Below are 50,153 nucleotides of genomic sequence, written 5' to 3' on the forward strand. Positions count from 1 at the left end.
TTTCGGCCGAATCTCAATCTCCCCGAGGTCGGTATCCCGATTCAGGCATTTGTCGGTCTGGAACTCGAGCAGGGCAAGATCAGCGCAGTCGCTCGGAGTCTGACCGAGTTGCCCGAGGTGATCGAAATTCACGCCACGACCGGTCGCGAGGATTTGCTCGTTCGCGTCGCCACCTCGACGCACGCGGCCCTGCAGAAGTTGGCCGAGCAGATCGTGTCGCTTCCAGGCGTCACGCATTCGACCACGACCATCGCTCTGACCAATCCCCTTCCGTATCGAATTCAGCCTCTCCTCGAGCACCTCACCAATGACGCCGGATGGGGTCGTTCGACCGCCTTCCCCCGTCAGCAGGACTAGGACGGGTGGTCGCGTCGATGCTTCCCAGTGCGCTAGTTTCATGGTTATGAGTGAGATCCAGGGACAGCGCATCGCGTTCATTCAGGCGACGTGGCATCGCAACATCGTCGACCGTGCACGCGACGGATTCACCGACGCGATCGTCGAGCTCGGCTACCCCAAGGACACGGTTGATTTCTTCGAAGTACCGGGAGCTTTCGAGATCCCGCTGCACGCCCGGCGGTTGGCCAAGAGCGGCCGCTACCAGGCGATCGTTGCCGCAGGTCTGGTCGTCGACGGCGGTATCTACCGGCATGACTTCGTGGCGACGGCTGTCATCGACGGTCTGATGCGCGTGCAGCTCGACACCGACGTTCCGGTTTTCTCGGTGGTCTTGACGCCGCATCACTTCCACGAGCACGCCGAGCACGTCGACTACTTCAGCACGCATTTCGTGAAGAAGGGCGCCGAGGCTGCTCGCGCGGTCGACGCCACCGTCAAGTCGTTGAAGGCCCTGCCCACCAGCTAGTCGTCACCCAGTCTCGCTGAGTCGAATGCCATCGGCTCAGCGAGATTTTTTGTGTCTATCGAGGGGTCTCAGCACTAGCCAGCGCGGAGGCGTTCGAGTCGTCGACTTCGCCATAGCGGTCGACGCATTGCTGGAAGAAGTCCCGCATCTCGGTGACCACTTGGATGTGGCTGTTCAATGACTTCTCCAACGAATCTTCACCATCCTTAGCTTTCTTGGAGAACTTCTCGGCCAGGTTGATTCCAGATTGGAGCGTTCCCATTCCAGAAACATTCGCAATCACGAACAGATTTCTGCGCATCTGATCGAGTTCGCCAAGAAACCCTTCGCATGCCGCAACCACATCACGTGCGATGTCTGGCTCAACTTCCAGTCGCGAGTCGTCAGACCCATTGCTTCGATCAGACCCACTCACCGAGACCTCATTTCGGTAGCGTCGGTTCAAGATTGACCGACAGACGCTGCACAACAACACAACTGGACTCTTGCCGAGCCTCAGACAGCTTTCGTTCTACGTTGAACCAGATTGAGCCGTGTTCGACCGAGAAAGCAAGGTAGCAACCATTGTTGTCCTCGTCGTCGACGCGCTGATACTCGATACCACGCCGCCCACCGACAGTGAGTTCCTCGAACCCTCGGAAATCAGGATTCCGTCGAACATCGTCGACGGTGTACGACGATGAATACACGGTCAAGAAATACCAGGACCCGCTCCACCCACAGATCTTCCATCCTGGCTGCTCCACGCCCGCCGCACCAGCTTCCTCGGTAGCCGGATCAAGCCCCACTTCCTCCAGAACCGAGTCCGGAATGTCCTTGCACGGATCGAACAAACCCTTTTGGCCGGATGCAGGCTCAGCCGCCCCCTCCACGACTGAGCTGCATCCTGCCGCAGCCCACACCACCACCCCAGCCATGAGCAGTCGCCCAACCCCCACCGACCCCCGCATGGCACCCCCTGTTGATGTGGACCCACTGTATTGGATGCACCGGAGGCTCGATCGGTTCCCGCAATCCTGAAATTCCCAGGTCACGATTCCTGGTTCACTCAGAGCGCATCTCCAGCGATTGACGCTCAGCTCAGCAGTCGCATACTGGAGAGGTTGACTACGACTTCGGGAAGGCACCGAGTGAGCGCACCGAAAGCCCCGGCCAAACCAGCGATCCTCAGCGTCGACGACGATCCTGGTGTTTCGCGTGCCGTCGTTCGAGACCTCCGCAAACGGTACGGAGAGAAGTACCGAATCATTCGTGCGGAGTCCGGCGACCAGGCTCTCGAGACCTTGCGTGAAATGAAACTTCGCGGCGATGCAGTCGCTGTCATCGTCGCCGATTACCGCATGCCTGGTTTGAGTGGAATCGAGTTCCTCGAACAGGCAATGGACCTGTATCCCGTAGCTCGGCGCGTTCTACTGACCGCCTACGCCGATACTGATGCTGCGATCGACGCCATCAACGTCGTCGATCTCGACCACTACCTCCTCAAGCCTTGGGATCCGCCGGAGGAGAAACTGTACCCCGTCATCGATGCGCTGCTCGATGCCTGGGCAAGCTCGAGTCATCACCCCGCCGAGGAAACAAAGGTGATCGGCCATCGTTGGTCCGAGCGATCCTCCGACGTTCGAGAGTTCTTGGCACGCAACCAACTTGCCTATCGCTGGTACATGTCGGACGAGCCGGAAGGCCAACGACTGCTCTCGGCTGCCGGTACCGACGAACTGCGGCTTCCCGTCGTCATCGCATCCAATGGGGATGTCCTCGTCGAGCCCACTGACGCCGAACTCGCCGACAAACTCGGGTTGAATACCACCCTCTCCGAAGACTTTTACGATCTCGTTGTCATCGGCGGCGGCCCTGCGGGTCTGGGCGCTGCTCTGTACGGCGCTTCGGAGGGACTTCGGACGGTTCTCATCGAACGGCGGGCGACCGGCGGTCAGGCCGGCCAGAGTTCACGAATCGAGAATTACCTCGGCTTCCCCGACGGAGTGTCCGGCGCACAGTTGGCCGATCGGGCGAGGCGCCAGGCAACCAAGTTCGGCGCCGAGGTCATCACCGCGCGAGACGTCACCGGTTTGGAAATCAACGGCTCGGCCCGCACAGTGCGTTTCGACGACGGTTCGTCGGTCGACGCCCATTCGGTCATCTTGGCGACCGGTGTTTCCTATCGCCAGCTTTCGGCGCCGGGACTCGATACATACACCGGCCGAGGGGTCTACTACGGATCGGCCGTCACCGAAGCCGCTCGGTGCAGCGAGCAGGATGTGTACATAGTCGGCGGCGCCAATTCGGCAGGGCAAGCTGCGGTCTATCTCTCCCGCGGAGCTAGGTCCGTCACCATTCTCATTCGCGGCAACTCGCTCGAAGCCTCGATGTCCTACTACCTGATTCAGCAGATCGAAAAGAATCCGAAGATCACCGTGCGCACGTGCACGGAGGTAGTCGGCGCTGAGGGTGACGATCACCTCGAACGAATCACACTGCGTAACAGAGCCACCGGAGAAGAAGACACTGTCAATGCTCAGTGGTTGTTCATCTTCATCGGTGCCGCTCCACTGACCGACTGGCTCGGAGACGTGGTGGTCCGCGACGGAAATGGCTTCGTTCTTGCCGGCCCGGACCTTCCGTCCGAAGGCGTCACACCGGACGGGTGGCCGCTCGACCGCGCACCACATCATCTCGAAACCAGTGTCCCCGGAGTATTTGTCGCCGGGGACGTACACGCCGAATCGGCCAAGCGCGTCGCGTCGGCCGTCGGAGAGGGCGCGATGGCCGTGATGTTCGTCCACCGCTATCTCGCTCAACAATAGGGAGATTCGATGTCCATTCCTGAATGCAGCCCAGACTTGCTTCGCACCCTGTTCCTGTTCGAGAAGCTCACCGACGATCAGCTCGAATCACTTTGCCAGGCAGGCCATATCACCGAGATCGATCGAGGTCAGGTCTACCTCGAAGGTGAGCCTGCCACCTGCTTCTACGTCCTCATCGAGGGCGAGGTGGTGCTGTCAAAGCTGTCGGGCGGCGAGGACATCGAAATCAACAGGACCACCCAGCGTGGCGTCTACTCGGGAGGCTGGACGGCGTATCTCGGCGATCGTGTACCGCAGGTCTACGCGGGGTCGATGCGAGTGACGACTCCTTCGACGTTTTTCGTCCTGGACGCCGACAAGTTCGGCAACGCGATGCGCGAGTGGTTTCCAATGGCGGTTCATCTACTCGAAGGTGTTTTCTTCGGCAAGAAGAACACTCAGCAAATCATCGATCAGCGAGAGCGACTCCTTGCACTCGGATCACTGTCGGCCGGGTTGACTCACGAGCTCAATAACCCTGCAGCCGCAGCGGTTCGAGCGACCGCGTCTTTGCGCGAGCGTGTCGCAGGCATGCGTCACAAACTGGGGATGGTTGCATCGGGCACCTACGACCGCGATGCCCTCGTCACTCTCATGCGACTTCAAGAGGAAGTTGCAGAGGTTGTCGCCAAGGCGCCGACGCTCACTCCCCTCGAAGCCTCGGATCGAGAGGATTCGTTGGGTGAATGGTTCGAGGATCATTCGATTCGAGAGGGTTGGGATCTGGCTCCGACCTTCGTGCAGGCTGGTCTCGACACCGCTTGGCTCGAGAATGTTGCTGCAGCCGTTGACGAGTCCGTACTCGAAGGCGCAATTCGCTGGCTGAATTACACCATCGAATCCGAACTCCTGATGAACGAGATCGCCGACTCCACAACGAGGATTTCGACTCTCGTCGGTGCAGCCAAACAGTATTCTCAGATGGACCGCGCACCCTTCCAGACCATCGATGTCCACGAACTACTTGACAGCACGTTGATCATGTTGGGGCAAAAGATCGGAAGCGGAATCGAAGTCGTCAAGGAATACGACCTCGCGCTGCCACCGATCGACGCCTACGCCGCCGAACTCAACCAAGTGTGGACCAACCTCATCGACAATGCGGTGTCTGCCATGGACGGATCGGGAACACTCACCGTTCGGACAAGCCGCGATGGCGACCGCGTGTGCATCGAGATCTGCGACACCGGCGCCGGGATTCCCGATGACGTCATCGACAGGATCTTCGAACCCTTCTTCACGACTAAGCCTGTTGGTGAGGGAACCGGTCTCGGCCTTGATATTTCGTGGCGAATTGTGGTCGGCAAGCATCGTGGTGAGCTTCGGGTCACGTCGGAGCCCGGTAACACCCGGTTCAGAGTTTTGTTGCCAATCGCGGGCCCACCGCGGGATACGCGCGACGACTAGTCGCCCTTGCACGGCCGGTAGGCAAAGCGCACGATGAAATGACCGACTTCAGTCAGCGAGAGGGTGGACCATGACCGACGGACTTCCAGCGGGGATCGATCCGAGTGTGCCGCCCAGTGGCGCGGGATGCGTTGAATGCGATGCGAGCGGCGGTTGGTGGGTGCACCTGCGTCGATGCGCGCAATGCGGTCACGTGGGGTGTTGCGACTCCTCACCGTCACAGCACGCGAGCAAGCATGCGGCCTCGACAAAGCATCCGTTCATGCAGAGCTACGAACCCGGTGAGGATTGGTTCTGGAGCTTCGAAACCAACGAGGCGTACGACGGACCTGAATTGGCTGCGCCCACTTCACATCCCGTAGATCAGCCGACGCCGGGGCCTAAGGGTCGTGTCCCGGCCGATTGGCAGCAACACATCCACTGACTCAGTTCGGTTGGTCGATCGACCTCAAAGTCGAGACGTTCGACGACTCCTGATCCAATGCGTTGTCGATGCAGGCTTGAAACTGAGCCTGCATTGCCTCCACGACCGCGATATGACTCGCCAACACATCGACGAGCGCATCGTGGCCACCGACGGCCTTCTCCTCGAACTTAGCCTGTAGTGCCTGTGCGGATCCTAGGGTTCCGAACCCTGTCAATTGACCGAGTAGTGCGGCGGAGTTCAGTGCTGCCTCGAACTGCGCGCGGAGTTCAGCGCAAGCCGTGATCAGCTCGCCGGCGACTTTGGCATCAAGATACAAATTCGACATGTGACTCCTGTGTTCGAGGGTGTAGCTGCAATCAGGACCGCTGTCACGGGAGCAATGGAATCACTGTCTCGGCAATTCGTTCCACCAGCGTGCACGGCGTCTCGGCGCGCGCCGCACCGACCTTGGCGCCGACGCGGATCATCGCGGTGGATTGAGAGGTCGCGAACGCGACGTTGCAAGCAGAATCTGTTTTGTCATTGCGTTCCTGGTATATCAGGACTTCGCGCCCGGCGATTTGGGCTCGATGAAGGTCGCGCATGACTGGATTCTGTTCGACCTCTACGAGCGGATGATCGGTCGATGTCAGAGACAAGAAGTACCACCCACCGTTCCACGAGCAAATGTTGAAACCATCGATATGCGTGTCAACGATGTCAACCTCTTTTGTTGCCGGGTCGACTCCGACTTTCTCCAATTCCTCATTGCCGAGAACCTCACACGGATCAAACATCCCAATCACATCGACAGGGAAAGCCTCACCGTCGACCGTCGACGAACAACCCCCAACCAACAGCGCGGCCGCGACCAAGACCACTGCACCCCTCACTCCCACAGCACTCCCCCTCATTCGCTGCCCGGACACTCCAGCGACACTTCGCTGCCTCAATTTGGCAGGTCGACCGACCTCAAAGTCGAGACGTTCGACGACTCCTGATCCAATGCGTTGTCGATGCAGGCTTGAAACTGAGCCTGCATTGCCTCCACGACCGCGATATGACTCGCCAACACATCGACGAGCGCATCGTGGCCACCGACGGCCTTCTCCTCGAACTTCGTCTGAAGCGCTCGACCTGATGCGAGCGTCCCTAAACCACCAACCCAACTCAGTTTCGCAGCAGCAACAGACAAATGCTCCAACGTCATTTGGTATTCGCCGCATGCCGTAACTAGCAATCGCGCCGTGTCCGGATCCAGCGAGAACGAAACCTCGGCCCCGGAGTCCTCATTTGAACTCATGCGTAGCACCACCTTCATCAAGCGAGCGATTCATCTGGGGAGCTCCGGGAAGAGTTTGTCGGTAATCGTCGACGCGAGGCCACACGGGTCGATCGGCGTCTCACCGAAATCTGGGGCGATCCGAACGATCAGCACCCCCTGATTGGTCGTCCAAGCTACTGAGCAAATCTGTCCGGTCGCATCGTCACGCTGCCCGAACTTGATAGCAGGGCCGCCATGAACATTCGCAGCCCTTACATCGGCATTGTTGGTGTTCGCTTCGACTTCGTCGAGAGTGTGGTCTGTTGACCAGACGCTCAGCGAAATTCCCGTCCCATCCCATGAGCAGATTTCAAATCGTGGAATCTGAACTCCAAGAATCCCGCGTTCCTCAGTCGCCGGATCAACGCCGACATACCGCAAGGCGCTGTCGCTAATGCCGCTACAAGGGTCAAATAGCCCAACAGCCTCGTCGGCTCGTACTGCATGCCCCTCGACCGTCGAGGAACAACCCCCAACCAACAGCGCGGCCGCGACCAAGACCACTGCACCCCTCACTCCCACAGCACTCCCCTCATTCGCGGCCCGCTCACAGTATTGGACGCTCCCCAGGACCGATCGGTTCCACCCCATTGCATTCCGTTGCAACCCTTCACCCACGCCAACAATCGGCCTAACGTCGATCTACCAGGGGATTCACAACGAAGTGAGGTGCGGATCAATGAAGGCAGCACGGTTCCACGGGCAGAAAGACATCCGGATCGAAGAGATCCCTGAGCCCGAATTGCGGCCAGGAACAGTCAAGCTGAAGGTCGCATGGTGCGGAATCTGCGGCACCGATCTCCACGAGTACCTCGAGGGACCGATCTTCATCTCCGCACCCGGACACCCGCATCCTCTCTCACACGAGAATGCGCCGGTCACGATGGGCCACGAGTTCTCCGGCACCGTCGAAGAGGTCGGCGAAGGTGTCACGGACGTCGAGGTCGGTGAAAATGTTGTCGTCGAGCCGTACTTCGTCTGCAACGAGTGCGCCCCGTGCAAGGCGGGCAACTACCACCTGTGTACGAAGATGGGGTTCATCGGCTTGGCCGGCGGCGGTGGCGGACTCAGCGAGAAGGTCGTCGTCGACCGTCGCTGGATCCACAAGATCGGCAACATCCCGCTCGACGAGGCAGCTCTCATCGAACCGTTGAGCGTCGCCCATCACGCCGTCGTACGCAGTGGAGCCGAAAGCGGCAACGTCGCCATCGTGGGCGGAGCCGGACCGATCGGACTCCTCGTTGCGGCAGTCCTCAAGGGTCTGGGTGTCACGACGATCGTCACCGAACTCAGCGAGGCCCGCAAAGCCAAGGCCCTCTCCAGTGGAGTCGCCGACTACGTCATCGATCCCACCACCGAAGACGTCAAAGCGCGCGTCCTCGAACTCAGCGGAGGCATCGGCGCAGACATCGGTTTCGAGTGCGCAGGCGTCAACGCAGTACTCGACACCATGCTCGACACGGTCAGGCCTGCTGGAGTTGTTGTCAACGTGTCGATTTGGGGCAAGCCCGCGACCATCGACATGCAGAAGCTGGTCCTCAAGGAAATCGACCTACGCGGAACCATCGCGTACGTACGCGACCATGAAGCGGTCATCAAGATGGTCCAGGACGGTGTCGTCGATCTGGCGCCATTCATCACCGGTCGTATTCAGCTCGAAGAATTGATCTCCGAAGGATTCACCACTCTGATCGAGCACAACGACACTGCAGTCAAGATTCTCGTCAGGTCGTAACCGGACGGGGCACCTCCGGGCCCACCGCAGTCAGGGACCCAGGTGCCCGCCCTTTGCCCCATCCGATCTTCTCTCGGTAGCGGCCGATGTGATCGTCCTCGATCACATCGGCCGTTTCCAACGGCGTGGATTGCGGATGCACATACAGCGCATCCGTCGGGCAATATGCCTCACACATGAAGCAGGTCTGGCAATCCGATTGGCGCGCAATCACCGGGACGCCCGACGGCGTCCGATCGAAAACATCTGTAGGACAAACGTCTACGCACTTGTCGCAGCCGATGCAGTCAGGCGCGGACACCAGCTCGATCATGACGCCACCAGTGCAGACCCGACAGATTCAGAAGTCCGGGTCCACACCGAATCCAAACCGCCGGTGAGGACGTGATGGTGCTGCGTCACATCGAGTTCGGGATAATCGTCTCGCTTGCTCATTCCCCGAGTCTCGGTCCGCGCCAACGTCGAGTGGTACATCCAGCGACCGACGGCCGTGATCGCGGCAGCCTGCCGCGCCGCCATCCGACCTGCTGGATCCGCGCCCAGATCCGACCTCACTGCACCCCACAGCGATTCGAGCTCACCGAGCGCTGCGGATACTCGATCACCGCTGCGGAGGTAGTTCTTGTCGAAGGGAATCAGCTGCGCCTGAGCAGCTTTCACCACATCGTCGGCAGCAAACCCGGTTCGTACCGGATTACGCAATCCGACGGTTCCTGCTCCGCGAAGACCACTGGTAGACCCACGTCCGACCGACAGCGCATAGCGCGCAGCACCGGTTCCCGCCCACGAACCAGAAGACATCGCCCACGCGGCGTTGTGACTTCCCCCGCCGGTAAACCCTCCGCAGATTCGCTCTCGGGTCGCTGCGTCCCCGGCGGCAAACAGTCCTGGAACGGATGACGCGCAATCGTCGTCGACGACGTTGATTCCCCCAGTGCCGCGCACCGTGCCTTCAGCGAGCATGCCGACCTCGAATTTGTCGGTGAAGGGATCGATTCCGCGGCGATCGAATTGCAGGAAGAAGTTGGGTTGCCCCAGCCTCATTCGACGCTGTACATCAGCGTCGGCCCGATCGATCTGCGCGAAGACCGGCTCGTTCCGCAACGTGCTGGCGATGACGGACCTCCCCTTCGCCGAACCGGCCCCTTCGAGCACGCTTCCGTCTGCGTGAAAGAACGTCGCGTACGCGTAGTAAGCCGTCTTGGTGATCGTCGATCCGGCCGCTGCAATTCCGTACGCGTTGGAGAACTCCATCCCAGAGAACTCCGCTCCGACTTCGGCTGCCATCAATGCACCGTCACCGGTATCGACGTTGGTACCCAACGCACCGGACAGAAACGCACAACCTCCGCTGGCGACCACTACCGCGCCTGCCGAGACTCGGTAATCCTGGTGCTCGTGGCGTTGGTAGCCCGCCGCTCCGCGAACTCGCCCTTCGCCGTCCACCAACAACTCCAGCGCCGGCGAATGATCGAGGATCCGCACACCGGTTCGACGAATCCAGGTGCGCATCCGTCGCATGTACTCAGGCCCCTGCAAGCCGGTGCGGATCTGCTTGCCCGTGCTGGAGTCGACGGGGAACGGATATCTGCCCTCCACCGCGAGGAGATCCATGTTGGAGTAGGTCTGCTCGAGGACGCGGTCCATCCAACGGTGGTCGGCAAGATATCCGCCGAGCGCCTCACGACCGGCCTTGGCCCGCTCACGGGCAGTCGTATCCGGTTCGACGTACCAAACACCCGTTCCGGAGGGGGCCGTTGCGCCGCTCGTTCCGCAGTAGCCCTTGTCGACCAGGACGACGTCTGCACCGGCCTTGGCCGCGCGCAACGCTGCCCATGCGCCGGCGGGGGCCACCACCGATCACCAATACATCGGTGGAGAGTTCGAGGACGTCCGTCACTGGCCAGCTCCTGTCAGAGGTCTACGCAACACTTCTGTTGCCGCAATATTCCTCGAACGAACTACCTAGCGCCACAGTCAGAATCACTGTGAACTCAACCGGTCACCATCGCGTGGACAGATGCGCTACGACGCTTCCCGCTCCTCACCGGTGCACAACGCGGAATACTTGGCGAAGGCTTCCTGCAAGGTCAGCGATTTGCGTCGCTCGGCGATGTCGCGGGGCTTTCCCTGCGCAACACATCGGCGAGCATGCTCGATCACAGCTTCACGTATGACGCTGGAAATGTCCGCGCCCGTGAGCTCTTGGAGGGTCTCTAGGGCCCTCAGTTCCTCTACGTCGAATCTCACCGTTACCGATCGTCTAGCCACGCTCAGAATGTTACTTGCGGGTACACCAAATTTGGTGAGTTACATATGCGTCGAGTCGAATATCTTTGGGCGCCAAAACCTTCGAATTCCGATCTACGTGGGTAAATAGTTTTCCACTCACGGCACTCATGTAATGCAACGCACACGGCGCTAGCCAGCGTGCCGACGGACACTGTCGCTGTCTATGCTTGCGAAACACTGCCTTCGATCGGAGATATACCGCGTGAGCATCGACCACATCGTTTCCGCAGTCGACGGCGATGCTGCCGAGCGAATCAAAACGGCCCTGACCCAGAGAGCCGCAACCTCGGCGGACACGACCACGCTGGTGTTCGACGGCGTCCGGATCGAGATTCCACCGTCGGTCGGCGACGCCGTCGTGCAGCTCCTGACCTACCTCGCTGCCGGGGACAGCGTCGCCCTCGGGCCAGTCGCAGAGCTCCTCACCACCTCGCAGGCAGCAGAGATCCTCGGCGTTTCGGACACGTATGTGCGCAAACTCGCCGACGCCGGGAAACTCCCGATCGAACTACGCGGCACCCACCGCAGGTTCCGCCTCGACGACGTGATGGCTTACCGCGAGCAGTTCCCCAAACGCGCCTAGCTCTTCGCGTACATTCCTTCGATCTCTTTCGAGAACCGATCGACGACGACATTGCGCTTGATCTTGAGCGTCGCTGTCATCTCACCGTCTTCCTCGGTCAGATCGCGATCGAGAATGACGAACTTCTTGATCGACTCTGCATGTGAGACAGCGGCATTGGCGTCGTCGACGGCCTTCTGCAGCTCCGCTCGAAGGTCCTTGTCGTCACGTAGTTCGGCGACGGTGGCACCAGAAGGCTTGCCGTTCTCCGCCTTCCACTTCTCGAACACCTCGGGGTCGACGGTCAGCAACGCCGTGATGTAGGTCTTCCCGTCGCCGACGACGACTGCCTGCGAGACGATGGAATGCGAACGGATACGGTCTTCCATCGGGCCGGGCGAGACGTTCTTGCCGCCCGCCGTCACCAGAAGATCCTTCTTGCGTCCGGTGATGGAAAGGTAACCTTCGCTGTCGAGTTCACCGAGATCACCGGTTCGCATCCAGCCGTTGACGAATGTCTCTTCGGTGGCCTTGTCGTTCTTCCAGTATCCCTTGAAGACGACTCCACCGTTGAGTTCGATCTCGCCATCCTCGGCGATGCGAACCCCGTTGCCGCCCATCGGCTGTCCGACGGTTCCGATCTTCTGAGCACCCGGGACGTTGACGCAGTGCGCTGCTGTGGTTTCGGTGAGGCCATAGCCTTCGTAGATCGGAACTCCGAGCCCACGGAAGAAGTGCCCCAGTTCAGGAGTGAGGGCGCCGCCGCCGGAGATCGCGAACCAGCACTCGCCGCCGAGAGCCGCGCGGAGTTTCGAGTACACGAGCTTGTCTGCCACTGCGTGCTTCACCTTCAGGATCAGCGAGGGACCGCCCTTGTCGAGAGCCTGGCTGTACTCCTTTGCAGTGGCTTCTGCGAAGGCGAAGATCGCGCCGGGAATCTTTCCACCGGACTCCGCCTTGCGTGCTGCGCCGTCACGAACTTTTTCGAAGACACGCGGAACACCGAGGATGGTGTTGGGCTTATAACGCTCGAATTGGGTTGTGATGGTGGCAAAGTCGGACCAGTGCGCCTGCGACGCACCAGCTTCGAACGTCGCAAGGGACACCGCGCGGGCCAGTACGTGCGCGAGCGGGAGGAAGGTCAGGACTCGGTTTCCCGGAACCGCCACCTTGCCGATCGATGCCGTGAGAATCCCGCGCACCTCGGACAGGAAGTTACGATGCGTGAGGATGCATCCCTTGGGACGGCCTGTGGTGCCGGAGGTGTAGACGAGTGACGCCAGATCGTCGGCCTTGATGCCCGCGAGTCGCTTCTTCAACTCGGTATCGTCAACGTCGGCGCCCTGTGCGGTCAGCTTTTCGACTGCTCCGTCGTCGATCTGCATGACGGCCTTGAGAGAGCTTGGCGCGTCCTGGAACAGCTGCTCGTGCGCGCCGGTTTCGACGATCGCGATGACAGCCTCGGAGTCTTCGAGGATCCAGCTGACCTGCCCCTGAGACGACGAGTCGTAGATCGGAACGGTAGCGGCGCCGGCAGCCCAGATGGCGAAGTCGAAGAGCGTCCACTCGTATCGGGTCGCGGAGAGGAGTGCGACGCGGTCGCCTGCCTGCACCCCGGCTGCAATGAGACCGTTTGCGACGCCGGTGACCTGCTCGGCGAACTCTTTAGCCGTTACATCTACCCAACCCTCGCCCTTGGGGCGGGAGAACACCGTCAGTTCGGGCGTGCGCTCGGCGTGAGTGAAGACGGTGTGCACCACGGACTCATTGTCGGAGATGGTGAACTGGGCTTTGGCGCTGTACTCACTCACAGGGTGTCATCTCCGTTGGTCTGCGATTCGATGCTGATTCTGAAGCGGTGGAGTGCGCGGGCGAAGTCTGCGACCTCGGACTCGGTCCAATCGTGCAGCCTGCCGGCGACTTGGTCGAGCCGACGCGCGTCGGCGGCGTCGAGGTATTTGCGGCCAGCCTCCGTGAGGTGCAGCGGATTGCCCTGACGAACGGATCCCGGATCGGCATACACCCAGCCAGCCTCGATGCACCCGCGCACTTGGCGCGAGATGGTCGAGCGGTTGACGCCGAAGACTTCGGAGATCTCCGTGGCCTTGCATCCGTCATTGCGGCCGATGAAGGAGAGGAACGAATGCTGGGCGATCGACGGGTGGTCATCGGAATGCCGATCCCCCGTCATCAACTGCCGCGTCAGGTGCACCAGCTCGTCATGAACCGCTGGTGGACCGGTGAGCGCCATTGCTCCGTCGTGTTGCACTGGGCAACTATAACGCTGCCCCCAGTCCCGATTGCAATATGACCGCCGCCACCGACAAGAAGTCCGTCGGTGGCGGCGTGAAAAGTTAGACCAGATCCTCACCGTTGCGGCGAGCAGTTGCCCAATCCTTGAAGAATCCCTTGCTGATGACTCCCAGCACGACCAAGACCAACGCCGGCCAGATCAGAACATAAATGGTCAGTAGAGCTGTACTCATTCGTAGCCCTTCCACTTGTCTCGACGGTTACTTTCCGGACGCTCCCACGGCAGGAAGCTCGTCATCGTCGAAGTCTCCCGTCCGCTGCTTGATCAGTTCGAAATCGAACGTCTCACGCTGATTGACGGACATCGCAAAGCACACGACGGTACTGACGGCATAGGCCACCAAAGAACCGCTGAGCGTTGGGTAGTCGTGCAGGAAGCCGATTGCGAACGGCGCGGACAGCACGATCGCCAGGCCACCGACGATCTGCGCAACCTTCAGGCCGAAGAATCCAAATGCCATGAGCCCCAGCACCACTCCGATACCGACAACGGCAACGATGTCGGAGAAGATCCCGAACATCCCATCCATCGGCACCCAACTGAATCGGACGGGCAAGAAGGCGGCAAGCGCCACCAGAACCGACACAGTGAAGGCCTTGTTGGTGACCTTTCCCCAATAGAAGCTCGCGATAACCGGGAACACCAGCGCGCCCCACAGCGCGCCGACGAACACCAACAGATCAAGAATGCTCAGTTGCAGACTTGCCAAGGAGATAGCCGCCGCCGTGGCAACTATCATCGTTACTCGGCCGATGAGCAGCATCCGTCGAGGGTTCGCATTGGCCTTGCCTGCGACGGCTTGGCCGTACACGTCGGTCATCACGATGGACGAGAGCGCAGCAAGGTCCGAGTCCGCCGTCGATGACAGCGCGCCGATGATCATGACAAAGAAGACAGCCAGCAAAATTCCGGGCAGGTACGACGCGGCCATCTGCGGAATCAGATTGTTGACGTCACCATCCATCGGCTCGATTCCGAGGTATAGAGCGAGAACACCCAGCATTCCGACACCAATGACCGTTGCGCCGTATCCGACGGTTGCGGTGATGAAGGTGGGCTTGATCAGGTCTTCGCGGACCGCGAACAGACGTTGGGCAATGGTCTGGTTGCCGATTGCGTAGGCAAGAACTGCTGCGATGTACGGCGCGCCCTGCTCGAAGAAGGCAACGCTCGAGAAGAAGTTGCCCTGCTCGGCAGTGAGGTTGCCTGCCCCGGATTCGAAGGCTGCCGGGAACCCTGCCGCAAAGAAGATGAACGGCACCAAAACCGCTACCGCACCGAGCATTCCGATCAGCTGAACGAAGTCGGTCAACACCGAAGCGCGGAAGCCCGACCACAGTGTGTACAGCAAAACGCCCAGCGCAACGATGAACACACCCTGGATGAAGTTGAACGGCGAAAGTAACGCGATCAGCAGACCACCAGCGAGGAAGTTCGACATCAAACTGATGAGACTGCCGACGATATTGGAACCCGCGAGCATCAGCTGACTCGAGCGTCCGTGCCGCGCGTACATGACCTCAGCCAGGGTGTGGGCTTTCGGCGCTACTTTGCGAATTCGCTGGCCGAACGGATAAATGAAGAGAATCATCAACGCGCCCCACAAACCGTAGTGAATGGGGCCGGAGATTCCGTAGGAGTAGCCAGAAGTGGCAGATGCGTACATCGACGACGCCCAAATCCAGGTGGCCGTCATGCTCGCGGCCGAAACACCAAATCCTAATTTGTTTCCGGCGGTCATAAAACCGTCGGCATTTTCCTGTTTCTTACCAATACGAAGAGAAATCAGAAAAGTTCCACCATAAAAAGCAACAAGCAGTGAAACAATTACCAAGGTACTGAACTGGACCATGTCGGACCCCGTCACATGCCACATCCTTCGCACATAATCGGCAGAACAAAGCACAAAACCCCTGTTCAGGATCTTTGCGCTTCGTTTCTGCACGCCCTAGGAGCGACCGCCATACCAACACCGGTCACATATTCAATTGACTAGCAACACGCACTTCGTCTTTTCGGAAACCCAACCTCCACAAAATAAATCTTCTGCGCAAGCTTTTGGCTCGACCACGCAATTTAACAACCGAGAATCGACCATAGCATGATGGCAATTTCGAGCAAAAACTCCAATATTTTCCCACCCGAAAATATTCATGATTCCGCCGCAGAAAAATCATGCGCTTCCAGCGCATATAACAACTCCGCATCGATTGAAATCGATGCTCGATTCGATCGCTCAGCTACTTCGACAGGACCATCCTGGCAAACCGTCGACCCCACTCGGGATCGGCGGAAACATGCTGGTCCAGCGGATTGGAGACAATCGCCCCGATCATTCGCAGGTACACGAGAGTGTCTCGCACCATCCACGTCCAATCGTCGTCCCCGAGTCGTGTTCCGTCTGTTGTCGACCAACCCAATGCCGTGAGGCCTTCGATCATCACTTCACTACGTTCGGACTCCGACAAGCCGGCAGCCAACGTAAGGAACAGAATTCGGCCGGCTTCCTGCGCCAACTCACCCTTTCCCAACGGCATGGCCGTCACGATGTGACGCCACAGCTCGCCTTCATATGCAAGCACTGACGCTCCGAGTCGAGTCAGAATCAAAGTGCCTCGGAGTTTCCGGACAAATAGCAGTGTCTTGGCGGCTTCAACGAGTACTGCCAATTGCGAGTCACTCCCTGCCGTGACATCGATCCAGTCACCGCCCCAATCGAGTTCGTCTCGGGCGTCCGCAACATGGTCCGAAGGAAGTGCCCCGGACGCCGTCAAAACAATCCCACCACCTCGCGCGGAGTTCAGCAGCCACAGCAGTTGGCGGGTTACTCCTTCACGCATCACCTCGAAATAGTTGTCATATCCGCCACGAAGCTCCGATTTGGCAACTGCGGCAAACAGTTTCGGCGCGGAATGAACCGACAGGCGGCGCAAGAACTTCTCGAACACCGAGCTTCCCACAGGTGGTGACTTATGCAGTGCCACTGCAATGGTGACTGCTGCATTGGACTCTGCGGGAACAAAACGTTCGGGATCGAACAGTCCGGTACTCGCCTGCACGTTCAGGAACTCGCGATACCCGATCGGACCGCCAGAATCCTCCGGCGGGCACGCTCTCTCGCCGTCGAGACAGGATGGCTCAGAAATCGGCTGGTCTTCGACAATCTGCTCGAGAACCAACGTGTGACTCCACCTTGCGCGGGCGTTGTACTCATAACGGACGTACTCCCCGACCGCGGTAACTGCCTCGTCGATCCGGACTTCGTCCTCACCAAACTCGTCTTCCTGGTATCCGTCGCGCTCGATCACCTCTGGCGCGATATACCGATCTGGGCCATTGTCCGTTGAATGATGGACACTCACCCACTGATGAGCGTGTTGATCTCCCCACCCCATCACCGCCTGCACAATCGAATGAAGTTGGTCCAGTTCGATATTCGACGGGACCGAAAACCGTCTCCAAATAGGCGGCGTGATGCAATCGAGTTCGATCCGCATGACAAAGTTCGCCACCTCCGGCCGTCGACGCTGATTCCGCATCTGCCTCGGCGTAAGGACCTTCATCTGGCTTTGCGTCGCTTGATGTGCAGGTACCAAACGCAGATGTGAAGCTCGCCGAACTCGCTGACCCGTCATGTATGGAGGCTAGATCTACCTACCGACAGCCGAGATACTCACTGGCACAAGGTTGCCCGATTTGTCGGGGCTCGCATCTCGTCGCTGGTCGGCTGTCAAGTCCAGATCAACACGGACCTACCCAGGCATCTTTGATCATCCACTGCGCGGACAATAGTGTGCGCCGATTACCGTAGACCTGACAGCTACCGTACGAAAACAGTGCCCAGCGCCTGCTCGGACTGGCACAGAACATGAGGATCCATGAGCGACCAAGACACGACCGCCGACCAGCCCCTCCACATCAACGGCGCAATTGCCTTGGTGACGGACGAGCGCGACGAGTTGGTTCGCCTGTGCGTCCAGACCCTCGCCGAACTACTGGGTAGTGAGCCTGCCACCGATGACGATGGCGACATCGTCGTACCGGTTCACGGATTTGTCGTCTACGTGACCGTCGCCGACGACGGACCCCAGATCAACGTCTGGTCCTCGGTCCTTACCGGCCTCGGCAATCCCTCGCACGCTGCGACTCGACTCATCGAACTCGCGCAGGAATGGCCGCGCCTCCGTTTCGCCTTCAGCGGTGACCACCTGCTGGTCTCCACGATGCTCGACGCGGACCCCTTCGCTCCACAACATCTGCTGAACCTGATCGACGAGGTTCACGACTTCACTCACGAACTCGACGACGATTTTGCTGAATCTTTCGGCGGGTCCCTCGACTGCGACGCCGATGACGACAGCTACGCCGGAGGCTGCAATCCCGGCGGTTGCGGCGGAGACTGTGACTGCGCGTGCGGCGATGACGCAGACGGCGAGCTCAGCATCAGGGCCGTCACCTCGACGCCCAGCAAGTAGTGACTGTCCGTCCTGATCTTGAGTCGGAATCGACAAAGTCGACCCTGCAGGCGCATGCACCTCCGCAAGGTGCATGCGCCGCGAAGTACTTGATTATCGAGCACGCAAATCCACGATCATCCACCGGCGATCATGCCAAGCAGCAAGTCCGCGTCAGCATCGACAATATTGATTACCTTGTACCCATCTGCACCCAGTCCGCTGTCTCGATCTGGATCATCACCTTCCACGAGCACAATCCGCGAGTCAGGCCAGACGGCCTCGATTGGCCAATAGTGCGTGCCGAGATCTATGCCGATATCTGGCTTCACCGCGCCACGCAACGACAGTTCGAGTAGCAGTTCGACAACGGATTCTGGTGTGTGCACGAGGTTTTCACCCCATGGTCCGGCTACCGCACCATCAACGCCGACGACCTCGAGCCATTGGAAGATGGCCAACGCTCCATCCCTCGTAAGCCGTTCATGAAATCGTTCGTTGCGGAATGAGCGTAGGCATCCGTAGCACGATGTTTCCGAGCCACAATCACAATGACTAACCCGATCGACTGCAAACTGAATAACCTTTTCAAGATTCTCTGCAATCTTCTTTGCAGCGCCGGCACCGGCGGGAACAGTGTCAAAGAGAACAATGCTTCGTTTACGTTCCTTACTCCACGACAATGTGCCATCAATATCGTCACGGCTAATCTCTAGCGCCTCTGAAGCGCCTTCCAGGAGGGCGTACAGCACCGATAGCCAACGTGATTCAGATTCCTTGTCATAGGACATGTCTCCGAACGTGAACTCTGCGACATCAGTCTCGTAGCGATGTGCCAGTGAAACTACCTGTGGTCGTCCCTCGCACGCACCCCCGGTCGCAGGCCGCTGGTGCCCGCCCTTGATTGGCTTTCCTGTCGACGCCTCGGCCCACCCACACCAGCCGCAGAGGTAGAAACCGGCTCCATTGCCCTCGGATATCACGGCCATCCGCGCGCGCGTGCCTGCACGCGCCTTCACTTCCATTCCACCTGTCGATTGCCACTCGAAAGTCTCAGTAACTTTGCCGATGCTCTCAACGTAACTTGCACCACCCCAAAGCCTCTGGGGAGGTTCTGTTTTCACATCGTCAACCTTCCTGTCGGCCACAAATCCGAACTCAGGCACGACGAACGTGCGGATCCTGCCAAACTCCTGCTCACAACTGGGACACTGAGTCTCGACATCAAGTTCGTGTCCGCACTCAAACTCGTTGCAGTTGCGACACACCCGATATTTGAGTTCCTCAAGTTCCCGTTTAGGTAGCTTGTGGAGTCCGCGGGAGGTCCACAACTTGCCCCCTGCTACCACCTGATTGCCTGGCGCGTAGTCGAAAATGGCTTGGCTCAGATCACGAGAAAGCTCAAGCCGCGCACCAACGTCACCCTCACAATGCGCGGTTCGCAGTTCGACGGTGTCCACTGGGAAGCCGTACTTAGGAAGGATGTTCTTGTTCGCTAGATATCCGAGTAACTGACGTTCTTCAATGGTCTTGAGCGTCTTCTGCAGCCGTCCACCGAATGCGAGTTTGTCTGATGTCTTGGCTTCCTCAATCAACGCTTTGAAGGTATCAATGTCGTTGCACATCTCTTGCTCAGCTGTCGCCATGAGCTCACAAAGCCGATCAACCCAGGTCTCGTCGTGCACTCCGATGATCTCCGCAACTGGCGACGGAAGAATTTGTAGGAGTGCATCGTGGATGCTTTTGGGAACTGGAGTGAGGAACATTCGAACCTGGGACGCCGGAGAATCCTGGCCGTCATCACTTGGCGAGAAGAATGCGCCCGCATGCTTCCACGTAAGCCCATCTCGTTCAAAGCGATGACGGAAGTATGCAGAAAGCGCGACAGAATGCGCATGCCTGCGCCCGATTCGTTCGTTCTCGATGGGGATCCAAGGGATGCGCATCTCACCAGCGATCATGGACTCCGGCTTCTGGAACTTCGTCAGGTCGTGGGAACTACGTTTCGCATAAGTCAGGACCAATGCCGCAGATGCGGCGCGACGACCTGCCCGTCCAGCCCGCTGGACGTAATTCGCTGTCTTTGGTGGCATGTTCCGAAGAACCACGGCCTGCAGTTCACCTACATCGACGCCGAGCTCAAAAGTCGTAGAGCAAGAGAGCACGTTGATTCCGCCAGAGACGAACTCGCGCTGGATCTCCGCTGCCTTTGTGGCTTCCCACTGGGCCGTATGCTCCTCGGCGGCAAGTGGGACTGCGTTAAGAGTGCGATAGACCGAGCGGTAGTGATTGGCATCGTGCTCCACTGGTGGGACTTCGAATTCACGCAAAGTCCCATCGCAGGTTCCATGCGCGCAGAGATCGCGAACGTTGTTCGCGCTCAGGCGTCTGCACGCGGAACACTGGTGCCACCTGCTCTCGACGCCAGGTCGAATACGGAGTTGTTCGTGATCTACCTGATAGACATCACCGGCAAAGTTGTCAGTCTTGGGAGTCACGTATCCCTCGTCAAGAAGAAACTTCCAACAACTGTTCAGAACCTTATCTGCAGGCACGTCGGAGCCGAGTGCGGCAAGCACCTTCCGTACGAAAAGGATTCGATTGTTCGTTGTGCCCGCGTGGCCTCCCGGGAGCCAGCTGATAATGCGCTTGTTTCGATCCGAATCCATCGACCGAATACGGATCTGAGTATTCCGTGGCTCGAAAATCGACGCTTTGATATCGACCTCGGGCAGCAAGGTCATCGCGCCTTGCAATCGAATGGTTTTCAGAAGTTCTTCGAACAAGCCCCATACTTCGTCCGGCGTGAGCCCCAAATGCAAGAACCCCTTAGGCAGTTCAGTCTTCCGCGATCGAAACAAGGAAACTCGCATCAGTCCCAAACCTTCGAGCGACTGACGTTCGTCCATACTCATCAGTTCCGCCATTATCCAAGGATTTACGACGCGAAGGGTAGTTTTCCGGGTGGCCCGCTCGTCGAAGTACTGCGCCTTCGTCGCAATTCTTCGAGTTTCATCGGCGAGATCCTCTACCGAGAATTCCTCGTCGATATTCTTCGGATCCGACAGCGCTTGAGTGACGTATCGACGCTCAAGCATCCGACCATACGTGCGCGCAAGATACGGCGCAGCGAATGCTGCGGCTTGCCGCGAGTCGGAGAACATCAGGAGCTTGCGTCCCTCGCCGACCTGTTCGACGGTTTCGTCGGCTGCACGCGGCAGATGTTGATAGAGCGCCGTGGTAATCACTGCAGGCGCAGCATTGGTATCGGTCCGAAGTCTACGAATCACCTGGCGGGACCGCGCTCCGCACTCGGTGCACTTGCTCATCACGCGAGTCGCCGCAGCATGTTCACGTACTTGCAGTACTGGACCGCCTGGGCATTCACTGTCTACACATTCAGACGAACCGCTCAACAGGCCGCAGCCTGTGCAGAGGTTTCTCATACCGGTCGACACCCCGGTATCGAGATCCTCCGCAAGTGTCGTCTCATCCTCGTCGACCATGCCGACGTCGTCGGTACCTGTCAGTACGAGCCAACGTACCGACGAATCGTTTTTCGCTGGACGGAAGAACTGGCGACCCTGATGCACAGAAACATTCCCGGCCAAATGCACTGCGCCGCAACGTAGACAGGTACCGAATTCAAATACCGCTCTCCTCGTCTCGGGATCAATCTCATGACGCCCAAGAAAAACGCGGGGTAGCTCGTCGGTGAAACTGACGTAAGCTCCTTCCGTTGCGCGCACAAACATGTGATAGCGCGCAGACAGAACTGGATTACCACTTGCATCACTCACTTTGGAACCGAGCGCCACTAGCGCCTCAAGCCTTACCATCGCTTCAGGGTCGTCTGGCCACAGCTTTGATGCCAATGTACGGACGTCGGCAGGACCTCGGGAGACTATCGACTTGAGATCCGCAATCCGCTGTTCATCATGGAGTGCGTCTGCGAAATCCCCGCTAACAGAGTGCCCACCCAGTGAACTTAGATCAGCATCAGGCCGAGCAAGATCCATCAACGAATCGTCATCGATGGTCCACGTCGGTGCGCCGCGTCGCGGTAGCCGTGCCGCCGTCACTAAGTCCTGTCGACTGTCGTCGTCGCCAACGAACTCGAAAGGTACGTCAAAAAGTTTGTGGGCGAAGGTCGTTGCCTCTGAACCTTGAGTTTCCGCGCTCTTTCCCGTCAGCGAGGCGGACGTCGCAATGCACTGCAGCGATTTCCCGCGCGCTACCCGTTCCCGCAGGCGCCGCAACAGCAACGCAACTTCCGAGCCCTGTGCACCGTCGTAGACATGCGCTTCGTCTAGTGCAATGTACTTCCACGTGCCAGCGTGCTCACCGTCGAACAGATCCAGATCGGCAGGTCGCAGCAGTAGGTACTCAAGCATCGCGTAGTTAGTCAGCAATATGTGCGGTGGCCGTTCGCGCATTTCCTCACGACTGAGCATCTCGTTCGGCAACGGCGCCTGCCCCGGGTGGAGCGTTCGAAAGATTGATCGTGCGTCCTTCTCTGATTCCTTAGTCTCACCCGTATATCTACCAAAGGTGATGTCCGGCATCGTTGCGAGCATTGTCCGTAACCTCTTGAGCTGGTCGTTGGCAAGCGCGTTCATCGGATACAGCAGCAACGCCCGCACACCCGGCGTCAACGTTCTATTCGCCCGCTCCTCAATCAATGAGTTGAGAATGGGAAGCAGGAAACTCTCGGTCTTACCAGAGCCAGTACCTGTACTGACAACTAGGTTTCGACCCGCAACGACCTTGCGGATTGCGCTCTCCTGATGTCGATAGAGCGGACGATCGACCGGGACTGCTTCGCTGTCCAATTCAACAAAATCTGGGTGCAGTACACCATCACCAATTAATTCTCGAAGCGACGCACCGGGCGCGTACGGCGGCGTCAGCTCGAGCATCGGCCCCTTCGTGAGCAACGAAGTATCGTCCACCGCAGCGTCAAACGCGGCCGCAAGCTTCGGATCTCTAGGGGCAAGAAGTGTTTTCAGATAGCGCTTATAACTAGCCTCAATCCCTACACCAGCCGCCAAAGGATCGAGTCGGTCTGTCATGCGATTTCTCCGATCAGGTCACCAAAGATTGTGTGAGTAACAAGTGCATCCGCGATTAGGAGATCCGTTGCGACCATTGCTGGGAAGAGATCAGCCATCCGCGCCCACCCTTCGCGCATGTCGGACGTCATCGGTGAACACTCAAACTCACCTCGCGCGTCCAACCGCGCAACTGCTGCCATGGTCAGAGACTGTACTGAAAGCGCCATCCATGGGTACTCGGCCAAGTCAACGCCGGCTATTGCGACATTCCGGACCTGGATGGCATCAAATATCTGTGGTGCAACTGCTTTGATCTCTCGCAAGGCCCTCCTCGAGTCAGCTGCAAAGTCCGTCTGCACTGGATCAGAAGACCACTCACCACGTCGATGAAAGGCGTCAACCGTCGCCGCTGTCCTCATATCAGCATCCAACAATGCCCCAGGTGCCAGCTCGAATGTAAGAAAGAATTCGTCTCTTGCTTCGTGCGTCCACTCGGCGATAACCAGTGCTGCCCGGTCTAATACACCGGGCTTGGGCAAGGAAGATTTTCCATCGCTCAGAAGTTCAATTAGCGTCGTGCCACCCTGATTCTCCAGATACCCGAGCGTTTCTGATCGTTCGGCAAACACCTTGTCCCTGCGGGAATACAGCGAAGGCAAGTCAGCGATCTCCACCATGCACCCCACCCACGCGTGCGAATGCACTTCATTGAGGGTGAAGCTAGCGGAGAATGCCATTCCAACTAAGTGCGTTCGTATAAGCAGCCCCATCATCTCGTCTGATGGAATTATGCTGTCGCCCAATGCTTCCAGCGAGGAGCGTGGATGCCGGCACAGAATCCTGGTGAGAGCACCGCGAACTCGTTCACTGTGAGCGTCAGTCGGTTCCTTCGGCAACAGCACCAATGCCGCTACGGCAGCCGACACCACGTCCTCGGACATCGGTGGCGCACCGTTTCCGGACAAGAATCGGGAGAGGGCTTCGTAGCCGCCAGCATCATCCCGAACCCAACCCTGTTGCTCGATCCGATGCGCGGTCCAGTCTGGGCGACTAGGACGGGCGATCGTTACCCACGGATCATCGACGAAAACTTGCACGAGCAACGCGCCCGCGGCATGTAGGCCTTCCGGCAAAGTTGCCCGATTTCCCAAGATGTCGATCCGGGCCACTGGCTTCCAGGGCGCAGTAGCGGCCCAGAGAAACACTGCCAGGTTTTCCTCGTCGGCAAGATCTTCAAATACAAGATCTTTCCCGCTCAGTCGAACTGATCCACACAGTCGTGCTTGTCGAATCTGGGCAATTGTGAGCGTATGGGTACAGTCGCGCTGGTCGTCAATTCGCGCTACCAGTTGGCAAGCCCCGTTTTTCCGAGCCGTGTCCACGAAAGTTCGCGTAGATATCTGAAAGATATTGTCCGCCCGCGCTTCCGAATCTTCCTCCTGGAGAACAGAACCAGCATCATCTGTCAAGGCGAATTTGACCGTCACCTCGCCCGGAACCCGGGCTGCAGCTACTGCATGCACCTCGAGGTCTGAGGGCTTGAGAATCTGGGCCGTGGTCCGCCATTGCGCAGGCGTTCCCATTGTATCGATTCGCGATTCGAAGTACGGCGGCGTCACAACTAGCTTGAATGATGCTGTGCCACTATCAATTCGGACATAGCTATCCCGAACATCAGTCGAAAAATTGATCGACGCCTGGTCGACAGAAAGCGGTTGCGCACATTCCACGTTTGTAGTGCTGGGCGTCAAACCACCAACGACCGGACAACGGAATTCGATTCCATGGTCGACGTGTAGCCCTTCGGCAATGAACAACGTATGGCGAAGGTCTGATCCCACCGCGCCACTGACCACAATCTCATACAGTCCGAGCAACCCCGCTGGCACACCGTCGAAGGGATCGAGATAGGTGTCCACGCTGCCCGATTCCCATTGCTCTTGGGCTATCCAATTCGTCTCACCCGAGCGCCGAACCTTCACGCTCCACACTTCGGGATGACTCCCCAGATGCGGCGGCAGCTTAATGGTCGGCCTCCCTCCGTAAACCGACAATCCATTGGTCGTCTTGAGGCCCTTGACCGGGTCGGCGGGCTCGTAACGTGGAGCGCCGAGCGAACGCACACCACGTATCGGCGCGTCGATGCCCACTCGCTTGACCACTATCGACGTTTTGGCACTTAGATCGATGCCCCAAACTTTCCAGCCTCGCCAACCCGAAGGAACCCGCGGGTCGGCCAGCGGCTCAAGATTATCTCCGGTCATCGCGTCGATAATCGTTGCGTCGTGCGGGAATACCGCCCACACGACCCCACGAGGAAGAGGAGTATGTCGCTGAATTAATCGACCATCTGCGGTGAACAACAAGAGTGGATCTGCCTTGTCCACCAATGGTATTCGATAATTTGCCCCCGTAGATTCGTGACGTAGGAGTATTTCCCGAGCAGGGGCCGTGACTGTCACTGGGGTCAAAGGATGCTCACCATCAGCATCGACGCCCCAGCCACGGTCGGCATAGATCTCACGCGTATTCCCATTGAGCGAAAGTTTCCAGGGCTTTTCAGCGGAGTCGGCCGGGTAGGGCACACCAATCATGATCTGGTCGTCTTGCACGGAAAATGACAGAGTAGGCTTGCGTGATCGAGTGCGTCGCATCGGCTTGTCAATAGATTGCCCAAACGGCCGCTCCTGCAATCTCTCGATCAGCCCATCGAGGATCAGAGTAGGTAACCCCGTTGTCGATGTTTCAAGGTCGAGGTCATTCCACACATCAGGTTTCACAGATGTGAAGCACACGAATTCGATAATTCGGTCCAGAATGTCAATCGCAACCTCGCCACCTAGCTGAAGAAAGTTCCGTACGGGAGAATCGAGCCTGTTTAGCCGATAACCCATTCCAGGTTCAGTGAGCCACTCGAGAAGTGACGCCCCACTGGGATCGCGCCCATGTAAGAGATGTTCCTCGATCAGGTCGATCACATCATCTAGACAATGCACTGGAATTCCCGCGCGCATAGCCATCACCCTGATGTAACTGCCCGAAATCTCGGGAAACTCCCTCAATCCGAACTTCTTGAGTAGGCCAGCGAGCGCACCCCTCAGAGCATTTTCGACCTCGGCGTCGTGCTCTAGGTCCAGCTCTGCCCAGAAACTCTCCCAGTAACGCCCTTGTTCATACGCGAGACCTGCGTGCCCCACCAAAGTCGTCAGCGTCAGCGCCGGATACTTCTTAATCAGTGCGGCAGCACCATGCAACGGAAGAAATCGCACAGCAACCCGGCCGTACAGCTCTTGCGTTCTACGAATTTCATCCTCGTCAAGATTCATTTCGAAGAAGAGCGCAACCTTGTCCAGCTCACGGGCCAAGCGAAACTCCTCGTCATTCGCCTGGTCTGACAAATACCCATTAGTCACGATCAATCCGCCCTTAGTCCCAGTTACTCCGACTGTGCCACAGGTCACCGACAAACCTGCCGAACCAGGCGTCACACACTCAATCGCGTCCGAACGCTAAGTTGATACGTCAGACCGTCAATCCTCAGGAGTAACCACAGCATGACCATCGCCGAATCTCGTGAGGCCCTCAACATCGCCCCTGGCTCGATAGTTGTCGTTCGCGACGAGGAATGGCTGGTCACCTCAGCCGAGCAGGGGTCCGACGGATGGCTCGTCCGGGCCCGTGGCCTATCGGAGCTGGTGGCAGACACGACTGCGTCATTCTATTCAAGTCTCGACCACATCGAGGTTATGGACCCAGCCAAGACCGAGGTTGTTGCTGACGGATCCTCGGGATACCGGGATGCACGGCTGTGGCTCGAGGCACTGCTCCGCAAAACGCCATTCCCCTACGGCGACCAGACTCTGACGGTCTCGACGCAGATGCTGGCCGATTCGCTCGGCTACCAGCGCGCTGCGGTCGCAAAGGCCCTTGATCCGCAACATATCCGTCCGCGCATCCTCATTGCGGATGCGGTGGGCCTGGGCAAGACCCTCGAAATCGGCATGATCCTTTCGGAGCTGGTTCGACGTGGCCGGGGCGAACGCATCCTCGTCGTGACGCCCAAGCATGTGCTCGAGCAGATGCAGCATGAGCTGTGGTGCCGGTTCGCGTTGCCATTCGTGCGCCTCGACTCTGCTGGTATCCAGAAGGTTCGGCAGAAGTTGCCGGCCACCCGTAACCCGTTCACATATTTCAAGCGCGCAATCATCTCCATAGACACTCTCAAGAGTCCCCGATACAAGGCGCATCTCGAACGTCAGCATTGGGATGCCGTGGTTATCGATGAGTCGCACAACCTCACCAATGTCGGTACGCAGAACAACGAGCTGGCTCGGGTCCTCGCGCCCAACACCGAGGCACTGATCCTCGCCTCCGCTACACCGCACAACGGCAAGGAAGAATCGTTTGCGGAGCTGCTCCGCCTTCTTGACCCCACTGCGGTCAAAGCGGATGGCACGTTCACCAAGGACGATGTTGCCTCGTTGTTGATTCGACGCCACAGGCACCACCCGGAGGTAGCGGCAGAGGTGGGCAGCGACTGGGCCGAGCGCGCCGAACCCGTCCACAAACTGATCGCACCATCGCCTTCGGAAGATGCTGTGGCGAGGGAACTCTCACACACTTGGCTGCACCCTCAGGAAGGCCGCTCACCATACTCGGGCGAGACCAAGGCACTATTCCCCTGGACGCTGGCAAAAGCCTTCCTCTCTTCCCCTGCTGCGCTGGCCGAGTCAATCAAACAGCGCCGTTCCAAACTTGACCCACTTGTTCCCGAGCAGCGAATCGAATTGGATGCTCTCGAAACTCTCGGTGCCCTCAACGACTCCGCTTTGAACGACTCCGCCGGCAAGTCCTCTGCGCTAGTCACACGGCTTTCCGAGATCGGCATCGGACCGAAATCGTCCACCCGAGCTGTCGTGTTTGCCGAACGCATCGCGACCTTGCATTGGTTGCGCGAACATTTGCCCAAGGCACTCAAACTCAAGCCGGAAAACATCGCCATGCTGCACGGCGGGCTCTCCGACGTAGAGCAGCAGGAAATTGTGGACAGCTTCAAGCTGGAGACCTCCCCGATCCGAGTGCTCATCACGGGCGACGTGGCATCGGAAGGCGTGAACCTTCATGCCCAGTGCCACCATCTGATTCACTACGACATCCCGTGGTCGCTGATCCGGATCGAGCAGCGTAACGGCCGCATCGACCGTTACGGGCAGAAGTTCCCGCCCGTCATTTCTTCGCTTATTCTTGAGCCGTCCGATCCGAATTTCTCCGGCGACCTGAGGGTGCTCTCCCGCCTCCTCGAACGTGAAAACCAAGCACACACCACCCTCGGTGACGTTGCGTCATTGATGGGCAAACACAGCGTGGGAGAGGAAGAGTCCGCGATCCGCGACGTTCTTGCACGACGCACAACACTCGACGAACAAGTCCGGGAAGTCGACGATGTTGCAGACGGCGACGATCTCGACGCCTTCTTCGCACAATTCGACGCGGTAGAAGACGAGCCCACAGCACTACCCGAATCACCGCGCCAAAGCCTCTACACCGACGACATCACATTCCTCGACGAAGCCCTCCGCGCTGCATTCCACGACGTTCCGCATGCTTCATTGGACGACGGTGGCGTCGGTTGGAAGATCCATGCCAATCATGCGATCGCGGAACTAACCCCACCGAAAGATCTGCGCCAGCGGCTCATTCAGTTGCCTCAGAACTACCTACAGCACGGTCGTGTCCTCGAACGTCTGACGCTCGCGACCTCCCACACCGTCGGCAACGCGCAGCTCCGCGCTGCAAGGGAAGGCAAGGGCGTGGCCGGCACTACCTGGCCTGAGGCACACTTCCTCGGTCCCCTTCACCCCGTGCTCGACTGGGCGAGTGATCGTGCTCTGAGTGCACTTGGTCGAGGACAGATCTTTGTCATCCGCGGCGACGTCGACTCTCCCACAGTGCTGTTGATGGGCACCTTGATGAATCGACGAGGACAGCTGATCTCACGAGTGTTCTCCACTGCCGAATTCCCGAACCTGGACCGCCCTTCCTTCTGCCTAGTAGAACCTCGGGAGGACCTCGACTTTCTCGCCGATGAGACGGGACTCAAACCAGGCTCCGCCAATCCCGGGCCAATTGAGAACCCTGAGACGTACCAGGCGCTGATACCTATCGCCGTTGAAGAAGCCAGCAAGGCCATGTCCATGGTTCTAGCCGCTCAAGAGGACGCCGCAAACGAACGGCTGACGCGCTGGCGTCAGCGTGCCGACCGCTGGCGCACCGGTGCAGAACAGCTTGAGCTGTTCCCGGGCCAGAAGAAGAAGGTCGACAAACTCTCTCGCCGCATTGCAGTGGAACAACGCCTCGCCGAATCTCTCGCGCCCACCCAGCAACTGGTCCGCCCGCTGCTCGTTATCGTTCCCGGTAAGGACCTGTAATCATGGCCTCTTTCGATTCCATCGTCATCGGCGAAGACTGGATTAGCGAGCACTACTTCACCACCGATTCGGTGAAAGAGTCTTTCCACGGCAAAGTGATGGAGCTACGCAAGGTCTGGGATGCCGAGGCAAAGGAAGCTCGCTCGACAGTCCGCAGCGAACTGCTAGCCACCTGTGCTGAACTCCAGGTAGCTCTCGCAGGTTTGGCCGAGAATCCGGAAGGAGCCCCGAAGGCACATGCAGTGGTGCGCACAGCCTTAGGTTACCCGGCTGTCCTGACGAACTTCACTGCCGAGCGCGCAGGATCAGACCTTGAGATCCCCGATGCACAACTCGACGGCATTGCGAGTGCGCTCTTCCTACAAGCTGTTCCCCTGGATTCAATCGAAGACCTACTTGATCCGGCAACCGGATTGCTGCTCACCCCTGCTACCGAAGACGGTAAGCCGATCGCATCGGCATCCAAGGCCATCTCCGCAGCATTCCGTTCGGATACCCCACCTGCATTTGTGGTGGTGCAGGCCGGTCAGTGGATGCTGCTCGCTGAGGCGGAGCGCTGGGCAGAGGGTCGATACATGGCCGTCGATCTGCTGGTTGTCACCGAACGACGCCACGAAGCCCGTGGCGGTGAAATCGACCGGGTCGCAGCCATCTTTGGCAAGCAGGCGCTCGTTCCCAACGCTGACGGAAACCTCTGGTGGACTGGCGTTCTGGAAGATTCGGTCAAGCACACGGTGGGTGTGTCGAAGGATCTGCGTGAAGGCATCAGGCTTTCCATCGAAATCATCGCCAACGAGGTAGTGCGCCGACGCAGAGAGAAAACCCTGAGCCTAGAGAGCATCAACGGCCAGGACCTGGCGAAGCATTCGTTGCGATTCCTGTACCGAATTCTCTTTCTTCTCTATGCAGAAGCATCGCCCGAGATGCGGGTTCTGCCCACTGGCGCAGCAGAATACGAGGAAGGTTACGGCCTGGATCGGTTGCGTGAGCTGACGCTCACCGAGCTGGTGTCAGCTCACGCGCGGACAGGCACACACCTGTACCAATCTCTGGCGACGCTGTTCCGACTTGTCGATCGAGGCCATACTCCCGTTGAGCGAGAAGACATTCTCGATGATCCTGCGCCGGGCTTGTTGTTCAACCCGCTCCGTGCAGACCTGTTCGATCCCAAGTCGACATCGCTGATCGACGAGGTCGGCCTCGGCAATGAGGTAACCCAACGGGTACTCGAGCACCTGCTGCTGTCCAAGGAATCCAAGAACCGCAAGGGCAGTGATCGCGGCTTCATCAGCTACGCCGAGCTGGGCATCAACCAACTTGGCGCGGTGTACGAGGGATTGATGTCATACACCGGCTTCTTCGCTGAGGAAGATCTATACGAGGTCGCAAAGAACGGTGACCCTGAGAAGGGTTCGTGGGTTGTTCCCGTCGACCGCTCCGATCACCTTTCCGAATCCGACTTCGTCCGGGTGATCGACGAAACCACCGGCGAAGAAAAGCCAGTTCTACACCGCAAGGACACCTTCGTATTTCGACTCGCGGGTCGTGAACGCCAACAATCAGCCTCGTACTACACACCGGAAGTATTGACGAAGTTTGTCGTCTCCCAAGCATTGGAGGAATTGCTCGATCAGGATGGTAGCTGGACCGCTCCGGAGCAGATCCTTGAGCTGACCATCTGCGAGCCGGCCCTTGGTTCAGGCGCATTCGCGATCGAGGCAGTTCGCCAGCTTGCGGCCGAGTACCTCAAACGCCAGCAGGAGGACTTGGGCGAGCTGATCGACGCTGATAAGTATCCGATGGAATTGCAGAAGGTGAAGGCGCACATCGCTTTGCACCAGGTTTACGGCGTGGACCTCAACGCCACTGCCGTCGAGCTTGCGGAAATCTCTCTGTGGCTCGACACCATGGTGGCCGGGTTGCAAGCCCCGTGGTTCGGGCTACACCTGCGCCGCGGCAACTCCCTGATCGGAGCCCGGCGATCGGCCTACGCACCAACTCTGCTGACAAAGAAGCAATGGTTGAAGACTCCCGCCAAGGACGTACCGCTCGGCGAGGAAATCGGTGCAGGCATCCATCACTTCTTGTTGCCATCCGACGGTTGGGGCGCGGTGATCGATACCGCCGAGGCCAAGACTTACGCACCGGACAAGCGCGAAGAGCTACGTTTGTGGCGCAACGAGATTCGCAAGTCGCCAAGTAAAGAGATCACCAAGCGGCTCGCCGCCCTCTCGAAGCGCGTCGAGACGTTGTGGGAATTCACATTGCGGCGCTTGACAATTGCCGAATCGGAGATCCGACGCGACATCAACCTCTGGGGTTTGGAACCCGCCAACCACACGCCAGCAGTTACGCGCGAAGACATCGAAAATGTTCTCAGCAATCCGAATGGCGCCTACCAACGTCTACGGCAAGTCATGGACGCGTGGTGCGCAATCTGGTCTTGGCCGCTGACTACCGATACTGAGCCGCCAGACTGGGATCAGTGGGTTGGCGGACTCGAAGCTGTATTGGGCGTGCCTCCCAAGGTCGGGAAGTTCGAAAAATACGGCCAGACCAGCCTCGCGGGCGACATGAGCTGGCAGGAACTCGACGTTGCCGAGGACACCGATCGAACCTTCGCGCAGGCCCAGTCAATCGATGATGCGCTCAACGGGTTCCCATGGCTGACCCTTGCCGCTGAGATCGCCGACACTCAGGGCTTCTTTCATTGGGAACTCGACTTTGCACCCGTATTCGCGAAGGGTGGCTTCGACCTGCAGGTTGGTAATCCACCGTGGGTGCGGCCAGATTGGGATGAAGCTGGCGTACTGGCTGAGTTCGATCCGTGGTGGCAACTCGCCGAAAAGCCTTCTGAATCTGTCAAACTCCGTAAGCGCGAGGAGACACTTGCCCAGTCGCGTGCACTTATCACCCTCTTAGACGAGCGAGCCCTGCAGACCGGAGTCATTGAGAATCTCGGGTCCGGCGTGGATCGTCCGGTGCTGACCGGACTCCGCACAGACCTATACCGCTGCTTTATGGAACACACCTGGCGTGTTATGGCACCGAGCGGGATAGTTGGCCTAATTCATCCAGAAAGCCATTTCTCCGAACTGCGCGCAAAAAACCTCCGCAGGGAGAGCTACCAACATCTACGCCGACACTGGCAGTTCCGAAACGGTCTCCGACTTTTTGAGATCGGCCACGCTCGTGAGTATGGGGTACATATCTACGGGTCGGCTTCCGAGATCCAGTTCCTTCAAGCCTCATCGATATATCACCCGGATACAGTTGAGCGTTCACTCCTCCATGACAGTTCCGGCCCGGAACCTGGAGTACGCGACGAAGATGGGGTATGGGACCTACGACCACATGCCCATCGCGTCACGGAGATCACCGATGTCAACCTCCAAACTTGGGCTACCATCATTGACGAGCCCGGGACCCCGCCCAACGAAGCCCGCATGCTGTATCCAGTAAACCTGGCTAGCGCCAACGTACTCGGCAAAATTTCTGTGGCTTCACGCTTGGGTGACGTCGGATTCGAGTGGACTACAGGATGGAATGAGACGACCGACCGGAAGCGGGGCTTCTTCGAATCCAACCAGGCCATTCCGTCGCGGTGGGAGGAAGCGATCCTACAAGGGCCGCATTTGACAGTCGCCACACCACTGCATCAGCAGCCTGATAACCAAATCGGGCGTAGTCACCTCTACCTTCCGCTCGACCTTGAGACTATTCCCGAATCTTTCATCCCCCGTACTAATTACCAGGTCGCAAAGCCATTCGCCGAATATACGGCCGCGTACACGAGATGGCATCAACGTCCGTCGTCGACCTACTTCCGCGTTGCCTGGCGTGAGATGTGCGACATAGCAACCGTTCGCACACTACAGACCGCAATAATTCCGGCAGGCCCAACCCATGTCCACGCTGTCAATTCATTCACGCTACCAATGCAAAACCGGACCCTAGCCGTAATGGCAGGCGTGAGCCATTCAATCATCGCCGACTTCATGGTCAAAGTCATCGGAAGTGCACACGTCAAGTCTTCGATCTGGAAGCAGCTCCCTCTACCCATTGGGCATACTCTTGAACCCGAACTCATTCACCGAACACTTCGCCTGAACTGCATTGTCCGCCCGTACGCTCCGTTCTGGGAGGAGCTGTACAGCCCAACCTGGCAACAGGATTCGTGGGTCCGTGGTATCTGCATCGATTACTCAGGCCGCAAATCACTAGGTGCCATACGACCAGAATGGGAGTGGGCCACTCCCCTTCGACGCGCCGCAGACCGCCGCCAAGCCCTCATCGAAATTGACGCAATCGTCGCAGTCATGCTGGGAATTACGGCAGCGGAGTTATTGACGATCTACCGTACTCAGTTCCCAGTGCTGCAGAAGTACGAGCGCGATGCTCTCTACGACGTCACCGGCCGCCAGCTCCCCACAAAACTCGCGTCCGAGTACCGCAAGAAGGGCGCCCTCAAGCCCGCCGATCTCACCGTCGACGGAGTCACATATCAGGAACCGTTCACAGGCGTCAACCGCGAGCGAGACATGGAACTGGCTCATACACACTTCATCGCACTGCTGAAAGATTCCGAAGCGTCGAACCCAGGAGAACTTGCCAAGTGAAGAAAATCGACGGAGAGGCGTTGTCTCTCAACGCAATTCTGAAAGATAATAAGTTCTCGATCGACTACTACCAGCGCGACTACAAGTGGGAACAGAAGCAGCTCCAGGAGCTCATCGACGACCTCACTTCGAAATTCCTGGAAGCTTACGATCCGGCGCACACCCGGGAACAGGTCGCCCACTACCCCTTTTACTTCCTCGGATCAATTGTCATCAGCGACCGAGGTGCACAGAAATTCATCATCGATGGTCAGCAGCGGTTGACTACTCTCACACTCCTTCTCACGTATCTGAGACGCCTGCAAGGTGATGCGCGGGAACCTAACATCGACGACCTCATCGTGTCTATGAAGTACGGAAAAAAGTCATTCAATCTTGATGTTGAAGACAGGATTTCGTGCATGACAGCACTTTTCGAAGGTAAACCATTCTCTCCGTCTGATGACGACAGCGAATCCGTTCAGAATCTCCACGCCCGATTCGAGGACATTGCAGAGCTTTTGCCTGACGAGGTCCAGGACAACGCGTTGCCCTATTTCATCGACTGGCTCCTCGAATGCGTACAGATTGTTCAGATCACCGCATTCAGCGACGACGACGCCTACACGATCTTCGAGACCATGAACGACCGTGGCCTGCAACTACGTCCGATCGACATGCTCAAGGGTTACCTGCTAGCCAGCGTCGACGCTTCAAGTCGGAAGACCCCGACGACATTGTGGACGACGCGGGTACAGGAGCTCGCGGCGATCGGCAAGGACACCGACACTGACTTCTTCAAGTCGTGGCTGCGCAGCCAGTACGCCGACACAATCCGCGAGCGGCGCAAAGATGCGGAGCCGCTCGACTACGACCGCATTGGCACCGAGTTCCATCGATGGTTACGTGCAAACACCGATCGTATCGGACTCGCCCGGTCGGATGACTTCGAGCAATTCATCATGCGCGACTTCGAGTTTTACAGTCGCACCTACCGAACGATCATGTCGTCCATCAAGAGCGATAGCCTCGTTCCCGGCTATGAGCACGTCCGATACAACGCGGATCATCGATTTACCTTGCAGGTGCCGATGCTGCTCGCACCGCTGGTCCCGACCGACAGTGACGCTGTGGTCTCGAGAAAGATCGAAATCGTCTCCAGATTCGCAGATATCCTCCTGGCTCGTCGAATCTGGAACCACAAAGCGATTGATCACTCAACCTTGCAATACCGAGTCTTTGTAGCCACCAAGAATATTCGAGGTCTCGACATCGCTGAACTGAGCCAGGAACTGTTCAAACAGCTCGATGAACTCGACGAACGATTCGACAGCATGGATCGTCTACGCTTGAACCAGCAAAATCGCAAGCCCCTTCACCGTGTGCTTGCACGACTCACCGACTACCTCGAAGTCGAGTCCGGCAATGGCCCGACATACCTGGAGATGACTGGCGGCGCACGCGTCAAATACGAGATCGAACACATCTGGGCGAACCACGCCGAGCGCCATACAGACGAGTTCGCTCACCCAAGCGATTTCGCGGATCACAGAAACCTAGTTGGTGACTTGCTGCTGCTGAATAAGAAGTTCAACGCAAGTTTTGGTGACAAAACGTACGAAGAGAAGCTGCCGCACTACTACGCCCAGAACCTTCTCGCTCGATCACTCAATTCCAAATGCTACGAGAACAATCCAGGATTCGTTGCCTTCGTCAAGCGAACTGGCCTGCCGTTCAAGCCGTACGAGAGTTTCAACGCCGAAGCGGTCATCGAACGTGGGGAGCTGTATCGGCAGCTTGCCGGTGTCGTTTGGAATCCAGATCACCTGATTGCTCTCGGCCACAAAGCCCTCTGAACCGTCTGCCCTGCTTTCACCGCCCGAACGAACCGAGGAGAAGTCGACCATGGGAGCCCTACTTCCCACCCTCCAAGCCAAGCACCTGCGCGAGGGCCTCACCGACTACCTCGCAACCACATTCGCGCTCACTGACCCCGACGCTCAAGGGTCATTGAGCGACTTCGTGGGTGACCCCGCGTCGGGAATGTTCAAGGGACCTTATGTGCGGCTGCGACTCCCCTTCGCACCAGCCCGAGGAAACTGGGGCATGCACCTCGACTGGCGCCCAGACGACTTCACCCCGTACGGACACCAGACCAGCGCATTCGAGCGGCTCTCCTCCAAGTTCCAGACCCGCCCGCAGCCGACCCTCGTCACGACGGGCACCGGCTCCGGTAAGACCGAAGCATTCCTCCACCCGATCCTCGATCATGTTTTGCGCGCCAAACGGTCCGGCATCACCGGAATGAAGGCGCTCATCCTCTACCCGATGAACGCTCTGGCCAACGACCAGGCAGAGCGTCTCGCAGGGCTCATCACCAATCATCCTGAGCTGTCAGGAATTTCCGCCGGCCTCTACACGGGCGAACAATCCGCTGGCGGACGCACCAAAGTCTCCGAAGACGGCCTCATCACCGACCGTCGACTGATGCACGACTCTCCCCCAGACATCTTGCTCACCAATTACAAGATGCTCGACCACCTGCTCCTGCACCCCGACCGCGCTACTATCTGGCGACTGTCCGCAGAGTCTCTGCAGTACGTCGTCCTCGACGAGTTCCACACCTATGACGGCGCTCAGGGGACTGACGTCGCGATGCTTTTGCGCCGTCTCGGGCTCACAGTCAAAGCGCACTGGACGGACTTCTCACCCGTCACCGAAGACGACCGCGCTCGACCGCTCGGCCGAATCACACCCGTTGCCACCTCGGCAACCCTCGGGTCCAAAGCCGAACCTACGGCGATGCTCGACTTCGCACGTACAGTCTTCGGCGAAAGATTCGATGCCGACGCCGTTATCGGTGAAACTCGCCTCACGGCTGCTGAATGGCTCGCTGAGCGAGACGCCTCGCTGGACCGCCTGTACCGACCAATTGCCCCTGCTCTCACCGACGCCGTCAAGAGTATCTTCGACGCCGCCGATTCTTCAGCTGGTAATGCAGGCATCACCGCGGCCGTTCTGGCCGAAATGTTTGAGCGCGCTGATGATCTCGATATCGATCGCCGCCTCGGCGCAGCAGATATCCGTGCCCTCACCGACATCGAACAACTGAACCTCCTCAAAGCTCACCCGCTGGTGATCTCACTCCTCGACCACGCCGTCAACGCCATCTCCCTTGCTGACCTCGCCGAAAAACTGTTCCCCACTGCTGCACTCGCCGGCGATACACGACACACCCACTCAGATCAGCAAAAGTTTCTCGACTACTTGTTCGCAGCACTATCTCACTTGCGAGCAGAGGTTGGTCGCGCGGGATTGAATGTTGATGTGCACCTGTGGATTCGGGAACTTTCGCGAATCGATCGAGCTGTCGCTGCCGCGACGTCGTACCGCTGGTCCGATGACGGCGCCCACGAGGACGCCGACGGCATGCACCTACCTGCCGTCTATTGCCGGCATTGCGGCCGCTCCGGCTGGGGCGCCCGGCTGGCTCCTACCGGCACTACCCTCGATGTTACTGACGAGTCGATTCGTGCAGACCACGCGTCGGGTGGCTCGCGCTTCCGCGCCCTGATCTCTGCCCCAGCTGAGGCGTTACTCGACCCCACCACCATGGACCAGGCGGTCGAAGGATTGCGCTGGTTCCGCATTGATGACCGAGAAATCACTGATGTAGCACCCGATCCTGACGGGACTGAACAACTCGAAGGAAAGATTCTTCCTGTCCTCGTACTCACCGGCGATGATGTCGAAGAGAACTCGAAGAAGGACATGTGCCCGGCCTGCGGCACCGCCGACGGCATTCGATTCCTCGGTAGCGCAATAGCTACCCAACTCTCGGTGACACTGTCAAACATGTTCGGAGACAAGAACCTCAGTGCTGATGAAAAGAAGGCACTCATGTTCACCGACAGCGTGCAGGATGCCGCGCACCGCGCCGGATTCGTCCAGGCTCGCTCCCACACGCTGAGCCTCCGTTCCACCCTGCGTAGCGCCTTGAACGAACCCGACAGCTCGGGTTCCGGCGTCCTCGCTCTGGACGAGCTTTGCCGGGCAGTCGTCGCCCGAGCAGGTGAAGATCCGATTCGTCGTTACCACCTGTTGGCACCCGACATCGTCGATCATGATGACTTCACTCCGTTCTGGAAGGCCGATTCGTCCACGCAGGCGCGCAAGAAGGCCACCGAAAAGGTGCTCACGCGCCTACTGTTCGACATCGACCTGGAATTCGGTCTCCAGTCCAGACTGGGTCGAACCCTCGAGCTAACCGGCAGCGCCGTTGCTGAGGTCAATCTAGGATCAGTCGAGCGTCCCGCCAGACTCGGCGCTGCAGCACTGAATGCCACCGAACATCAGATGACCATCACCGCACCGGATTCCGCCGCAATCATCCGCTGGGTTCGCGGAACCGTCGAGCGCGTCCGAACCCGAGGCGCCATCCACCATCCGTGGCTGCGCACCTACGTCGAGAAAGACGCCAACCGCCGCTGGGTGTGGGGAGCTCGCCCCAAGGGGGGCGGTATGCCGGCTTTCCCAAAAGGCCGGCCCGCACCTGCATTTCCGGCCGTCGGATCACGCACTGTCCCCGAAGGATTCGATGCGATCACCGCGCCATCCTCCTGGTACGCACGGTGGGCGTCGCAATGCCTCAACGTCTCCCCCGTCGACGGCGGCTTCCTCGCCAAGTCACTGTTCTCGGTACTCGCCAAACAGCGCGTACTCGCCGCTGTCCTCACCGAGACTGGTCTTACTGCCTACGGTTTGCCCCCTGCCACAGTGCAGGTGAGCGCTCCCAGCCTTGATGATCTCGAGAGTGAGAAGCATCTGCTGGTGTGTGGGGTTTGCCAAACTCCCACGCCTGGCAGCTTGACTGTCATCGACCAGCTCGACGGTGCGCCGTGCCTTTTGGTCCGCTGCCCCGGAACGCTCGGACGAGCAAAGAAGCTGCAGAACTTCTACCGCAAGCTCTACGACTCTTCCGAGATGAAGCGCGTCGTTGCTCGCGAGCACACCTCACTGCTCCCTACCGAAACCCGTCTGAGCTACGAGACCGCGTTCAAGCGCGGCGGCGCTGACCCTCAAGCACCAAACGTCCTGGTCGCGACACCGACTCTGGAAATGGGTATCGACATCGGCGACCTCTCCACAGTCATGCTCGGATCGCTGCCCCGTACAGTCACTTCGTACCTTCAGCGTGTCGGCCGAGCGGGGCGCCTGACCGGAAACTCCCTGGTTCTCGCGTTTGTCAGAGGTCGCGGTGAACACCTTCCCAAACTGTTCGATCCCACTTCGGTCATCCAGGGCGACGTGCGACCACCTGCCACGTTCCTCACCGCCGAAGAGATCCTGCAACGCCAGTATGTCGCCCACATTGTTGATCGTCTGGCACGCGATCCCAACACCATCGCACCGCGAGACGCACGCGCCGCCCTCGGCAGTTTCGACGAGGGAAGTTGGATGGCAACACTTCTCGATTCCGCCGATGTGCAGTCAGAAGTTCTTCTCGACGGATTTCTCACGCAGTTCGACGATGAACTCGACGACGTCACCGTAAATGCACTGCGCCAGTGGGCGACTACACCCGGCGACGGTAATCCCAGCAAATTGGTGGCCGACCTGAGGGAAGCCGTTCATCGCTGGAATCGCGATCTGGTGGAACTGACAACCCGCCGCGCCACCATCGAGGAGGAACTACCCGAGTTCGAGCGTCGGGCGGCCGCACCTGCATCAACCGACGATGACCAGCGAGACTTACGAACTGCCTACGGATCAATCAAACTTCTGGGCAAGCAACTGGTCGAGCTCAATTCGGTGTATTGGATCAGCGCACTCGAACGCTACGGCGTTCTACCCAACTACACGTTGCTCGATGACTCCGTAGTGCTCGACGTAGGTATCACTTGGATCGACCCTGAAACCAACAAATACATGGGCGATGCCACCAGCTATCAGCGCGGCTCCCGAGTTGCACTCACTGAGCTGGCTCCCGGCTCCACGTTCTACGCACAAGGTCTCGCCGCGAAGATCGACGCCGTCGACCTCGGCGCCGGCGAGTCCAACATCCATACCTGGCGACTGTGCCCACAGTGCGGCTGGGCCGGGATCACCCATGCAGGCGAAGAAGCACCGACCCTGACTGCGTGCCCACGATGCCAGAACAGCGCCATCACCGACGTCAGCCAGCAGCTTCAGGTCGTGGAGATGGCACGGGTATCTGCTGAAATCCGTCGCGACGAGGCATCCATCAACGATGGTCGCGATGAGCGGCACAAGGAATCGTTCACTGTAGTCACCGCTGCGGACATCGATCCCGTCAACGTCGGTCGGTCCTGGTTTGTTGAAGGTCGCGATTTCGGCGCGGAATATCTGCGCCGCATGGATATTCGCTGGATTAACATGGGCCGACGCACATCTCAGGGAAGTAAGCGGACAATCGCAGGACAGGAAACTGCCACTGGGCTGTTCCGAGTGTGTTCCTCGTGCGGTCAGCTCGACCGCACTGCCGGCCGCAACAACAGATATGAGCATCGCAGCTGGTGCCGTCACCGCAACTCCACTCTCGAGAGCGTCCGTGAAATCGCGCTGGCACGGACTTTGCGAACCCAGGGAGTGCTCCTGCACCTACCCGCTTCGCTCGAATACGACTCGTTTGCGCATCCGAGCCTGAGCGCAGCAATCCTGTTGGGCCTGCGGCAGGTGATCGGCGGCTCACCCGAACACCTCGACGTCGCCACCATCACCGACGCCCTACATGCTCCTGATCAACGCGCGCTGCTTATTCACGACACTGTTCCTGGTGGCACCGGGTATCTCGCTGAGTTTGCCGACCCTGCAAAGGTCTGGGCAGTATTGGCGGCAGCTAGGAAGCTGGTGCATGAATGCAGCTGCGCCGCAGAAGATCGTCTCGCATGTCACATGTGCTTGCTGCCGTTTGCTCCCCCACATGAGTTGGACAAGGTGTCCCGCAAGACAGCAGCCAAGGTGCTCGACCTACTCCTGGGCACTTCAGACGGATCTGTACCCACCTTGAGCCATGGTTGGCGGCTGTTACCGAAGAGGCACCGGCTGAACGAGTTGGCAGCGAGGAATCACACCTGGAGAAAGAGTTCTACGTCGCTTTCGTCGAACGCCTCCGAGCGATGGGTGCCAGCGTCCGGGAAAAGCCCGGGACGTACGGTCCTTCTGCAACCATCATCATGCCAGGAACGAAGATCCGTACGTGGAAGCTGACCCCGCAGGTATTGATGGCAACATCCAAACCTGATTTCGAGCTCAGCACAAACGATTCCGAGATCCCTCGAATTGCACTCTTTGTGGACGGCCGCAGGTTCCACGCTATGCCTGGCTGCAATCGAGTTGCCGACGACGCCACCAAACGCGCCACTCTGCGAGCCACCGGCCATCTCGTATGGTCTTTCGGTCACGAGGATCTGCAACGTTTCAAGAACAACGAGACAGTGACGCCGTCCTGGTACACGGAAGGTGCCGCGTCAAACACCATGAAAGCGGGTAACTTACGCCCCGCACTCCTCAAGTTGCTGACAGCTGACCCCGTGACGCAATTACTGGCGTTCATCACCGACCCGGATGTCGACGCATGGGAATCGATGAGTCGTTCGCTTCCGCTCATGTTCGTGCGCAACAACAATCGTGCCAAAGCAGATGCCGAATCCGTAGCCGAGAACGCCTTGGCTGAGCTGAACGGTCAGCAACCGTTCTCGTCACCGGGAACCGACATGTGCTGGTCCTTCACCGACGGTTCGCTGACCGTCGTTGCGGCAATGCGACCAGGAACTCGCACCAGCAACGCAGTTCTCGCAGTGGACGACCGAGACGAGATGCTCGAGATTCTTGACGGGAGGGCCTGGAAAGAATGGGTCCGACTGTCCAATTGGTTGGGCATCAGTTCCCACCACCGCGTCACGACCCACAGCTTGCTCACCGCTGATACCTCAGCACCCACAGCCGCACCATCCGCAACCAGTGCGCAACTGACGCCGCAATGGCAGTCGTTGTTCGACGAGACCATTTCTGACGCGGAAAAAACACTCGTTCTGGCATTGGCGGCGACCGGAATCGAGCTGCCAGTGCCTGTCCTCGGATTCGAGACCGACGATGGCGAGGTCCTCGACCTTGCTTGGAGCGCCGCCCGAGTCGGCGTAGTTCTCGACCCGGATTCCGAGGCTGCCAATACGATGAACCAACAGGGGTGGACCATGTGCCCACCGGACGCAACACAAATTGTGAACGCATTGAAGACGAACGGGGTGCTGTAAGTGGCAAATCTGGTATTGGCGACCAACACCAAGGCGATGCCCAAGCTCGACGGGTCGATCAAACACAAGGTGTACGACTTCTTCGAGAAGGTCCGAGCCGACGACACGACCCCGGGCCTCCACATCGAACCGATCAAGGGCGCCGTCGACTCCCGAGTTCGGACCGGCCGCGTCGATCTGCAATTCCGCGCCATCATGTTCCGCGTCGACAGCAAGCTCGGCGACACCACCTACATCTACATGGGCACCTGGCCACACGACGAGGCCAACTCACTTGCTGAACGGTCGACACTGCGCGTCAACCCGATCAACGGCGCACTCGAGGGCATCATCGGTGAACTCGACGGCAACGCCGACCGCAAGAAGCGGTCCGTGGTCCATGATCCCAGCGGGCATATCGGGAAACTCGTCGCCGAGGAAGTGAAGCCATTCCTCCTTGCCCTTGGATTCACGTTCGACGATTTGACCGAGAAGCTCGGCCTCGACCCCGAACTTGCCACCCTTGCACTCACGGCCGCAGACGACCATGCCATTACGGCCATCGCTGCCGACGTGATCGGTTGGCAAGGCAGTGCCCTTCTCGAGCTTGCTGTGGGCACCAGCATCGATACCATCCGGGAAAAGCACGGATTCACTGAAACTCCCATCGATCGCACGCTCGATGAAGACGAGCAAATTCTGGTGGCGCTGGAACACCCTGCGTCGAAGATGCAGTTCACCTTCATCGACGACAACGAGGAATTGCGACGCGTCATCGAAGGTGGCGACTTCGCCGCATGGCGAACCTTCCTGCATCCGGAACAGCGCACGTACGCAGAAAAGGACCACAACGGCGCCTTCCGGCTCTCTGGCGGAGCGGGTACCGGCAAGACCGTGGTCGCGATCCATCGCGCGCGTCACCTCTCCAAGCGCAATCCGGACGCACAAATCATCCTGACTACCTACAACAAGACTCTTGCGATGGGACTCGAAGCAGACCTGCGTGCGCTCGATCCCGATGTAGTAATCGCCAAAAAGCCGGGTGACCCCGGCGTGTATGTCGCGGGCATCGACAAGCTGGGCAATGCCGTATTGAGCCAGTCAGGTGCTATCTCGGATGCCTGCGAGTCTGTTCTCGGTTCTCGCAGCGTCGAGGTCACCAACAACCGAACCAATTCCGATAAGGCATGGCGCGAGGTGGTGCAATCGGTCGCGAGTGGACTCGATCCCAAGCTCGCAACGCCAACATTCCTCGAAAATGAGTATGTGGCAGTGGTTCTCGCCAACCGCGTGACAACCCTCGAACAGTATGCAAAAGTTGCCCGGCCGGGACGAGGTGTACGCCTGAGCAGGCCACAGCGAATTGCAGTGTGGAAGTTGGTAGAGGCATACCGCCGTTACAGCCGAATGGATGGCAGCCTCAGTTTCCCCGAAATCCTGGCGCTAGCCGCCGAGCATCTCCGATCGCGAGGTGAACAAGGTAAGGGATATCTGGCAGACCATGTCATCGTCGACGAAGCCCAGGACCTCCATGCAACTCACTGGGCAGTGTTGCGTGCGCTTGTCGAAGAAGGTCCCAACGACCTGTTCATCGCCGAAGACTCACATCAGAGGATCTACGGGCAACCAGTCGTGTTGTCTCGCTTCGGAATCAAGATCATCGGCCGATCACGCAGACTAACCTTGAACTACCGGACCACTGCACAGAACCTGCACTTCGCCGTGAGTATCCTGTCCGGTGCCGACTACAAAGACTTGGAACAGGGCAACGAATCCACCGAGGACTACCGATCCGCACGTCTCGGCCCCAACCCTGAACTACTCGAATGCGACTCTGTACCTGATGAACTCGACAAGGTTGCCGAGAAGGTGCGAAGCTGGCTCGACGACGATGTCGATCCATCGACGATCGCGATCCTCACCCGAGGCAAAACTGACAGGACTCAGTTTGTTCGCGCACTCGGCGAGCGTGGCGTTGATGCCCGAGCTCTCGAAGACAACCCAGCCACGATCGGCCATGTTCAGGTTCTGACTATGCACCGGTCCAAGGGCATGGAATTCTCGCGTGTTCTGCTCGCCGGTATCGACGACACTCATGTTCCTTCGGCAGCAACGCTCCGGACCGTGCCGGAGGAAGAACAAGCAGAAGCACTCCTGCGTGAGCGGTCCCTTCTCTATGTCGCCGCCAGTCGAGCTCGAGATGAACTTGTCGTGACGTGGAGCGGCAAGCGTTCGGAACTTCTCGGCACCACTTCCATGTCGTAGCCCATCTGTACAGTCGCAATCCGAACAGGTGGAAGGGACACGACGCCAGGTACGGACAGTACCCTCGACGAGCTGACGTCACGGCTAAACTGCCCCGGCCCGGCCCCTGCGACAACAGGGAACATCCCGAATCGAGTTGGGACAGCTATCGCTGTCCCGTGTGCAGAGACATCTATCGGGGTTTACCTCGTCAGGTGCTCTGCTATGGCTGGGTGAGATCGGCGTCGACGGCACGACGCCCATTGACGGTGACGCCCCGAATTTGTCAGACCTCACTCTGCGGCATGTTGATCCGAGCAAGCTACTCTTCGAGCATCACGACCCGGTTGATCCCGAATGGCGACCATCCTGGTTCGGGCTTGTTAACGACGGCGTTCTTGCTCCTACCGGTTAGCTCGGCGCCCCCAATTCAGATACCGTTGAGGTAGACGACTCTGTGTCGTCGCGCGACAGACGACGAGCGACTGGAGTCTTGCATTCGGGCGATCCGAGAGTTGTATCCGTATCTCCTTGCAGAACTTCAGATCCTAAGTAGCCGAATGTCGGGCTATTCCGGGATCGCGCTACAGCCCGAACCGCAAATCAATGTGGCACTCGACGACGTGTAACCGAAGCTCGTGCGTCAATCCAATCGACTCGCGGCCTAGCAACCACTCTACAAACGACACGAAAATTCGTCCGCTCACCTTGAGCTAGGCAGTCTCAAATACCCCAACCGATTTCTCGTAGGTGCATCCAACATCGTTCTCCGCCAGTAGTTTCAACAAATCTTCGACAGGTCGCTCAGGAAGCAGAACCGACACTTCAGGACGAAGGTCAAAGCCTCTCCGATAATCAAGTAACTGCCCCAACGCCATTCGTACCGCCTCGCGCGACGCTGACGCTTTCGCCTCGTACAAGTGATTATTCGAGACGTCGTGAATATCTACGAAGAGTGGACGGGTAGTGCCCTCTGGCAGAATTCGGTAGCCTTGCACTTTGTGGTTCAGAGCAGTTAGATAGTCCGCAAACCTGCTGACCAGTTCCGACTCGACCTTCACCGCCGTCGTCGACGCAAAGCCTGTGAGGTCGTATGACCCAACCCTATGCCTTTCGAGTGCACATGGACCGGAATGTCGCCCACCCGCACGAGTGACACTTCCACCCAGCCAGGGATTTCCGTCGCGCAGGGCCAGCTTCCCAACATGGTCCTTCCACATCGAATCAAGCATCTGGTCCGATGGGCTGTAGACTTTCCGTCCCGAACTCTGAACCGGGAACTTGAAATCAGTAAGGGTGCTTTTCATCTGGTCGTACGGAAGTCGATCAGACGGATCGATCAACACCTCCCATTCCGCGGTGATGTAGGGTGCCATTTTTCCGGGTTCTGACCAATGCGGGTGGAATTCCACACCACTGGAAAGTATCTGGCCACTGGCGATTATCCCATTTCTAAATACCGGTCTTGTGAAGGAAGATTTGATCACCAGGCTCCGGATCGCCGTGACCCTGACCGAAACTCCACCGTATCGGCGCCGTATATCCTTGGGCAGTAAGCCGAACGTGTTCGGCGAACTCGTCGGGGTCGTAGCCCCCATCGCTCCCGTCCCAGAGCACAACGAACGTCCTTGATGCGCGTGCTTCCATGGAACTGATCCTTCCGCGGACCCTAAACCGGTTTGACAAACTACAAATCGTCTCGCCAGGTCCTGCTGTTACACGAGGACCACTGTTAGCCAGCCGACTGAAACTTCTTGTAGCTCAACGCGAGCAGCTCCGGATCAGGCCGCTCAGCTCGTAGGGCTGGTATCACCATCAGTTTCTGACGGTGCCGTTCCTTGAGTCCATGTTCGAGCATCGGACCATCGATCTCTTCGAGAAGATCCTGCCTGATCTCAACTACAAGATCGGGACTGATTCCAAGAATGTGCACGTCGAAGGCCGCATGGTGAATCTTGCACATTGCCAATCCATTTCGAACCGAGGCAACGCCGGCCTCATCTGAGTCAGGGACGATATGCGCTGCATCGAGCAACGAACTGTGCCCCAAAGCGCAAACAGCACATCGAGTTTCGTAGGCTCGCATCACCGTCGCCCGAAATACCGGCTGGTGCAGACGTCTCTTCGTTTCGGAAATCAAGTGGCGTCGCAAGTGGGACTCGATCGGAGAATCCGTCACATGGAGATCACGAGCAAATTCGGTAGCGACAACAAACTGATGGAGACCTACCTCCTCATCAACGAGGTACACGGGAAATATCGGCTGAAACTGGCCCGGCCCGACACCGAAGAACCAGATCAACGGCACCTTCTGCTCCATCGCCGCGCGCAGCCCACGATTGTCCTGGTGATCCGGATCCACACCACTCCACTTGTAGCGGAGAAAGCCATCGGCTCCGACTGCATCCTCATACGGCCGATCGGCACCTTGGCGGCGATAAACTGTACTGATCGAAAGAGCTGACGAGAGCTGACGTGGCTTGCGGATACCTCGCTGAGGATCCATTAATCTGAACATCTCACCGTCGATGGTGAAGTCCAGCAGTTCCTGCTTGCTAATCGAGTCGAGTCCGTCGTTGGTTCGTACTGTGAGGAACTGCATTGCTTCTCGCCGAAGCCGCGTATCAAAATCCTCAGCACCGTGCGCAATACTCACAATGTCAGTCAACTAAGCGTCCTCTCCCCCACGTGTTGGCCACACGCAGTGATGTTGACGTTATCCGAGGCAACGGACTCGATCCCTGGCACCACGCCGGCGAACGGCAGTCCATATGTCGGCGAGGCGTGCCAGGATCTGCACATCGCGCACTGATAGCGCATTCGACGACCAGCTGTCGCGTCCAATCAAATTTGCGGCGGGTACGGTTGCCCCGGGGGTGTACTCGACCGACGCGTAGGTTGCACCCGCGGATACAGGACAAGATTTCGGGGGCTGGGGATGATTCGAGATGACTATAGGGCGATTGACGTCGTGCGATTCTGGAGAGCTGTCGAGTTATTCAGTCCTCAATCGGTACCCAAACCAGATCCCACCGAACCCAATTTTCCGGTAGAACTCATCCGAGACGACCGCCCCCTGCCGTGGGAATGCGGCCATCGACTGCACGCACCCCCAACACGAAAAGGTTTCACTCGCCGACACACGATCTACCTCGGCATATATCGGATCGACGATGTTTGGAAGTCATTGGACGGGATCCTCGACCCTGGTGCCGAGAATTTCGATCCGCGACCGAGTGGCGAGTGTGCACTCGCCGCAATAGTCGTGGATGAACAAGGTTGCTATGTAACAGAATCCGGTGTGATGTCCAGTCTTGCATGGGCTGCCGGCCGCGCATTCAACCCGGGCCCGAAATGCCGCGGTTGGCTCGATGGATTCGACCAAATGGCAGAAAAGTTCAATCTCGCCGTCGCTGATGTTCTCAGCCACACGGAATTCGTCGACGATCAACTACCTTTCGACCACGACACCCTTGAAGTGCTGAGAGTGCGTTGTGCAGCGTTACTCGGAGCCGAAAGCCTCGGCATCAACGTCAACACAATCCGAATTGCATCACGTGAAGTTGCAACGCCCGCTGACGAAGGACAAGGCGACTTCCTGAACAGCTTTATCGCCAACGACCTCGCACATGTTGTCGAGCACATGAATACTGGCAACACTGGCCAAGGTCTCACGCAGTATCTCACCGAGGACGCTGCGATCAACCACACGCAACGAGTCGACCTTCGTACGAACGTCAGCGCAACGCTCAACGGTTGCAGACCCGCCGCAACCCCGCCAGGTCGGTGGCCTAGTCCGTTGGACCAACCACTCGCGCTGAGTCAGCAGTTTGCAGTGAATGCGATTATGGGCGAATTAAACAGCTCTGCGGGGATATTCGCGGTGAACGGCCCGCCTGGAACAGGCAAAACAACTCTCCTCAAGGATCTGGTCGCTGGAATCGTTGTTGAGCGCGCGCAACGAATCGCAGCCCTCATCCACCCCCGCGACGCCTTTGTCTCGAACTCGCCACATCGCTGGAACTCCGGCGACTACCCGCGAACTGTCCAACGATGGAACAGTGCATTTCACGGATTCGAGATCGTCGTCGCTTCCTCGAACAACGGTGCCGTCGAGAATATCAGCAACGAAATACCTTTGGTCGGAAAGCTCGCTGCATGCACTGACGATGCTGACTACTTCGCAGAGATCGCAACCGACTTACTGAACGTCGACAACGCGCCAGGTCCGCAAGCAGAACCCCAGACTGCGTGGGCGCTGTTGGCTGCGCGACTCGGAAAGAAGTCGAACCGTACTCGCTTCGTCGACACACTCTGGTTCGACAAAAAGATAAAATCCGCCGACGATCACACGCGACTCGGACTTCAGTCCATGTTGAAAGAGCTCGAGATTCGCGGACCCGAGCGGCCATGGCTTGATGCGACCAACGCGTTCAAGAAGGTTCACGACAATGTCACTAAAGCCATGCATGAACGTGACCGGGCCTACTCGACGTGGAATGACCTCATCACGTTGGAAAAACAGCTCCCAAATACTGTTCGCCGGCTCGACATCGAAAACACTCGTCTCGCTACGGCGGCTGCCGCCGAACAGGAATGCGCCGAAATTCTTCGCCGTGAACTCAACGGCCGTCAACACTTCGAGGAAGAGTTGCGCCGCCATGCCGAACGGCGCGGGCAGTGGTGGCAACGCCTCGGTAAGACCGCCCGTGCCCAGCACCGCCAGTGGCTGACTCAACTGAGCCAACTCACCGCGCATCTAGGTCGATACGAACATGCCTACACACAGGCCTGGACCGACCACCAAGCAGCCTCCGCGACATTGGTCGGCACCCAAAATGACAACTATATCGTTGCCGCGGAACTGCACTCACTCACCACGCACATCGCACATCTCAACCTCACTATGGCGGAGTACCGCACTCGATGGGGCGACGCAGTGCCGAACCCAGAACTTCTCGAGGACCGGGTCTGTCCAGAAAACGGTGTAATTGATTGATTTCTAACTACTTTCGTCCGGCAGACAGCCGTCCGTCGAACGTTATCTCGAAGGCATTCAGTGCTGCCTTCCATCGGTTGGACCAGCGTTGGCGGGCGGTGCCTTTCGGGTCGAGGCTCATGATGGCCAGATACACGCATTTCAAGGCCGCGGCCTCGGTCGGAAAGTGTCCACGGGCCTTGATAGCCCTGCGGATTCGGGCGTTGACACTTTCGATGGCGTTGGTCGTGTAGATGACCTGCCGGATGGCGTTGTCGAATTGTAGGAACGGCACGAACTCAGCCCAGGCATTGGTCCAGAGCCTGATGATCGCGGGATAGCGTTTCTCCCATTTGTCACTGAACTCTGCGAATCGGTCGAGCGCGGCCTG

Annotated in this window: 33 protein-coding genes and 1 pseudogene (1 of these 34 only partly in view); 15 read left to right on the top strand and 19 right to left on the bottom strand. The window is 58.5% G+C overall.

The genetic code is table 11. The features are described 5' to 3' along the window. Both V3587_RS26525 and V3587_RS26530 read left to right on the top strand, forming a co-directional pair. Nucleotides 1–357, top strand: the 3' portion of a protein-coding gene (locus V3587_RS26525; protein WP_003941343.1) for an Lrp/AsnC family transcriptional regulator. Its footprint begins 156 nt before the window's first position; 357 of the gene's 513 nt are visible here — the last part of the coding sequence; the start codon falls outside the window, past its left edge; it ends in the stop codon at nt 355–357. A gap of 46 nt (nt 358–403) precedes the next feature. After that, nucleotides 404–865 (top strand): 6,7-dimethyl-8-ribityllumazine synthase, encoded by a 462-nt coding sequence (locus V3587_RS26530; protein WP_050655365.1) that lies wholly within the window; start codon nt 404–406, stop codon nt 863–865. 55 nt (nt 866–920) lie between these two features. Here the strand turns inward: V3587_RS26530 and V3587_RS26535 are convergent, their stop codons facing one another. Further along, entirely contained in the window at nt 921–1,280 is a 360-nt protein-coding gene (locus V3587_RS26535) for a hypothetical protein (protein WP_283377521.1), read from the bottom strand. A 7-nt stretch (nt 1,281–1,287) separates the two neighbouring features. Continuing rightward, nucleotides 1,288–1,815: a DUF3558 domain-containing protein gene (locus V3587_RS26540; protein WP_283383829.1), complete on the bottom strand. Its 528-nt coding sequence runs from the start codon at nt 1,813–1,815 to the stop codon at nt 1,288–1,290. A 180-nt stretch (nt 1,816–1,995) separates the two neighbouring features. Between V3587_RS26540 and V3587_RS26545 the strand changes: the two genes are divergently transcribed. From V3587_RS26545 to V3587_RS26555, 3 genes are all read left to right on the top strand, one after another. Then, on the top strand, nt 1,996–3,672 hold the full coding sequence (locus V3587_RS26545) for an FAD-dependent oxidoreductase (protein WP_283377522.1): 1,677 nt from the start codon (nt 1,996–1,998) through the stop codon (nt 3,670–3,672). A gap of 9 nt (nt 3,673–3,681) precedes the next feature. Next, a complete protein-coding gene (locus tag V3587_RS26550) occupies nt 3,682–5,118 on the top strand; it encodes an ATP-binding protein (RefSeq protein ID WP_003941311.1) in 1,437 nt (478 codons plus the stop codon). A gap of 70 nt (nt 5,119–5,188) precedes the next feature. Further along, complete coding sequence (locus tag V3587_RS26555) at nt 5,189–5,542, top strand: UBP-type zinc finger domain-containing protein (protein ID WP_003941317.1); 354 nt, start codon at nt 5,189–5,191, stop codon at nt 5,540–5,542. Between the two features lies 1 nt (nt 5,543). Here the strand turns inward: V3587_RS26555 and V3587_RS26560 are convergent, their stop codons facing one another. The 4 genes from V3587_RS26560 to V3587_RS26575 all read right to left on the bottom strand — a co-directional run bounded on the left by V3587_RS26560 (nt 5,544) and on the right by V3587_RS26575 (nt 7,352). Continuing rightward, nucleotides 5,544–5,870 carry a hypothetical protein gene (locus V3587_RS26560; RefSeq protein WP_054827361.1) on the bottom strand — a complete coding sequence of 109 codons (327 nt, stop codon included), beginning with the start codon at nt 5,868–5,870 and terminating at the stop codon, nt 5,544–5,546. 43 nt (nt 5,871–5,913) lie between these two features. Further along, the gene (locus V3587_RS26565) at nt 5,914–6,405 is read right to left on the bottom strand and encodes a DUF3558 domain-containing protein (protein ID WP_257216585.1); all 492 of its coding nucleotides are present in this window, start codon (nt 6,403–6,405) and stop codon (nt 5,914–5,916) included. A gap of 68 nt (nt 6,406–6,473) precedes the next feature. After that, entirely contained in the window at nt 6,474–6,845 is a 372-nt protein-coding gene (locus V3587_RS26570) for a hypothetical protein (protein WP_283377531.1), read from the bottom strand. Nucleotides 6,846–6,857: 12 nt separating this feature from the next. After that, a complete protein-coding gene (locus V3587_RS26575) occupies nt 6,858–7,352 on the bottom strand; it encodes a DUF3558 domain-containing protein (RefSeq protein WP_065455820.1) in 495 nt (164 codons plus the stop codon). A gap of 175 nt (nt 7,353–7,527) precedes the next feature. Here V3587_RS26575 and V3587_RS26580 point away from each other — a divergent pair, with 175 nt between their 5' ends. Next, entirely contained in the window at nt 7,528–8,583 is a 1,056-nt protein-coding gene (locus V3587_RS26580; protein WP_003941279.1) for a 2,3-butanediol dehydrogenase, read from the top strand. On the opposite strand, the gene V3587_RS26585 is transcribed toward V3587_RS26580, so the two are convergent. The 3 genes and pseudogenes from V3587_RS26585 to V3587_RS26595 form a co-directional block, all read right to left on the bottom strand. Further along, complete coding sequence (locus V3587_RS26585) at nt 8,573–8,896, bottom strand: 4Fe-4S dicluster domain-containing protein (RefSeq protein ID WP_007726052.1); 324 nt, start codon at nt 8,894–8,896, stop codon at nt 8,573–8,575. The genes V3587_RS26580 and V3587_RS26585 overlap by 11 nt on opposite strands. Continuing rightward, nucleotides 8,893–10,483 (bottom strand): annotated as a pseudogene (locus V3587_RS26590) (FAD-dependent oxidoreductase). The gene V3587_RS26585 and the pseudogene V3587_RS26590 overlap by 4 nt, the downstream one beginning before the upstream one ends. A 125-nt stretch (nt 10,484–10,608) precedes the next feature. Beyond that, a complete protein-coding gene (locus V3587_RS26595; RefSeq protein WP_238054068.1) occupies nt 10,609–10,854 on the bottom strand; it encodes a hypothetical protein in 246 nt (81 codons plus the stop codon). Nucleotides 10,855–11,077: 223 nt separating this feature from the next. On the opposite strand from V3587_RS26595, the gene V3587_RS26600 reads away from it, so the two are divergent. After that, nucleotides 11,078–11,458 (top strand): helix-turn-helix domain-containing protein, encoded by a 381-nt coding sequence (locus tag V3587_RS26600; protein WP_030536813.1) that lies wholly within the window; start codon nt 11,078–11,080, stop codon nt 11,456–11,458. Here the strand turns inward: V3587_RS26600 and V3587_RS26605 are convergent. The 5 genes from V3587_RS26605 to V3587_RS26625 all read right to left on the bottom strand — a co-directional run bounded on the left by V3587_RS26605 (nt 11,455) and on the right by V3587_RS26625 (nt 17,290). Next, a complete protein-coding gene (locus V3587_RS26605) occupies nt 11,455–13,248 on the bottom strand; it encodes an AMP-dependent synthetase/ligase (RefSeq protein ID WP_030536812.1) in 1,794 nt (597 codons plus the stop codon). The genes V3587_RS26600 and V3587_RS26605 overlap by 4 nt on opposite strands. After that, nucleotides 13,245–13,688: a MarR family winged helix-turn-helix transcriptional regulator gene (locus V3587_RS26610; protein ID WP_007726042.1), complete on the bottom strand. Its 444-nt coding sequence runs from the start codon at nt 13,686–13,688 to the stop codon at nt 13,245–13,247. The genes V3587_RS26605 and V3587_RS26610 overlap by 4 nt, the downstream gene beginning before the upstream one ends. 103 nt (nt 13,689–13,791) lie before the next feature. Further along, on the bottom strand, nt 13,792–13,923 hold the full coding sequence (locus V3587_RS26615) for a putative transporter small subunit (RefSeq protein WP_003941363.1): 132 nt from the start codon (nt 13,921–13,923) through the stop codon (nt 13,792–13,794). A 27-nt stretch (nt 13,924–13,950) separates the two neighbouring features. Beyond that, nucleotides 13,951–15,603 carry a sodium:solute symporter family protein gene (locus V3587_RS26620; RefSeq protein WP_283377532.1) on the bottom strand — a complete coding sequence of 551 codons (1,653 nt, stop codon included), beginning with the start codon at nt 15,601–15,603 and terminating at the stop codon, nt 13,951–13,953. Nucleotides 15,604–15,991: 388 nt separating this feature from the next. Next, the gene (locus tag V3587_RS26625; protein WP_311094881.1) at nt 15,992–17,290 is read right to left on the bottom strand and encodes a plasmid pRiA4b ORF-3 family protein; all 1,299 of its coding nucleotides are present in this window, start codon (nt 17,288–17,290) and stop codon (nt 15,992–15,994) included. A gap of 339 nt (nt 17,291–17,629) precedes the next feature. Between V3587_RS26625 and V3587_RS26630 the strand changes: the two genes are divergently transcribed. Beyond that, on the top strand, nt 17,630–18,226 hold the full coding sequence (locus V3587_RS26630; RefSeq protein WP_047270235.1) for a T3SS (YopN, CesT) and YbjN peptide-binding chaperone 1: 597 nt from the start codon (nt 17,630–17,632) through the stop codon (nt 18,224–18,226). 116 nt (nt 18,227–18,342) lie between these two features. On the opposite strand, the gene V3587_RS26635 is transcribed toward V3587_RS26630, so the two are convergent. Further along, nucleotides 18,343–23,277, bottom strand: a complete 4,935-nt coding sequence (locus V3587_RS26635; protein WP_283377523.1) for a DEAD/DEAH box helicase — start codon at nt 23,275–23,277, stop codon at nt 18,343–18,345. Further along, entirely contained in the window at nt 23,274–26,624 is a 3,351-nt protein-coding gene (locus V3587_RS26640) for a hypothetical protein (protein WP_283377524.1), read from the bottom strand. The genes V3587_RS26635 and V3587_RS26640 overlap by 4 nt, the downstream gene beginning before the upstream one ends. Before the next feature lie 189 nt (nt 26,625–26,813). Here V3587_RS26640 and V3587_RS26645 point away from each other — a divergent pair, with 189 nt between their 5' ends. Genes V3587_RS26645 through V3587_RS26670 form a run of 6 tightly spaced genes read left to right on the top strand, consistent with a single transcriptional unit; the run spans nt 26,814 to nt 44,805 of the window. Next, a complete protein-coding gene (locus V3587_RS26645) occupies nt 26,814–29,687 on the top strand; it encodes a helicase-related protein (RefSeq protein ID WP_283377525.1) in 2,874 nt (957 codons plus the stop codon). Nucleotides 29,688–29,689: 2 nt separating this feature from the next. Then, on the top strand, nt 29,690–34,306 hold the full coding sequence (locus V3587_RS26650; protein ID WP_283377526.1) for an Eco57I restriction-modification methylase domain-containing protein: 4,617 nt from the start codon (nt 29,690–29,692) through the stop codon (nt 34,304–34,306). Then, a complete protein-coding gene (locus tag V3587_RS26655) occupies nt 34,303–36,141 on the top strand; it encodes a DUF262 domain-containing protein (RefSeq protein ID WP_161121847.1) in 1,839 nt (612 codons plus the stop codon). Before V3587_RS26650 ends, V3587_RS26655 begins: the two co-directional genes overlap by 4 nt. A gap of 49 nt (nt 36,142–36,190) precedes the next feature. Further along, on the top strand, nt 36,191–41,515 hold the full coding sequence (locus V3587_RS26660) for a DEAD/DEAH box helicase (protein WP_317829771.1): 5,325 nt from the start codon (nt 36,191–36,193) through the stop codon (nt 41,513–41,515). Further along, nucleotides 41,482–42,561, top strand: coding sequence for a hypothetical protein (locus V3587_RS26665; RefSeq protein ID WP_317829770.1), 1,080 nt, complete (start codon nt 41,482–41,484; stop codon nt 42,559–42,561). Before V3587_RS26660 ends, V3587_RS26665 begins: the two co-directional genes overlap by 34 nt. Then, complete coding sequence (locus V3587_RS26670; RefSeq protein ID WP_161121789.1) at nt 42,562–44,805, top strand: 3'-5' exonuclease; 2,244 nt, start codon at nt 42,562–42,564, stop codon at nt 44,803–44,805. It begins immediately after the preceding gene. 692 nt (nt 44,806–45,497) lie between these two features. Here V3587_RS26670 and V3587_RS26675 read toward each other — a convergent pair. Both V3587_RS26675 and V3587_RS26680 read right to left on the bottom strand, forming a co-directional pair. After that, complete coding sequence (locus V3587_RS26675; RefSeq protein ID WP_283377527.1) at nt 45,498–46,271, bottom strand: hypothetical protein; 774 nt, start codon at nt 46,269–46,271, stop codon at nt 45,498–45,500. Between the two features lie 245 nt (nt 46,272–46,516). Then, nucleotides 46,517–47,452: an HNH endonuclease gene (locus tag V3587_RS26680; protein WP_283377528.1), complete on the bottom strand. Its 936-nt coding sequence runs from the start codon at nt 47,450–47,452 to the stop codon at nt 46,517–46,519. Nucleotides 47,453–48,088: 636 nt separating this feature from the next. Between V3587_RS26680 and V3587_RS26685 the strand changes: the two genes are divergently transcribed. Beyond that, nucleotides 48,089–49,783 (top strand): hypothetical protein, encoded by a 1,695-nt coding sequence (locus V3587_RS26685; RefSeq protein WP_283377529.1) that lies wholly within the window; start codon nt 48,089–48,091, stop codon nt 49,781–49,783. Between the two features lie 7 nt (nt 49,784–49,790). Here V3587_RS26685 and V3587_RS26690 read toward each other — a convergent pair. Next, nucleotides 49,791–50,153 (bottom strand): transposase (locus V3587_RS26690; protein ID WP_331703098.1); only part of this gene is annotated, 363 nt, incomplete at its 5' end.

The organism is Rhodococcus sp. IEGM 1306 (assembly GCF_036541985.1).
GTDB classification, from domain to species: Bacteria; Actinomycetota; Actinomycetes; order Mycobacteriales; family Mycobacteriaceae; genus Rhodococcus_F; species Rhodococcus_F qingshengii.

What these genes read in the sequence shown, in the direction of transcription:
- V3587_RS26530 (WP_050655365.1), top strand. Translation starts at nt 404, where the DNA reads ATGAGTGAGATCCAGGGACAGCGCATCGCGTTCATTCAGGCGACGTGG.
- V3587_RS26540 (WP_283383829.1), bottom strand. Translation starts at nt 1,815, where the DNA reads ATGCGGGGGTCGGTGGGGGTTGGGCGACTGCTCATGGCTGGGGTGGTG.
- V3587_RS26550 (WP_003941311.1), top strand. Translation starts at nt 3,682, where the DNA reads ATGTCCATTCCTGAATGCAGCCCAGACTTGCTTCGCACCCTGTTCCTG.
- V3587_RS26555 (WP_003941317.1), top strand. Translation starts at nt 5,189, where the DNA reads ATGACCGACGGACTTCCAGCGGGGATCGATCCGAGTGTGCCGCCCAGT.
- V3587_RS26560 (WP_054827361.1), bottom strand. Translation starts at nt 5,870, where the DNA reads ATGTCGAATTTGTATCTTGATGCCAAAGTCGCCGGCGAGCTGATCACG.
- V3587_RS26570 (WP_283377531.1), bottom strand. Translation starts at nt 6,845, where the DNA reads ATGAAGGTGGTGCTACGCATGAGTTCAAATGAGGACTCCGGGGCCGAG.
- V3587_RS26580 (WP_003941279.1), top strand. Translation starts at nt 7,528, where the DNA reads ATGAAGGCAGCACGGTTCCACGGGCAGAAAGACATCCGGATCGAAGAG.
- V3587_RS26585 (WP_007726052.1), bottom strand. Translation starts at nt 8,896, where the DNA reads ATGATCGAGCTGGTGTCCGCGCCTGACTGCATCGGCTGCGACAAGTGC.
- V3587_RS26610 (WP_007726042.1), bottom strand. Translation starts at nt 13,688, where the DNA reads ATGGCGCTCACCGGTCCACCAGCGGTTCATGACGAGCTGGTGCACCTG.
- V3587_RS26615 (WP_003941363.1), bottom strand. Translation starts at nt 13,923, where the DNA reads ATGAGTACAGCTCTACTGACCATTTATGTTCTGATCTGGCCGGCGTTG.
- V3587_RS26620 (WP_283377532.1), bottom strand. Translation starts at nt 15,603, where the DNA reads ATGGTCCAGTTCAGTACCTTGGTAATTGTTTCACTGCTTGTTGCTTTT.
- V3587_RS26625 (WP_311094881.1), bottom strand. Translation starts at nt 17,290, where the DNA reads ATGCGGAATCAGCGTCGACGGCCGGAGGTGGCGAACTTTGTCATGCGG.
- V3587_RS26630 (WP_047270235.1), top strand. Translation starts at nt 17,630, where the DNA reads ATGAGCGACCAAGACACGACCGCCGACCAGCCCCTCCACATCAACGGC.
- V3587_RS26635 (WP_283377523.1), bottom strand. Translation starts at nt 23,277, where the DNA reads ATGACAGACCGACTCGATCCTTTGGCGGCTGGTGTAGGGATTGAGGCT.
- V3587_RS26645 (WP_283377525.1), top strand. Translation starts at nt 26,814, where the DNA reads ATGACCATCGCCGAATCTCGTGAGGCCCTCAACATCGCCCCTGGCTCG.
- V3587_RS26650 (WP_283377526.1), top strand. Translation starts at nt 29,690, where the DNA reads ATGGCCTCTTTCGATTCCATCGTCATCGGCGAAGACTGGATTAGCGAG.
- V3587_RS26660 (WP_317829771.1), top strand. Translation starts at nt 36,191, where the DNA reads ATGGGAGCCCTACTTCCCACCCTCCAAGCCAAGCACCTGCGCGAGGGC.
- V3587_RS26665 (WP_317829770.1), top strand. Translation starts at nt 41,482, where the DNA reads ATGCCAGGAACGAAGATCCGTACGTGGAAGCTGACCCCGCAGGTATTG.
- V3587_RS26685 (WP_283377529.1), top strand. Translation starts at nt 48,089, where the DNA reads ATGTCCAGTCTTGCATGGGCTGCCGGCCGCGCATTCAACCCGGGCCCG.